46 protein-coding genes, 1 tRNA gene and 1 pseudogene are annotated in these 57,671 nt (G+C 71.2%); 28 read left to right on the top strand and 20 right to left on the bottom strand.

Features of this window, described 5'->3' with window-relative positions; translation table 11 throughout:
* The first annotated feature begins 230 nt into the window (after positions 1 to 230).
* The 5 genes from Ade02nite_RS19585 to Ade02nite_RS19565 all read left to right on the top strand — a co-directional run bounded on the left by Ade02nite_RS19585 (position 231) and on the right by Ade02nite_RS19565 (position 6,297).
* Complete coding sequence (locus Ade02nite_RS19585) at positions 231 to 1,238, top strand: ABC transporter permease (protein WP_203765380.1); 1,008 nt, start codon at positions 231 to 233, stop codon at positions 1,236 to 1,238.
* 63 nt (positions 1,239 to 1,301) lie between these two features.
* Positions 1,302 to 3,071: an ABC transporter substrate-binding protein gene (locus Ade02nite_RS19580; RefSeq protein WP_203765375.1), complete on the top strand. Its 1,770-nt coding sequence runs from the start codon at positions 1,302 to 1,304 to the stop codon at positions 3,069 to 3,071.
* A gap of 117 nt (positions 3,072 to 3,188) precedes the next feature.
* Complete coding sequence (locus Ade02nite_RS19575) at positions 3,189 to 4,190, top strand: ABC transporter permease (protein ID WP_203765373.1); 1,002 nt, start codon at positions 3,189 to 3,191, stop codon at positions 4,188 to 4,190.
* An 11-nt stretch (positions 4,191 to 4,201) separates the two neighbouring features.
* Positions 4,202 to 5,242, top strand: a complete 1,041-nt coding sequence (locus Ade02nite_RS19570) for an ABC transporter ATP-binding protein (protein ID WP_203765371.1) — start codon at positions 4,202 to 4,204, stop codon at positions 5,240 to 5,242.
* 17 nt (positions 5,243 to 5,259) lie between these two features.
* The gene (locus Ade02nite_RS19565) at positions 5,260 to 6,297 is read left to right on the top strand and encodes an ABC transporter ATP-binding protein (RefSeq protein WP_203765370.1); all 1,038 of its coding nucleotides are present in this window, start codon (positions 5,260 to 5,262) and stop codon (positions 6,295 to 6,297) included.
* Between the two features lie 56 nt (positions 6,298 to 6,353).
* Here Ade02nite_RS19565 and Ade02nite_RS50295 read toward each other — a convergent pair whose 3' ends face one another.
* The 8 genes and pseudogenes from Ade02nite_RS50295 to Ade02nite_RS19525 form a co-directional block, all read right to left on the bottom strand.
* Positions 6,354 to 7,376: a calcium-binding protein gene (locus tag Ade02nite_RS50295; RefSeq protein WP_203765369.1), complete on the bottom strand. Its 1,023-nt coding sequence runs from the start codon at positions 7,374 to 7,376 to the stop codon at positions 6,354 to 6,356.
* On the bottom strand, positions 7,361 to 8,380 hold the full coding sequence (locus Ade02nite_RS19555; RefSeq protein ID WP_203765368.1) for a calcium-binding protein: 1,020 nt from the start codon (positions 8,378 to 8,380) through the stop codon (positions 7,361 to 7,363). Before Ade02nite_RS19555 ends, Ade02nite_RS50295 begins: the two co-directional genes overlap by 16 nt.
* A 71-nt stretch (positions 8,381 to 8,451) precedes the next feature.
* Positions 8,452 to 9,567: a calcium-binding protein gene (locus Ade02nite_RS19550; RefSeq protein WP_203765367.1), complete on the bottom strand. Its 1,116-nt coding sequence runs from the start codon at positions 9,565 to 9,567 to the stop codon at positions 8,452 to 8,454.
* A complete protein-coding gene (locus Ade02nite_RS19545) occupies positions 9,567 to 10,661 on the bottom strand; it encodes a calcium-binding protein (RefSeq protein ID WP_203765365.1) in 1,095 nt (364 codons plus the stop codon). The genes Ade02nite_RS19550 and Ade02nite_RS19545 overlap by 1 nt, the downstream gene beginning before the upstream one ends.
* Positions 10,662 to 10,749: 88 nt before the next feature.
* Positions 10,750 to 10,992, bottom strand: a pseudogene (locus tag Ade02nite_RS19540) (hypothetical protein); the annotation flags it as partial.
* 8 nt (positions 10,993 to 11,000) lie between these two features.
* Entirely contained in the window at positions 11,001 to 11,648 is a 648-nt protein-coding gene (locus Ade02nite_RS19535) for an HNH endonuclease family protein (RefSeq protein WP_379036039.1), read from the bottom strand.
* Positions 11,649 to 11,723: 75 nt separating this feature from the next.
* Positions 11,724 to 13,466, bottom strand: coding sequence for a 2-isopropylmalate synthase (gene leuA, locus Ade02nite_RS19530; RefSeq protein WP_203765363.1), 1,743 nt, complete (start codon positions 13,464 to 13,466; stop codon positions 11,724 to 11,726).
* A 182-nt stretch (positions 13,467 to 13,648) separates the two neighbouring features.
* The gene (locus Ade02nite_RS19525; protein WP_203765362.1) at positions 13,649 to 14,425 is read right to left on the bottom strand and encodes a hypothetical protein; all 777 of its coding nucleotides are present in this window, start codon (positions 14,423 to 14,425) and stop codon (positions 13,649 to 13,651) included.
* A gap of 263 nt (positions 14,426 to 14,688) precedes the next feature.
* Between Ade02nite_RS19525 and Ade02nite_RS19520 the strand changes: the two genes are divergently transcribed.
* Entirely contained in the window at positions 14,689 to 15,954 is a 1,266-nt protein-coding gene (locus Ade02nite_RS19520; RefSeq protein WP_203765360.1) for an aspartate kinase, read from the top strand.
* An 11-nt stretch (positions 15,955 to 15,965) separates the two neighbouring features.
* On the top strand, positions 15,966 to 17,021 hold the full coding sequence (locus Ade02nite_RS19515) for an aspartate-semialdehyde dehydrogenase (protein WP_203765358.1): 1,056 nt from the start codon (positions 15,966 to 15,968) through the stop codon (positions 17,019 to 17,021).
* A 25-nt stretch (positions 17,022 to 17,046) separates the two neighbouring features.
* On the opposite strand, the gene pyrE is transcribed toward Ade02nite_RS19515, so the two are convergent.
* On the bottom strand, positions 17,047 to 17,571 hold the full coding sequence (gene pyrE, locus Ade02nite_RS19510; protein ID WP_203765352.1) for an orotate phosphoribosyltransferase: 525 nt from the start codon (positions 17,569 to 17,571) through the stop codon (positions 17,047 to 17,049).
* A 92-nt stretch (positions 17,572 to 17,663) separates the two neighbouring features.
* Between pyrE and Ade02nite_RS19505 the strand changes: the two genes are divergently transcribed.
* From Ade02nite_RS19505 to Ade02nite_RS19490, 4 genes are all read left to right on the top strand, one after another.
* Positions 17,664 to 18,824: an FIST signal transduction protein gene (locus Ade02nite_RS19505; RefSeq protein ID WP_203765351.1), complete on the top strand. Its 1,161-nt coding sequence runs from the start codon at positions 17,664 to 17,666 to the stop codon at positions 18,822 to 18,824.
* Between the two features lie 3 nt (positions 18,825 to 18,827).
* The gene (locus Ade02nite_RS19500; protein WP_203765348.1) at positions 18,828 to 21,008 is read left to right on the top strand and encodes a putative bifunctional diguanylate cyclase/phosphodiesterase; all 2,181 of its coding nucleotides are present in this window, start codon (positions 18,828 to 18,830) and stop codon (positions 21,006 to 21,008) included.
* A 102-nt stretch (positions 21,009 to 21,110) separates the two neighbouring features.
* Complete coding sequence (locus Ade02nite_RS19495) at positions 21,111 to 21,410, top strand: hypothetical protein (RefSeq protein WP_203765347.1); 300 nt, start codon at positions 21,111 to 21,113, stop codon at positions 21,408 to 21,410.
* 231 nt (positions 21,411 to 21,641) lie between these two features.
* The gene (locus tag Ade02nite_RS19490) at positions 21,642 to 22,490 is read left to right on the top strand and encodes a flagellin (protein WP_203765341.1); all 849 of its coding nucleotides are present in this window, start codon (positions 21,642 to 21,644) and stop codon (positions 22,488 to 22,490) included.
* A gap of 19 nt (positions 22,491 to 22,509) precedes the next feature.
* Here Ade02nite_RS19490 and Ade02nite_RS19485 read toward each other — a convergent pair whose 3' ends face one another.
* Complete coding sequence (locus tag Ade02nite_RS19485) at positions 22,510 to 22,962, bottom strand: GatB/YqeY domain-containing protein (protein WP_203765338.1); 453 nt, start codon at positions 22,960 to 22,962, stop codon at positions 22,510 to 22,512.
* Between the two features lie 25 nt (positions 22,963 to 22,987).
* Here Ade02nite_RS19485 and Ade02nite_RS19480 point away from each other — a divergent pair, with 25 nt between their 5' ends.
* The 4 genes from Ade02nite_RS19480 (at position 22,988) to Ade02nite_RS50935 (ending at position 25,125) form a co-directional block, all read left to right on the top strand.
* Positions 22,988 to 23,881: a metallophosphoesterase gene (locus tag Ade02nite_RS19480; protein ID WP_203765335.1), complete on the top strand. Its 894-nt coding sequence runs from the start codon at positions 22,988 to 22,990 to the stop codon at positions 23,879 to 23,881.
* Between the two features lie 72 nt (positions 23,882 to 23,953).
* Positions 23,954 to 24,030, top strand: a tRNA-Pro gene (locus Ade02nite_RS19475).
* Positions 24,031 to 24,286: 256 nt separating this feature from the next.
* The gene (locus tag Ade02nite_RS19470) at positions 24,287 to 24,487 is read left to right on the top strand and encodes a DNA-binding protein (RefSeq protein WP_203765333.1); all 201 of its coding nucleotides are present in this window, start codon (positions 24,287 to 24,289) and stop codon (positions 24,485 to 24,487) included.
* 128 nt (positions 24,488 to 24,615) lie between these two features.
* Positions 24,616 to 25,125, top strand: a complete 510-nt coding sequence (locus tag Ade02nite_RS50935; protein WP_438870991.1) for an immunity protein Imm33 domain-containing protein — start codon at positions 24,616 to 24,618, stop codon at positions 25,123 to 25,125.
* 115 nt (positions 25,126 to 25,240) lie between these two features.
* Here Ade02nite_RS50935 and Ade02nite_RS19460 read toward each other — a convergent pair whose 3' ends face one another.
* A complete protein-coding gene (locus Ade02nite_RS19460) occupies positions 25,241 to 27,664 on the bottom strand; it encodes a transglycosylase domain-containing protein (RefSeq protein WP_203765392.1) in 2,424 nt (807 codons plus the stop codon).
* A 296-nt stretch (positions 27,665 to 27,960) separates the two neighbouring features.
* Here Ade02nite_RS19460 and Ade02nite_RS19455 point away from each other — a divergent pair, with 296 nt between their 5' ends.
* Positions 27,961 to 28,263: a WhiB family transcriptional regulator gene (locus tag Ade02nite_RS19455; protein WP_127498770.1), complete on the top strand. Its 303-nt coding sequence runs from the start codon at positions 27,961 to 27,963 to the stop codon at positions 28,261 to 28,263.
* Between the two features lie 17 nt (positions 28,264 to 28,280).
* Here the strand turns inward: Ade02nite_RS19455 and bagB are convergent, their stop codons facing one another.
* The 3 genes from bagB to Ade02nite_RS19440 are packed head-to-tail and all read right to left on the bottom strand — an operon-like array spanning position 28,281 to position 31,296.
* Positions 28,281 to 29,420 carry an ArsA family ATPase gene (gene bagB, locus Ade02nite_RS19450; protein WP_203765328.1) on the bottom strand — a complete coding sequence of 380 codons (1,140 nt, stop codon included), beginning with the start codon at positions 29,418 to 29,420 and terminating at the stop codon, positions 28,281 to 28,283.
* Positions 29,421 to 29,476: 56 nt separating this feature from the next.
* The gene (gene bagA, locus Ade02nite_RS19445) at positions 29,477 to 30,430 is read right to left on the bottom strand and encodes an ATPase BagA (protein ID WP_203765326.1); all 954 of its coding nucleotides are present in this window, start codon (positions 30,428 to 30,430) and stop codon (positions 29,477 to 29,479) included.
* Positions 30,431 to 30,453: 23 nt separating this feature from the next.
* Positions 30,454 to 31,296, bottom strand: a complete 843-nt coding sequence (locus Ade02nite_RS19440) for an Rv0361 family membrane protein (RefSeq protein WP_203765323.1) — start codon at positions 31,294 to 31,296, stop codon at positions 30,454 to 30,456.
* A gap of 105 nt (positions 31,297 to 31,401) precedes the next feature.
* On the opposite strand from Ade02nite_RS19440, the gene sp36 reads away from it, so the two are divergent.
* The 5 genes from sp36 (at position 31,402) to Ade02nite_RS19415 (ending at position 37,598) form a co-directional block, all read left to right on the top strand.
* Positions 31,402 to 31,557 carry a Sp36 family protein gene (sp36, locus tag Ade02nite_RS19435; protein WP_203765321.1) on the top strand — a complete coding sequence of 52 codons (156 nt, stop codon included), beginning with the start codon at positions 31,402 to 31,404 and terminating at the stop codon, positions 31,555 to 31,557.
* Positions 31,554 to 32,042 (top strand): RidA family protein, encoded by a 489-nt coding sequence (locus tag Ade02nite_RS19430; protein WP_203765318.1) that lies wholly within the window; start codon positions 31,554 to 31,556, stop codon positions 32,040 to 32,042. Before sp36 ends, Ade02nite_RS19430 begins: the two co-directional genes overlap by 4 nt.
* 123 nt (positions 32,043 to 32,165) lie before the next feature.
* Positions 32,166 to 32,969, top strand: a complete 804-nt coding sequence (locus Ade02nite_RS19425; protein ID WP_203765316.1) for an MBL fold metallo-hydrolase — start codon at positions 32,166 to 32,168, stop codon at positions 32,967 to 32,969.
* Positions 32,966 to 36,616 (top strand): adenylate/guanylate cyclase domain-containing protein, encoded by a 3,651-nt coding sequence (locus Ade02nite_RS19420; protein WP_203765314.1) that lies wholly within the window; start codon positions 32,966 to 32,968, stop codon positions 36,614 to 36,616. The genes Ade02nite_RS19425 and Ade02nite_RS19420 overlap by 4 nt, the downstream gene beginning before the upstream one ends.
* A 31-nt stretch (positions 36,617 to 36,647) precedes the next feature.
* Entirely contained in the window at positions 36,648 to 37,598 is a 951-nt protein-coding gene (locus Ade02nite_RS19415; protein WP_203765312.1) for a serine/threonine-protein kinase, read from the top strand.
* On the opposite strand, the gene Ade02nite_RS19410 is transcribed toward Ade02nite_RS19415, so the two are convergent.
* The 3 genes from Ade02nite_RS19410 to Ade02nite_RS19400 form a co-directional block, all read right to left on the bottom strand.
* Positions 37,575 to 39,581 (bottom strand): acetyl/propionyl/methylcrotonyl-CoA carboxylase subunit alpha, encoded by a 2,007-nt coding sequence (locus tag Ade02nite_RS19410; RefSeq protein WP_203765308.1) that lies wholly within the window; start codon positions 39,579 to 39,581, stop codon positions 37,575 to 37,577. The genes Ade02nite_RS19415 and Ade02nite_RS19410 overlap by 24 nt on opposite strands.
* Positions 39,578 to 40,861 (bottom strand): carboxyl transferase domain-containing protein, encoded by a 1,284-nt coding sequence (locus Ade02nite_RS19405; RefSeq protein WP_203765306.1) that lies wholly within the window; start codon positions 40,859 to 40,861, stop codon positions 39,578 to 39,580. The genes Ade02nite_RS19410 and Ade02nite_RS19405 overlap by 4 nt, the downstream gene beginning before the upstream one ends.
* 165 nt (positions 40,862 to 41,026) lie before the next feature.
* Entirely contained in the window at positions 41,027 to 41,704 is a 678-nt protein-coding gene (locus tag Ade02nite_RS19400) for a Crp/Fnr family transcriptional regulator (RefSeq protein WP_020515203.1), read from the bottom strand.
* Positions 41,705 to 41,909: 205 nt separating this feature from the next.
* On the opposite strand from Ade02nite_RS19400, the gene Ade02nite_RS19395 reads away from it, so the two are divergent.
* From Ade02nite_RS19395 to Ade02nite_RS19370, 6 genes are all read left to right on the top strand, one after another.
* On the top strand, positions 41,910 to 43,106 hold the full coding sequence (locus Ade02nite_RS19395) for a CapA family protein (RefSeq protein ID WP_203765304.1): 1,197 nt from the start codon (positions 41,910 to 41,912) through the stop codon (positions 43,104 to 43,106).
* A 36-nt stretch (positions 43,107 to 43,142) separates the two neighbouring features.
* Positions 43,143 to 43,946: an endonuclease III gene (nth, locus tag Ade02nite_RS19390; protein WP_379036030.1), complete on the top strand. Its 804-nt coding sequence runs from the start codon at positions 43,143 to 43,145 to the stop codon at positions 43,944 to 43,946.
* On the top strand, positions 43,943 to 44,485 hold the full coding sequence (locus tag Ade02nite_RS19385; RefSeq protein WP_203765302.1) for a TlpA family protein disulfide reductase: 543 nt from the start codon (positions 43,943 to 43,945) through the stop codon (positions 44,483 to 44,485). Before nth ends, Ade02nite_RS19385 begins: the two co-directional genes overlap by 4 nt.
* Positions 44,482 to 45,180, top strand: coding sequence for an NUDIX hydrolase (locus Ade02nite_RS19380; protein WP_239168881.1), 699 nt, complete (start codon positions 44,482 to 44,484; stop codon positions 45,178 to 45,180). The genes Ade02nite_RS19385 and Ade02nite_RS19380 overlap by 4 nt, the downstream gene beginning before the upstream one ends.
* A 34-nt stretch (positions 45,181 to 45,214) precedes the next feature.
* Positions 45,215 to 46,393, top strand: coding sequence for a MarP family serine protease (locus Ade02nite_RS19375; RefSeq protein WP_203765299.1), 1,179 nt, complete (start codon positions 45,215 to 45,217; stop codon positions 46,391 to 46,393).
* A gap of 152 nt (positions 46,394 to 46,545) precedes the next feature.
* The gene (locus Ade02nite_RS19370; protein ID WP_203765295.1) at positions 46,546 to 48,684 is read left to right on the top strand and encodes a S8 family serine peptidase; all 2,139 of its coding nucleotides are present in this window, start codon (positions 46,546 to 46,548) and stop codon (positions 48,682 to 48,684) included.
* A gap of 68 nt (positions 48,685 to 48,752) precedes the next feature.
* On the opposite strand, the gene mycP is transcribed toward Ade02nite_RS19370, so the two are convergent.
* Positions 48,753 to 49,913, bottom strand: a complete 1,161-nt coding sequence (gene mycP, locus Ade02nite_RS19365; RefSeq protein ID WP_203765293.1) for a type VII secretion-associated serine protease mycosin — start codon at positions 49,911 to 49,913, stop codon at positions 48,753 to 48,755.
* Positions 49,914 to 50,278: 365 nt separating this feature from the next.
* Positions 50,279 to 54,232, bottom strand: coding sequence for a type VII secretion protein EccCa (gene eccCa, locus Ade02nite_RS19360; RefSeq protein ID WP_203765292.1), 3,954 nt, complete (start codon positions 54,230 to 54,232; stop codon positions 50,279 to 50,281).
* A 106-nt stretch (positions 54,233 to 54,338) separates the two neighbouring features.
* On the opposite strand from eccCa, the gene eccD reads away from it, so the two are divergent.
* The gene (gene eccD, locus Ade02nite_RS19355) at positions 54,339 to 55,772 is read left to right on the top strand and encodes a type VII secretion integral membrane protein EccD (protein WP_203765291.1); all 1,434 of its coding nucleotides are present in this window, start codon (positions 54,339 to 54,341) and stop codon (positions 55,770 to 55,772) included.
* Between the two features lie 69 nt (positions 55,773 to 55,841).
* Here the strand turns inward: eccD and Ade02nite_RS19350 are convergent, their stop codons facing one another.
* Positions 55,842 to 56,345, bottom strand: a complete 504-nt coding sequence (locus Ade02nite_RS19350) for an inorganic diphosphatase (protein WP_203765290.1) — start codon at positions 56,343 to 56,345, stop codon at positions 55,842 to 55,844.
* Positions 56,346 to 57,671 lie beyond the last annotated feature (1,326 nt).

The following is a 57,671-nucleotide window of genomic DNA, read 5'->3' as shown; positions in this document are numbered from 1 at the left end:
TCCTATCCGATGGCGGCACACCCGCCGTCGAGTGCCTTCGTGGCCGGAGTCTGATCTGACCCACGGCGACGAGGGTCGGCACTCGAGGCATGCGATAACCGATCGGTTGCCGTTCGCTGCGTGGGCCATCGTCCTCCGGTCTCGCGGGTTCGTTCTTCGACGAACCCTGTGCGCCCGGGTGGCCGTGGACTCAACGCACGCGCGGCCGCCGGGGAAGGACCGGCGCTTAGATGTCGCTTGGCCCAGAGGCGTCGGTCACCGACGAAATGACCCCGCCCACCGCCGACGCGGCCGACCGCCCTGGCGAAAAGGCGATCGCCGGACGATCGCTCAAGCAGATCGCCTGGCGTCGCCTGAAGAAGGACAAGGTGGCGATCGCCGGTGCGTGCGTCGTCATCTTCCTGATCGTCGTCGCGATCCTCGCCCCGCTCCTGATCCGGTGGCTCGGTCATCCGATCGACGAATACCACCAGGAAAAGCTCGATCTCGAGACCGGCACCGGTCTGCCCAAGGGTGCCCTCGGCGGCATCAGCTGGGACTTCCTGCTCGGTGTCGAGCCGCAGAGCGGCCGCGACATCTTCAGCCGGATCGTCTTCGGCGCGCAGACCACGCTCACGGTCGCGTTCCTCTCGGCTTTCGTCTCCACGATCCTCGGCACCGTCTTCGGCCTGGCGGCCGGCTTCCTCGGTGGCTGGGTCGACTCCGTGATCAGCCGCATCATGGACTTCCTGCTGGCCTTCCCGCAGCTGCTCTTCGCGATCGCCCTTCTCTCCGTTCTGCCGGACGAGTTCGCCGGGCTCGGCACCCGATGGTCGAGGGTCGTCGTCCTCGTCGGCGTCATCGGCTTCTTCGGCTGGCCGTACATCGGCCGGATCGTCCGGGGTCAGACCCTGTCGTTGCGCGAGCGTGAGTTCGTCGAGGCGTCCCGCAGCATGGGCGCCCGATCGGGCCGCATCCTCTTCCGCGAGCTGCTGCCCAACCTGGCGGCTCCGATCCTCGTCTACACGACGCTGATCATCCCGACCAACATCCTGACCGAGGCCGCGTTGAGCTTCCTCGGCGTCGGCATCCCGCCGCCGAACCCGTCGTGGGGCGGCATGCTGTCGGACGCGGTGCAGTTCTACCAGGTCGACCCGATGTACATGATCGTTCCGGGTGCAGTCATCTTCATCACCGTGCTCGCCTTCAACCTGTTCGGTGACGGCCTGCGCGACGCACTCGACCCGAAGGCTCGCTGAGCTGCCGGGACGGAGAACCACCGCGGACCGGCCGGGTTCGCTTTCGAGAAGGTAGGAGATCAGGTGGCACGCAAGACAAGGGCGCTGGCGGCGTCAGGCGTCGCCCTCGCGCTCGGGCTGACCACCGCCGCGTGCGGTGGCGGCTCGGACAGCAATAACAGCAGCAACTCGAACGGCGCGGCCGAGTTCAACGCGGCCGTCACCAGCGTCGTCAACGCCAACACCAAAAAGGGCGGCACGCTCAACCTGTGGTCGTCGCAGGACGCTGACAGCTGGGACCCGGCGCGTGGCTACTACGCGTTCGTCTGGAACCTCAACCGCCTCTACACCCGCAAGCTGGTGGACTACGCCGCCAGCCCGGGCAAGGACGGCCTGAAGCTCCAGCCCGACCTGGCCGAGGCCGAGCCGACGATCAGCGCCGACAAGCTGACCTACACCTTCAAGCTGCGCAGCGGCCTGAAGTGGGACGACGGCGCCCCGATCACCTCGAAGGACGTCAAGTACGGCATCGAGCGCGTCTGGGCGACCGACGTGATCTCCGGCGGCCCGTACTACCTGCCGAACATCCTTGACCAGGGCCAGAACTACCCCGGCCCGTACAAGGACACCGACCCTAACAAGCTGGGTCTGAAGTCGGTCACCACGCCGGACGACTCCACGATCGTCTTCAAGCTGGCGAAGCCGTACTCGGACTTCCTCTACCTGCTGGCCATGCCGGGCTCCGGCCCCGTGCCGCAGAAGCGGGACACCGGCGCGCAGTACGGCACCAAGCCGGCCGCCTCCGGCCCGTACATGTTCAAGGAGATCCAGCCGGGCAAGAGCGTCTCCTGGGTCCGCAACCCCAACTGGGACCAGGCGACCGACCCGATCCGTAAAGCGCTGCCGGACGCGATCAACCTGACCATCACCACGAACGCCGACGACCTCGACAACCGCCTGCTCTCGGGCACCGCGGACCTCGACGTCGGCCAGACCGGTGTGCAGGCGGCCGCCCGTACCAAGCTGCTGACCGACGCGAACCTGAAGAAGAACGCGGACGCCCCGAACACCGGCTTCCTCCGCTTCGCCGACTTCACGCCGGTCGCGCCGATGAACAACATCGACTGCCGCAAAGCCGTCATCTACGCCGCCGACCCGACGTCGATCCAGACCGCTCGCGGTGGCGAGTTCGCCGGTGGCGACATCGGCACCAGCATCCTGCCGCCGAACATCGCCGGCTCGGACGCGAACTACGACCCGTACAACCGCAAGCAGGGCAAGCCGCAGGTCGACAAGGCCAAGGAGGCCCTCGCCGCGTGTGGCAAGCCGAACGGCTTCGACGTGACGATCGCCGCCCGTAACAACCGGGCCGCCGAGGTCAAGACCGCCGAGGCGCTCCAGGCCTCGCTCAAGGCGGTCGGCATCAACGCCAAGATCGACCAGTACGACGGTGCGCAGGACTCCTCGATCGGTGGCTCGCCCGAGATCGTGAAGAAGCGCGGTTACGGCATCATCATCACTGGTTGGGGCGCCGACTACCCGACGGGTGCCGGCTACATGCAGCCGCTGGCCGACAGCCGGTTCATCACGAAGAACGGTAACTTCAACCGTTCCGAGATCAAGGACCCGGCGATCGACAAGCTGTTCGACGACGCCGCTGCCGAGACCGACCCGGACAAGGCCGCCGCGATCTACAGCCAGATCAACCAGAAGATCATGGAGGGCGCGTACGTTCTGCCCTTCGTGGTCGACAAGGCGCTCAACTACCGCAACCCGCGGCTGACGAACGTCTACGTCCACGAGGCCTTCGGCATGGTCGACTTCCAGGCCCTCGGCACCAGCGACGGCAAGTGACGTCGCTCCACCCACGTAACAACGGGTAATTCGAAGGGTTGGTGAAGGCCGCCCGCGGCGGGCGGGCATCGGATTCCGCGAGGACTCCGGTGCCCGCCCGTCCCTCGGCCGAATGTCGTGCTGGCATACATCGTTCGTCGCGTGATCAACGCGATCATCACGCTGCTCGTGGTGACCGCGGTCACCTTCGGCATCTTCTTCGCGATTCCGAAGGCCACCGGTAGTGACCCGGCGCTGCTCTATATCGGTAAGCAGTCGGACCCGGCGGCGATCGAGGGCATCCGGCAGAAGATGGGGTTCGACGACCCCATCTATGTGCAGTACGGCAAGTTCCTCAAGGGCATCGTGGCCGGCCGTGACTACGCCAACGGCCCGGACGTCACCCACTGCCCGGCGCCCTGCCTCGGCTACTCCTTCGCGACCGAGCAGGAAGTCACCCCGCTGCTGCTGGAGGACATCCCGGTCACGCTGTCGCTGGCCCTCGGCGCGGCGGTCCTCTGGCTCATCATGGGCATCTCCTTCGGCGTGATCTCCGCGCTTCGAAGAGGCTCGTTCGTCGACCGTGCGGCGATGACCACCGCATTAGCGGGCGTCTCGCTACCGGTCTACTTCACCGGCCTGCTCTCCTCGGCGATCTTCGTGTATTGGCTGGGCTGGCTGCCACAGGGCCAGTACGTGCCGTTCCTGGAGAACCCCGCCGACTGGTTCGTCAATCTGATCCTGCCGTGGATCACGCTCGCGTTCCTCTTCGCGGCGACCTACGCGCGACTCACCCGGGCCAACATGCTCGAGACCCTGGGCGAGGACTACGTACGGACGGCTCGCGCGAAGGGTCTCACCGAACGCGTCGTGATCGGCAAGCACGCGTTGCGCTCGGGCCTGACCCCGATCGTCACCGTCTTCGGCCTCGACCTCGGCGCGCTGCTCGGCGGCGCCGTCCTGACCGAGACGGTCTTCAACCTGCGCGGCCTCGGCTACCAGGCGCTCACCGCGATCCGGCAGAACGACCTGCCGATCATCCTCGGAGTAACGTTGATCGCCGCGTTCTTCATCGTGTTCGCGAACCTGATCGTCGACCTGGTCTACGGCTGGATCGACCCCCGCGTCCGGCTGGCCTGAGGGAGAGTCACGTGTCCATCGGCGCCACCAACGCCCGCCCGTTCCTCGAGATCAAGGACCTCAACGTCCGGTTCGAGACCGACGACGGCATCGTCCAGGCCGTCACCGGCTCGACGTTCAGCCTCGAGAAGGGCAAGACCCTCGGCATCGTGGGCGAGTCCGGCTCCGGCAAGAGCGTGACCTCGCTGGCGGTCCTCGGCCTGCACCGCACCCGCAGCAACGCGAAGGTCTCCGGCGAGATCTGGCTCGACGACGAGGAGCTCGTCTCCGCCACTGACGAGCAGGTCCGCAAGCTGCGCGGCGGCAAGATGGCGATGATCTTCCAGGATCCGCTGAGCGCGATGCACCCGTACTTCACGGTCGGGTCGCAGATCGTCGAGGCGTACCGGGTGCACAACCCCGGCGTGAACAAGAAGGTCGCCCGCGAACGGGCCATCGACATGCTCGCCCGGGTCGGCATCCCGCAGCCGGAGCGGCGCTTCAACGACTACGCCCACCAGTTCTCCGGTGGTATGCGGCAGCGCGCGATGATCGCGATGGCGCTGGTCAACGACCCGGCGCTGCTGATCGCCGACGAGCCGACCACGGCGCTCGACGTGACGGTGCAGGCGCAGATCCTCGACCTGATCCGCGACCTCCAGGAGGAGTTCGGCTCCGCGGTCATCATGATCACCCACGATCTCGGTGTGGTGGCCGAGCTCGCCGACGACGTCCTGGTGATGTACGGCGGCAAGGTGATCGAGAAGGGGCCGGCGGTCGACGTCTTCCAGCAGCCGCAGCACCCGTACACCTGGGGTCTGCTCGGCTCGATGCCCCGCCTCGACCGTGAGGTGCGCGACCGGCTCAACCCGGTCAAGGGCTCGCCGCCCAGCCTGATCAACCTGCCGAACGGCTGCGCCTTCCACCCGCGCTGCCCGTACGCGGGACGCAACGGCGACCGGTCCTTCACCGAGGTGCCGGAGCTGCGCGGCGACATCCACAAGGTCGCCTGTCACCTGCCGGCGGAAGAGCGCACGAAGATCTTCCAGCAGGAAGTGCTACCCAATCTCTGAGCATGGAGTGAGTTGAGATGAGCGAGAACCTGCTCGAGGTGAAGGGGCTGGAGAAGCACTTCCCGATCACGAAGGGCCTGTTCAAGCGCCAGGTCGGCGCGGTGCGAGCGGTCGACGGCATCGACATCGAGGTCAAGGCCGGCGAGACGCTGGGCCTGGTGGGCGAGTCCGGCTGCGGCAAGTCGACCACGGGCCGGCTGTTCACCCGCATCCTGGAGCCGACCGGTGGCACGATCACCTTCGAGGGTGAGGACATCAGCCACAAGTCGGTCACCCAGCTGCGCCCGCTGCGCCGCGACGTACAGATGATCTTCCAGGACCCGTACTCGTCGCTGAACCCGCGGCACACGGTCGGCTCGATCATCTCGGCGCCGCTGCAGATCCAGAACATCCCGACCCCGCAGGGCCTCAAGAAGGCCGTGCAGGAGCTGCTGGAGCTCGTCGGCCTCAATCCGGAGCACTACAACCGGTACCCGCACGAGTTCTCCGGCGGTCAGCGCCAGCGCATCGGCATCGCCCGCGCGCTCGCCCTGCGGCCCAAGCTGATCATCGCGGACGAGCCGGTCTCGGCCCTCGACGTGTCGATCCAGGCGCAGGTCGTCAACCTGCTGGACGACCTCCAGCGGGAGTTCGACCTCACGTACGTCTTCATCGCCCACGACCTGTCCGTGGTGCGCCACATCTCGGACCGCGTCGCGGTGATGTACCTGGGCAAGGTCGTCGAGGTGGCCGAGCGGGACGACCTGTACCGCAACCCGCGCCACCCGTACACGGTGGCCCTGATGTCCGCGGTGCCGGTGCCCGACCCGGTCCGGCGCGACCGCGCGCAGCGCGACCGGGTGCTGCTGACCGGCGACGTGCCCAGCCCGATCAACCCGCCCTCCGGCTGCCGCTTCCGCACTCGCTGCTGGAAGGCGCAGGACATCTGCGCCACGGAGGAGCCGCCGCTGGTCACCCGCCTCGACGACCCGGCGAGCCACCTCACCGCGTGCCATTTCCCGGTGGTCGAGGACGAGGCGGTCGCGGGCCGTCGCCCGGCGGCGACCCCCGCCTGATCCGTACGCGAGAAGGGCCGCTCCCCCTCGGGGAAGCGGCCCTTTCGGCTTGCCGGTCAGTATTCGCAGCTGAGGACCGTGTCGCTCTTCTCGACGCTGCAGCTGTCGGTGCCGGCGGCGCCGTTGACGTAGTCCCGGCCGGGGCCACCGGTCAACCAGTCGTTGCCGGAGCCGCCGGCGATCGCGTCGTTGCCCGGGCCGCCGTCGAGGAAGTCGGGACGGGGCGTGCCCAGCAAGCGGTCGTTGCCGGAGCCCCCGTAGATCTCTTCCACGGACGTGCCGATGGTGTCGCGCTCGCCGGTCCGGCCGTCGTCGCCCCGGACCGCGTCGGCGTCGGCGGTGACCGCCCGGCTGCGTAGATCGTAGTGAACCGCGTCGATGCCGGCGCCGCCGATCAGCGAGTCGGCGTCGGAGCCGATCGGCTCGCCGTTCTGGTTGAGGTAGTCGTTGCCGGGCCCGCCGTCCTCGATGTCGTTGCCGTTGTCGCCGAGCAACTCGTCGTGGCCGTTGCCGCCCAGCAGCCGGTCGTTGCCGTCCCATCCCAGGATGACGTCGTTGCCGTCGCCACCGGAGAGAGCGTCGGCGCCGTGGTCGCCCCAGATCTCGTCCCCGCCGCCGAGGCCCCAGATCGCGTCGTTGCCGTCGTCGCCGCGGAAGACGTCACGCCGAGGGCCACCGGTGAGCCTGTCGTTGCCCGCCGCGCCGTACGCGAACAGGGACAGATCGGTCCGGTTGACCACCGAGTCGTTGTAGCGGCCCAGGTAGACCCGGACCGCGGTGGGATTCGTCTTCGTGGTGCACCGGACCTTCGTGCTGTCGCCGCTGACCGGCTTGCATCCCGATCCCGCCTTCACCGCGGTGGTGTCGTCCACGGTGATCGTGCGGCCGGACCGCGTGAAGACGACATTGTGGACGCGCGTCCAGGCCGAGGAGTACGAGACCACCTTGCCGTTGACGACGGTGACGACGCCGGCGGTGGCGGCCTCCGCGGGCAGGGAGGCGCCCCCTAAGGCCATCGCTCCCGCGGCCAGGACGCCGACAGAGGCCCTGATCACAAGCCTTTTCACGACGCCTCGCATCCCGCGACGGTGTCGCCGGCGCCGCGCTCGCACTGGTCGCTGCCGGCGCCGCCGTTGACGTTGTCGCGGCCGGCTTCGCCGTAGAGGAAGTCGTTGCCGGCGGCTCCGGTGATCACGTCGTTGCCCGCGTCGCCGTAGAGGTAGTCGGTGCGCGGGGTGCCGATCAGGCGGTCGTTGCCGTTGCCGCCCTGGATCATCTCGATCGAGGTGCCGATGGTGTCCCGCTCGCCCGCCCCGCCGTCGTCGCCGCGCACGGCGTCGGCGTCGGCGGTCACCGGCTTGCTGCGGACGGCGTACGTGAGCAGGTCGAGCCCGGCGCCGCCGATGATCGAGTCCGCGTCGGAGCTGCCGTTCAGGTCGCCGTTCTGCTCGAAGCGGTCGGCTCCGGGTCCGCCGTCCTCGATGTCGTTGCCGAAGCCCCCGTTCAGCAAGTCCTTGCCGTTGCCGCCCAGGAGCCGGTCGTTGTCCCAGCCGCCGTCGAGCTTGTCGTCGCCGTCGCCGCCGGAGAGCGCGTCGGCGCCCGAGTAGGCCTCGAGGTCGTCGTTGCCGCCCAGACCCCAGAGGGCGTCGTTGCCGATGTTGCCGTCGAGGATGTCGCGCTTCGGACCGCCGGTGATCCGGTCGTTGCCGTTGCCGGCGTCCACGTTCATCGAGAGGTCGCTGCGGTTGACGAGGATGTCGTTGCCGCCGCCGAGGACCAGGCGCAGCCACGTCGGGTTGACCGAGAGGGTGCACCGGACCTTGGTCTTGTCGCCGCCGACGGCCGAACAACCCTTGCCGGCCTTGACCGCCACGGAGTCGTCGACGGTCACGGTCCGTCCCGACCGGGTGATGCTGATGGTGTGCTTTGTGACGCCGGGGCTGGTCACGTAGGCCACGATGGACTTCTGCTCGACGGCGACCGTGCCGATCGTGGCCGCCTGGGCGGGCGCGGCCAGGGCGCCGACGGTGACGGTGGCGGCCGCGGTCAGGGCGATCCGGGCCGGCCAGGGGGAGTGGAGCATGTGCACCTCGGGGAGCTGGGGGAGAGAAAGAGGGCGGCCCTCGGCGGGCCGCCCTCGTCATGACGTCGGTGTCAGCCGATCAGGCTTTCCTTGGCGCGGATCGCGTCGGCGTCGAACGAGCCCCGGGAGCCCGCGGACTCGGCGGAGTAGTCGCTCCAGCTCTGCTCGCAGCTGATCAGGGTCTCGTCGGCGGTGCAGACGTCGATGCCCGCGGCGCCGTTGAGGGTGTCGCGGCCGGACTCGCCCGCGAGGAAGTCGTTGCCGGCGCTCGCGCCGATCACGTCGTTGCCGGGGCCGCCGAGCAGGATGTCCGCCCGGGCCGTGCCGACCAGCACGTCGTTGCCGGCGCCGCCGAGAACGGCCTCGACCGTGGTGCTGATGCTGTCCTTCTCGCCGGCCGAGCCGTCGTCGCCCTTGGCGCCGTCGGCGTCGGCGCGGATCGCCTTGGTGCGGTAGTCGATGCTGTAGTCGACCGCGTCGAGGCCGGCGCCGCCGGCGATCGTGTCGGCGTCGGTGCCGGGCGCGTACTGGAGGAGCTGGAGGAACGTGTCGTCGCCGCTGCCGCCGTCCTCGTAGTCGTTGCCGGCCTGGCCGCCGAGGATGTCGTCGCCGTTGGAGCCGAAGAGCCGGTCGGCGCCGGCCGCGCCGTCGAGGATGTCGTTGCCGTTGCCGCCGGAGAGGGCGTCGTTGCCGTTGCCGCCGACGACCGTGTCGTTGCCGTCCAGGGCCCAGATCGCGTCGTTGCCGTCGTTGCCCTGGAGGCTGTCGGCCTTGGGCCCGCCGTAGATCTTGTCGTTCCCGGCGCCCCCCGCGACCGTCGAGTTGAGGTCCGTCTTGTTGAGGAAGCTGTCGTTCTTGTCCAGCAGGCTGGCGATGACCCAGGTCGGCTTGACCTTCAGGGTGCAGCGGATCTTGGTCTTGTCGCCCTTGACCGCGCCGCAACCGGTACCGGCCTTGATCGCGGTGGTCGTGTCGTCGACGGTGATGGTGTTGCCGGAGCGCGTCACGACGACCTGGTTGATCCGGCCGGCCGCGGCGACGTACTGAACCCGGCTGCCGTTGACGACCTTGACCACGCCGGCCGCGGTCGCGGCGTCGGCCGGCATGGCGAGCCAGCCCACGCCCACGACGCCGATGGCGCCGACCGTGGCCACCGCGGCGCGCGCGGACTTCTTACCGATCTTCATTACTGCTTCCTTTCGCAGGACGCGGAGATGTCGGCCCTGTCGAGCTGACAGGTGTCACCGGTGGCCGTGGCGTTGGCGCCGCCGTCCACGCGGTCCTTGGTTCCGTCGGAGGCGTAGAGCGAGTCGTCGCCCGCGCCTCCGGAGATCAGGTCGGCGCCGAGGTCGCCGAAGAGGGTGTCGGCGCCGCCGTAGCCGAGAAGGGTGTCGTTGCCGTAGCCGCCGGACAGGAAGTCGTCGCGGCTCGTGCCGAGCAGCCGGTCGTTGCCGTTGCCGCCCCAGATGGCCTCGATGTCGGCGCCGATGGAGTCGCGCTCGCCCGGGTAGCCGTCGTCGCCGGTCGCCCCGTCGGCGTCGGCCACGATGCCGCGGCTGCGCATGAGGTAGAGCATCTCGTCGCGGCCGGGGCCGCCGATGAACCGGTCGGCGTCGGTGACCTTGGGGCTTTCCTCGACGATCTGCTCGAAGGCGTCGTCGCCGGCGCCGCCGTTCTCGACGTCGTTGCCGGCTTCGCCGGAGAGCCGGTCCAGGCCGTTGCCGCCGAAGAGCCGGTCGTTCTGCTCGCCGCCGTTGACGTTGTCGTTGCCGTCGCCGCCGGAAAGCGCATCGCTGCCGTGGTGACCGAGGATGGTGTCGCCGCCACCCAGGCCCCAGATGGCGTCGTTGCCGTCGTCACCGGCCAGGTAGTCGGCGCGGGGGCCGCCGGTGATCCGGTCGTTGCCGGCGCCGCCGCTGACGGCGAGGGCCAGGCCGGCCTTGTTGACCAGGGAGTCGTTGCCGTCGCGCAGGTAGACACGGATCAGGGTGGGCGCCTTCTTGGGGGTGCACCGGACCTTGGTCTTGTCGCCGGCGACCGCGGCGCAGCCCGCGCCCGCCTTGATGACGGTGGTGTCGTCGACGGTGATCGTGTTGCCCGAGCGGGACAGCACGACGTTGTTGGTCCGGCCGGGCACGGCCGGATACGTGATCACGGTCGACGACACGACGGTGACGACGCCGTTGGCCGCGGCCTGGGCCGGTGTGGCTACGGCGCCGGCGGCGCCGATGGCGAGCAGGGTCAGAGCGGCCCGGGAAGGCCAGCGGGAGATGCGGGGCAAGGGGACTCCTTGGAGCGTCCGCGATGCGAGGCTCCAGGAGCATAGGACGGTACGGGACCGTTCTGCTGCCCCGTACCGTCTATGAAGATCATCCTTCCGGACGGTTCAAGATGCCCGATACGACGATGTGGATCGCCTCGGCGTCCGCCGGGTCCTGGAGGGCCGCCTTGGCACCGGTCACCGTGTACCACTCCTCGGCGTCCTTGTACTGCACCCGGACGACGGCCTGGTTGCCGGTGACCTCGGTGCGCAGCGTCAGATCGCCGGTCACCACGCCGACCTCGTCGGTCATCACGCCGCCCGGGCCGGCCACGATGTCGGTGGTGGGTGCGGAACCAGTCATGAGCACTTCTCCAACATGTCGGTGAGCGCGGACTTCTCCTTGTCGGTCACGGTGAGCTTCCACTTGCTCTTGACCGCGATCCAGTCTTGCGCATATTCGCACCAACTGCTGGTTTCGGACGGTTTCCAGGTCGACGGGTCCTGGTCGCCCTTCGAGCGGTTCGAGGTCGCCGAGACGGCCACCAGCTGGGGGTCGTCGAGGTCGTTGGCGAAGTCGCCACGCTTGTCGGTGGTCCACTTCGAGGCGCCGGAGCGCCACGCGTTCGCCAGCGGCACCACATGGTCGATGTCGACCTTGGTGGGGGAGTTGAGGACCTTGCCGTCGTAGAGGCTCGTCCAGGTGCCGGCCACGACGTTGCAGCCGGACAGCTTGACGTTCTTGCCGTCGCGCTTGAGCACCGAGTCGCGCACGTCGCAGTTCGACCCGGTGTCGCGCCAGTGGGGGAACTTCTCGCGGCTGTAGCCGGCCATCGAGCCGGCCTTCGCGACGGTCAGCTTGGCGAGCTGCGCGCCCGCCTCCTTTGTGGACGTGGAGGTCGCGGTCGGAGCGGGTGAGACCGAGATGCCCTCACAGCCCGAGAGGGCGAGCAGGCCGGAGAGTCCGAGCAGGGCGGTGGCGAGGGTCAGTGGAATGCGAGGGGACACATGGCCCAGCGTAAAAGCGCGGCGCTCCCTCCGCTCGGCAAGATCAACCGATGGGAGGAAGCGCCGCGGGAAGGCTCAGCGTGCGCGGTTGATCGCGCTGTTCACGGCCTTGATCGACGCGCTGACGATGTTTTCGTCGATGCCGACGCCCCACAGCGTGCGGTCGCCGACCTCGACCTCGACGTACGCCGCGGCCTGAGCGTCGCCGCCGGAGGTCAGGGCGTGCTCCTGGTAGTCCAGGAAGCGGGCGTTGATGCCCAGCGGCTCGATGGCCTTGAGGAAGGCGTCGATCGGGCCGTTGCCGACGCCGACCAGCGGACGCCGCTGACCACGGTGGAAGACCTCGACGTCGATCTCGACCTTGCCGTCCACGCTGGACGTCCGGTATTCGACGATCTTGAACGCGGAGCCCAGCTGGTGCTCGACCAGGTACTCGCCGGCGAAGATGTCCCACATCTCCTGCGGGCTGACCTCGCCGCCCTCGGAGTCGGTGTGGTGCTGCACCACGCCGGAGAACTCGATCTGCAGCCGCCGCGGCAGGTCGAGCTTGTGCTCCTCCTTCATGATGTACGCCACGCCGCCCTTGCCGGACTGCGAGTTGACCCGGATGACCGCCTCGTAGCTGCGGCCCAGGTCCTTGGGGTCGATCGGCAGGTAGGGCACGCCCCAGGTGAACGCGTCGATGTCGACGCCCGCCTCGTCGGCGTCGGCCTGGAGGGCCGCGAAGCCCTTCTTGATCGCGTCCTGGTGGGAGCCGGAGAACGCGGTGTAGACCAGGTCGCCGACGTACGGGTGGCGCTCGTGCACGGGCAGCTGGTTGCAGTACTCGACGGCGCGCTTGATCTCGTCGATGTCGGAGAAGTTGATCATCGGGTCGATGCCCTGGGAGAACAGGTTGAGGCCCAGGGTGACCAGGTCGACGTTGCCGGTGCGCTCGCCGTTGCCGAACAGGCAGCCCTCGATGCGGTCGGCGCCGGCCAGCAGGCCCAGCTCGGCGGCCGCCACCCCGGTGCCGCGGTCGTTGTGCGGGTGGAGCGACAGCACCACCGACTCGCGCCGGGGCAGGTGGCGGTGCATCCACTCGATCGAGTCGGCGTAGACGTTGGGGGTGGCCATCTCGACGGTGGCCGGCAGGTTGATGATCAGCGGCCGGTCCGGCGTGGGGTCGATCACGTCGATGACGGCGGAGCAGACCTCCAGCGCGTACTCCAGCTCGGTGCCCGTGTAGGACTCCGGCGAGTACTCATAGAAGATCTCGGTGTCCGGGGTGTGGATCTCGGCGTACTTCTGGCAGAGCCGCGCGCCGGTGGTGGCGATGTCGGTGATGCCGTCCTTGTCCAGGCCGAAGACGACCCGGCGCTGGAGGGCCGACGTCGAGTTGTAGAAGTGCACGATCGCGCGCTTGGCGCCGCGGATCGACTCGAACGTGCGGTCGATCAGGTGCTCACGGCACTGCACCAGGACCTGGATCGTGACGTCGTCGGGGATCAGGTCCTGCTCGATGAGCTGGCGGACGAAGTCGTAGTCGGTCTGGCTGGCGGCCGGGAAGCCGACCTCGATCTCCTTGTAGCCCATCTGCACCAGCAGCATGAACATGCGCCGCTTGCGCTCGGGGGACATCGGGTCGATCAGCGCCTGGTTGCCGTCGCGCAGGTCGACCGCGCACCAGCGCGGGGCGGCCTCGACGTGGCGGGCGGGCCACTGCCGGTCGGGCAGGTCGACGGCGAACTGCTTGTGGTAGGGCACGTAGCGCTCGAACGGCATGGTGCTGGGACGCTGGGCCGCGAAGGGCTGGGTCGTCTGCGAAGACTGGGACATGTGGAACTGCTCCTAAGAGGGAGAGACGAGGAAGGCGGCGCGCGTCAACTCCGCGACGAGGTGCCGGCCTGGGATGGGGCCTCGTCGCGGCAGCGAAGAAGAAGGAACGCCTGCCACATGTCGGTAGGGACGTTACGCGCTCGGCAACCGTGTGGCCAGCGAGACGCCCGGATCGTGGGAAGTCACGAGGAGGGTGCGAGGGACGGCTGCACCACCGGCGGCGGGGCGTCCAGGCTCATCGGCGGCCCGGCGACAACGGCGCCCGGCAGCTGCACGGTCGCCGGCCCGGTCGACTGGCTGACCTCCTTGAGCACGCCGAAGCTGACCCGGGCGGCGGTCAGCACGCCGTCGGCGGAGTAGCAGTAGATGCCGATGTCGACCGGTGCGGCCAGCGAGGCGGCGGTCGAGTCGACCGAGAAGCAGTCGCCCTTCGCGCCGGTCAGCGGCTGCACCGCGGTCACCGCGATCGCCGCCTGCCGGTCGGTGAAGACGCTCAGCCACTGGCGGAAGAGGCGCTGCACCTGCAGGTCGTACTCCTTGGGCACGCGCTTGCCGGCGTCGGCGAGCTTGACGCAGGTCGGCGTGATCGGGTTGGTCGCGGAGGAGATGCTGCACTGGTAGACGCCGGTCGCGACGGAGACGAGCGACACGTCGGCCGTGCCGCCCAGCGCCCCGCCGCCGACGTCGACCTTCCACGTGCCGTCGGCGCCGACCGTGGCGACCACGTTGCGCGTCTTGCCGCCGCCCTCGTCCAGCGTGTAGAGCGCCGCGTACGCCTTGTCCATGGCCAGCGCGGCCCGGGCGGCGAGGTCGGCGCGGGCGTCCGGCGTGCCGGTGGCCTCGACCGCCGCCGAGGCGGTCGGCGTGGGAGCGCTGGTGCCGCCCGCGGCATCGCCACACGCGCCGGCGGCTCCGGAGAGGAGGACGGCGGCGGACAAGAGGATCAAGCGAGGGCGCACCGAGACATTCTCGCCTCCCGAGGCGGTATCGCTCGTTCGCGCGTCGGCGTGTCGTGCGCGCCGCCTCGCCCGCCGCGCCGGAATCTGGGATCGCATGTCGGCCTGCGCGGGCCTCACGGCTACTGTGGTGGCGATTGAGGGTTGTTCAGGGCCTACCTTGAGTCGCACCTGCCGCACGTCGGCGGGACGGTCTCCACCGCCCTGAACAATTCTCATTGTCCTGACCGGCGCCGCCGGTACGTACAGCGAAGGAATCGATCGCCGTGGCACTGGTGGTGCAGAAGTACGGGGGCTCGTCCGTCGCGACCGCCGAGCGGATCAAGCGGGTCGCCGAGCGGATCGTCGCCGCCCGCAAGGCCGGTGACGACGTCGTGGTCGTGGTGTCCGCGATGGGCGACACCACCGACGAGCTGATGGACCTGGCCAACCAGGTGAGCCCGCTGCCGCCGGGCCGCGAGCTCGACATGCTGCTCACCTCGGGCGAGCGCATCTCGATGGCGCTGCTCGCGATGGCCATCCACAACCTGGGCTACGAGGCCCGGTCGTACACGGGCTCGCAGGCCGGCGTGCTGACCACCTCGACGCACGGCAAGGCGCGCATCATCGACGTGACGCCGGGCCGCCTGCGCACCGCGCTCGACGAGGGCGCGATCGCGATCGTGGCCGGCTTCCAGGGCGTCTCCCAGGACACCAAGGACATCACCACGCTCGGCCGCGGCGGCTCGGACACGACAGCTGTGGCGCTCGCCGCCGCCCTGCACGCCGACGTGTGTGAGATCTACACCGACGTGGACGGCGTCTTCACCGCCGACCCGCGCATCGTCCCCGACGCGCAGCACATCAAGCAGATCACGTACGAGGAGATGCTCGAGCTCGCCGCCGGTGGGGCGAAGGTGCTGATGTTGCGATGCGTGGAGTACGCACGGCGCTTCAAGGTGCCCATCCACGTACGCTCTTCCTATTCCAGCAAGCCCGGCACCATGGTCACCGGATCGATGGAGGACCCTTCCGTGGAACAAGCGCTCATCACCGGGGTCGCGCACGACCGGAGTGAAGCCAAGATCACGATCGTGGGGGTGCCGGACGAGCCCGGCGCGGCCGGCCGCATCTTCGAGACCGTGGCCCAGGCCGAGATCAACATCGACATGATCGTGCAGAACGTGTCGACCGAGGGCACCGGGCGCACCGACATCTCGTTCACGCTGCCCAAGGCCGACGGCCCCACCGCGATGACCGCGCTCGACAAGATCAAGGACCAGATCAAGTTCAAGAGCCTGCTCTTCGACGACCACGTCGGCAAGGTCTCGCTGATCGGCGCCGGCATGCGCTCGCACCCGGGCGTCGCGGCCTCCTTCTTCGCCTGCATCGGCGAGGCCGGCGTCAACATCGAGATGATCTCCACCTCGGAGATCCGGGTCTCCGTGGTCTGCCGTGACAGCGACCTCGACACCGCGGTCCGCGCCGTGCACGACCAGTTCGAGCTGGGCGGCGGCGAGCAGGCGGTGGTCTACGCGGGCACCGGCCGGTAAGAGCGCCTGCCATGGCGCAGCCCACGCTCGCCGTCGTCGGAGCCACCGGCTCCGTCGGTACGGTCATGCTCGAGCTGCTCTCGTCCCGGCGCAACGTCTGGGGCGAGATCCGGCTGATCGCCTCCTCGCGCTCGGCCGGCAAGCGGCTGAGCTGTCGCGGTGAGCAGCTCACCGTCGCCGAGCTCACGCCCGAGGCGTTCGACGGGGTCGACGTCGCGATGTTCGACGTGCCCGACGACGTGTCGCGCGAGTGGGCGCCGATCGTGGCGGCCCGCGGCGTGACAGTGGTCGACAACTCGGCGGCGTTCCGCATGGAGCCCGACGTCCCGCTCGTGGTGCCCGAGGTCAACGCCCACGCGCTGCGCCACCGCCCGCGCAACATCGTCGCGAACGCCAACTGCACGGTGATGGCGATGATCATGGCGGTCGCCCCGCTGCACCGCGAGTACGGCCTGCGCGAGCTCGTGCTCGCCTCCTACCAGGCGGCCTCCGGCGCCGGCCAGCTCGGCGTCGACACGCTGCACGACCAGCTGAGCAAGGTCGCGGGCGACCGGCTCCTCGGCTCCCGGCCGGGCAACGTGCGCCAGGCCGTCGGCGACGACCTCGGCCCGTTCTCGGCCCCGCTGGCGCTCAACGTGGTGCCGTGGTCCGGCGCGTTCGAGGAGCTCGGCTGGTCCTCCGAGGAGCTGAAGCTCCGCAACGAGTCCCGCAAGATCCTGGAGTTGCCGGCGCTCAAGGTCTCCGCCACCTGCGTACGGGTGCCGGTGGTCACCGGCCACTCGATCGCGGTGCACGCCGTCTTCGGCTCCGAGGTCAACGCCGAGGGCGCCCGTCAGGCGCTGCGCAACGCGCCCGGGGTGATCCTCGTCGACGACCCCGAGGCCGGCGAGTTCCCGATGCCGATCGACGCCGTCGGCACCGACCCCTCGTGGGTGGGGCGCATCCGCCGGGCCATGGACGACCCGCGGGCGCTCGACCTCTTCGTCACCGGCGACAACATGCGCAAGGGCGCGGCGCTCAACACGGTGCAGATCGCCGAGATGCTGGCCGCCGAGCTGTCGAAATAGGCCCGGCGGCCCCTCGTACGGACGATCAGGCAGCGGCCTCGAGGTCGGCGCGGGTCAGCAGCGCGCGCAGGGTGATGCCCTCGGCCGACAGCGCCTCGGCGCCGCCCTCCTGCCGGTCGATCACGCAGAGCGCGTGGTCGACGTGCGCGCCCAGCTTGCGCAGGTCGTTCGTCGAGATGACGACCTGGCCGCCCGAGGTCACCACGTCCTCGACCACCAGCACCCGGCGGCCCGCCACCTCGGCGCCCTCGGCCAGCCGCGCGGTGCCGTACTGCTTGGCCTGCTTGCGGACGAAGGCCGTGGGCAGGTTGGCGTGCCGGGCCACGGCGGTCACCACGGCGATGCCGCCCATCTCGAGCCCGGCCAGCACCTCGGTGCCCTCGGGGATCAGCACGGCCATCTGCTCGGCCAGCTTGTCGAGCAGCACCGGGTCCGCCTCGAACTGGTACTTGTCGAAGTACTCGTTCGCGATGCGGCCGGAGCGCAGGACGAACTCGCCGGTCAGCCGGCTCACGGCGCGGACCTGCCGCGCAAGGTCAGAGTCACTCACAAGCGCCTAGCCTGTCAGGCCGCCCGGGGACGGACGACAGCACCCCACAAGCAACCACTCAGCAACCGACAAATCGTGCCGATCAGAGGATCATGCAGATCAACCCGCACCGCTGGTTCGGCGTGGGCCAGAGTGTTGCCCCCGACTCCGCCAAGGCGGGCGCCGAGGCCTCGCGGGCGGCGATCGGCGGGCGTACGCCCAAGGCGGTCTTCGTCTTCGCCTCGGTGAGCCATGATCTGCCCGCGTTGCTGGGCGCGGTGCGGGCCGAGGCCGGGCCGGACGCCGAGATCGTCGGCTGCACCACCATGGGCGAGCTGGGCAGCGCCGGCGTCACCGACGGCGGCCTGGCGGTGGCGGCCCTCGGCGGTGACGGCTTCACCGTGCGTGTGCGGGTAGCGCCGATCAATAGGTCGGATCCGCGGGCGGCCGGCGCCGCGGCGGCCGAGGCCATGCACGGCCTGCACGACGAGCACCAGGTGCTGATCCTGCTCTGCGAGGGGTTGTCCGGGCGGCCGCACGAGATCGTCCGCGGCGCGTACTCGCATCTGGGCGCGACGGTTCCGCTGGTCGGCGGCTTCTCCGCGGATGACCGGCGGTTCAAGCAGACCTTCCAGTTCTACGGCGACGAGGTGCTCAGCGGCGTGGTGATCGGGCTCGCGCTCGGCTCCGACGGCCCGATCGGCGTCGGCGTCGCGCACGGCTGGCGGCGCACCGAGCCGCCGATGGTGGTCACCAAGAGTCACGGCCCTCATATCTACCAGCTCGACGGCGAGCCGGCGCTCGACGTGCTGCTGCGCCGCAACAACTTCGACGGCTCGGCCGAGGAGTTCTTCGACCGGGGACGGCAGCTCCAGCCGCTCGGGCTCTCCCGGCGCAGCGGCGAGGACATCCGGGTGATCCACGCGGGGGACGACGAGGAACGGTCCGTCTGGGGCACCGCCGACGTCCCGCAGGGCGCGCTCGTCTGGCTCATGGAGGGCGACCGTCAGGCGCTGCTCGACGGCACCGCCTGGTCGTGCGGCGAGGCGGTGGCGCGGCTCGACGGCCTGCCCCCGCTCGGCGTGCTCGCCTTCGACTGCGGCGGCCGGCGCGCGGGCCTGATCGAGGGCGGGCTCGACGAGGAGATGCGGGCCATGCACGCGGCCCTGGGCGACGCCCCGTTCGCGGGCCTCTACACGCTCGGGGAGATCGCGCGGGTGCGCGGGGCGCTCGGCATGCACCACCTGACCCTCGTCACCCTCGCCCTGGCGTAAGCCATGCTGGCCTGGTCGACCCATCAGCTCACCGAGTACTTCACGGCGGTCAACGCGGCCGAGGACGAGACGTGCGCGATGGCGAACGCCGTCGAGCGGGCGGCCGAGATGGTGGACGCCGAGGTGGGCGCGGTCGTGCGCGAAGGTGCCGTGCACGGGGCGTACGGCTTCGGGCCGGCCGTGCCGGAAGCGGAGGTCCTGGAGGTCGCCGCGGGCCGGCCGATGCTGGTCGTGCCGAACGTCGGCGAGCTGTACGCGGTGGCGAACCCGCTCGGCGACCAGGCCGGCGAGGCGCTGGTCGTGGCCCGGCTCGCCGAGCCGTTCGAGCCCGAGGAGCGGCAGATGCTCCAGGGCATGGGCCAGGTGCTCGGGCTCGCGCTGCGCAGCATCCGGATGCTGGCCGCCGAACGCCACCTGCGGGCCGAGAAGGAACGGCAGGCGACGTCCGCGCAGACCCGGCAACGGCTGGTCGAGACGCTCCTGACGATCCAGCGGGCGATCTCGGCGCGGCGCCCGCTGCCGGAGATCCTGGACGCGGTGACCGGCGGCGCCTCCGACCTGCTCGAAGGCGCCACGGTGACGCTGATGCTGGCCGAGGGTGGCCCGGAACGCCGTCTGACGATCGCGTCGACGTCGGGCGGGGGTGTGTCGCCGCCGGAGAGCCTGGCGCGGACCGCGATGTCGGGCGGGGCGGTCCTCGTACGCCGGGATCCGCGTGGGTTGATGATGGCCGCACCGGTGCGGGTCACCGGCGAGATGGCCGGCAGCCTGGTGGCGCTGCTCGCGGGGGTGACCGAGGAGGACACCGAACGCCGCGACCAGCTGGCCGCGTTCGCCCAGCAGGTGAGCCTGGCGCTGACCGACGCGCGCACGGTGGAGGCGGTCCGCGAGGCGCACCACGACCCGGTCACCGGCCTGCCCAACCGGGCGCTCTTCCTGGCCATCCTCAACCGGCTGCTGGCCTCGCGGCAGACGGCCGAGGACCCGACCAGCGTGCTCTTCGTCGACCTCGACCGGTTCAAGGCGGTCAACGACAGCCTCGGCCACGAGGCCGGCGATCAGCTGCTCGCGCTGGTGTCCCGGCGGCTGCGCGGATGCGTACGGGCGAGCGACACGATCGCCCGGCTCGGCGGCGACGAGTTCGCGGCGCTGCTGCACGACTCGACTGTGGAGTCGGCGACGCTGATCGGCGAGCGGATCGTGGCGGCCGTCAAGGAGCCGTTCCGGGTCGCCGGCCGCGAGGTCTTCATCGGCGCGAGCGTCGGGGTGGCCGTCTCGCGCGAGCCGTCGCTGAAGCCGGAGGAGCTGCTGCACAACGCGGACGTGGCCATGTACCGGGCCAAGAAGGACGGACCGGGCCGGGTGCTGGCCTATCAGCCGTACATGCACACCGAGGCGCTCGATCACCTCAGCCTGCGCGGCGACCTCCAGCGGGCGCTGCGCGACGGCGAGTTCCGGGTGCAGTACCAGCCGCTGATCCGGCTCGCGGACGGCAAGCCGATCGGTGCGGAGGCGTTGATCCGCTGGTACAGCCCGGCGCGCGGGTTCGTGTCGCCGGTCGACTTCATCCCGATCGCCGAGGAGTTCGGGCTGATCGTCGACATCGGGCAGTGGGTGCTCGAGACCAGCGCGGTGCAGGTGGCGCGGTGGCGGCGCGACTTCCCGGATCTGGGTCTCAACGTCAACGTGTCGGGTCATCAGCTGGTGCACCCGCGGTTCACGGACAATGTCCTGCGGGCGCTGGCGATCGCCGGGCTGCCGTCGAGCGCGGTGACGCTCGAGCTGACCGAGTCCGTGCTGATGAGCGAGCCGGACCTGGGCAAGGCGGCGCTGCACCAGCTGCGCGGGCTCGGCGTACAGCTCTCGATCGACGACTTCGGCACCGGCTACTCGTCGCTGGCGTACCTGCGGGAGCTGCCGGTGGACGAGCTGAAGATCGACCGGGCGTTCATCGCGCGCGCCGAGCTGACCGGGGAGGACCTGGCGCTGGTACGCACGATCGTGGAGCTGGCGCAGATCCTCGGGCTGCGGGTGGTGGCCGAGGGCATCGAGAACGCCGCGCAACTGACCGCGCTCAGGCGGCTGGGCTGCGGTTATGGCCAGGGCTACCACCTGTGCCGGCCGGCCGACGCCGCCGAGGTGCCGGCCAAGCTGTCACGCGCATCGATCGCCGTGCGGGGTTGATCTTCACCCGTTGGCGTACTTGATCACCGCTCTACCGCATGCGGGATCCTTGGGAGGTACTTTTCGGCTAATTCAGACATAAGCCCCGGAAGGAAAATAACGGTGACACCCTTCGCGTTGATCTTCCTGCTCGCCCTCGCCGGCTCCACGTGCTTCGCCCTCGGTCGGGCCCTCGGCCGCGGCGAGCGCTACGAGAAGGGGTACCGCGAGGGCTTCCGCGACGGCGAGACCGGCTCGCTGGCCCGCGCCGCGCGGCTCATCCAGCTCAACGACCGCCCGGCCATCGCCCCGGCGATCGAGTCCATGCTCGGCCCCTACGCCGTCCCCCAGCAGCAGCTGCCCGGCCGCAGCGCCAGCCCGGCGGTCACCGCCGTCCCGGTGCGGCCCCAGCTCGCTCTCTGAGATCACAACCTTTCGGGGGTACGGCCGACGCGGCCGTGCCCCCGTTCCGTTCGCGACCCGCTTTTCACCCGACTGCTCCCGCTTTTCAACCGATGCGAGCCGGCCGATCGGCCAGTTGTTCCGGAAATTGGTGGATGCGACGGATCAAAATCGTTGCGTTTCCGGAGCGCCGACCGACTGTTGAGCCCGTCCCCCTCCCCCGGGATCCCCCGAGCAACGCCAGGAGCACGCATGTTCGTCACCGGAGTGAACAGCGCCACCGCCATGCGCATCGCCCGATACCAGGCCCAGGCCCTCCAGGCCGTCGACAACTCCGCGGCCCGGATCTCCTCCGGCCGCAGGTTCACCTCGTTCGCCGAGGACCCGGTCGCGGCCACCAAGGAGATCTCGCTGCGCGCCCAGCAGGGTGCGAACGGCATCTACCTGCGGGCCACGCAGGACGCGGTGGCCGCCGCGGACCTTGCCTCCAGCGGCCTCCAGACGGCGTCCGACATCCTCACCGAGCTGCGCACCACCGTCCTCGGCATGAACTCCGCCGACCCGGCATCGGTCAGCGCGGCCCAGCAGACAGTGACCCAGCTGACCGACGAGCTGACCAGGCTGGCACAGACCACCACCACGGTCGCCGGCGAGAAGCTCCTCGACGGATCCATCGCCACGACCGGCCTCAACTTCAAGATCGCGGCCACCGGCAGCGCCTCGGACACGGTGGAGCTGAACGCGATCTCCATCGCCGCCGCCGACCTCGGCACCACCATGCAGCTCGCGGACATCGACTTCGCCGGCGGAACCACCCAGGCCGACGCGCTGACCGCGATCGAGGAGGCGCAGGCCGCGGTCACCGCGAGCCTCTCGTCGACCGGCGGCCTGTCGTCCGCGCTCGGCCACCACGTGTCGGTGCTCGGCGCCCAGGCCGGCGGCATCGAGTCGGCGCTGGACAACCTGGTCGGCGTGGACGTCGCCCAGGAGACCCTCGACATGACGGCCGCGAGCATCCGCGCCGAATCCGCCGCCGCGATGCTGGCCCAGGTCAACGCCCTGAACGCGTCCGTCGTCCGGCACCTGCTCATGGGCTACTGACAGGGCGGGCCGGACCTTCTCAGCCGAGCTGGCGGCGCACCTCCGCCGCCACTCGGCCGCCCTCGGCGCGGCCCGCGACGGCGGCCTGCGCGGCCTTCATCGCCGGGCCCATCTGGGCCTTGCCGCTGAAACCGCCCGCCGCCAGCGCCTCGCGGACCAGGGCGGCGATCTCGTCGTCGGTCAGCTGCTTCGGCAGGTAGCGCTCCAGCACCTCACCCTCGGAACGCTCCTTGGTCGCCTGCTCGGACCGGCCCGCGTCGGCGAACGCCGTGGCGGCCTCGCGACGCTTCTTGGTCTCGCGCGTCAGCACCGCGAGAACCTCGTCGTCGGTGAGATCACGCGCGGCGGAGCCGGCGACCTCGGCGTTGCGGACGGCGGCGAGTGCCATGCGCAGCGTGGAGGTGGTCAGCTCGTCGCGGCCCTTCATCGCGGCGTGCAGGTCATCGTTCAGGCGGTCTTTGAGCGTTCCCATGGACGGAGAAACTACTCTTTCGGTCATGCGTAAGCGCTCCATATTCGCCCTGGGTGCCGGGGTGGCCGCCGTGGGCGGCGCGACCTTCGCCTATGCCTCGCTGGTCGAACGCAACATGTTCACGCTGCGGCGCTTCGACGTGCCGGTGCTCGAACCGGACGCCGAGCCGTTGCGGATCCTGCACCTGTCGGACCTGCACATGATGCCCGACCAGCGACGCAAGCAGGCGTGGGTGGCCGCGCTCGGCGGCACCGACCCCGACCTGGTGATCGTCACCGGCGACAACATGGCAGACCCGGCGTCTGTTCCCGGCGTGCTGCGAGCGCTCGACCCGCTCCTGTCGGTGCCCGGCGCGTTCGTCTTCGGCTCCAACGACTACCGCGGCCCGCGGTGGAAGAACCCCCTCGAATACCTGATGCCCGAGCGGGAGTACCGCCAGGGCGGCGACCTGCCCACCGAGGACCTGCGCGCCGCCCTGGTCGACGCGGGCTGGGCCGACCTCAACAACGCCCGCACCACGCTCAAGGCGGGCGGCCGCTCGATCGAACTGGCCGGCGTCGACGACCCGCACGTCGACCGCGACGACTACCCCGCCGTGTCCGGCCCGATCTCCCCCGGCGCCGACATCCACCTGGGCGTCACCCACACGCCCGCCTCCCGGGTCCTCGACGCGATGGCCGCCGACGGCTTCGAGCTCCTGCTGGCCGGCCACACCCACGGCGGCCAGGTGTGCGTCCCGTTCCACGGCGCCCTCACCACCAACTGCGACCTCCCCACGTCGATGGCGAAGGGCCTGCACCGCTGGCCCGGCTCCGACGCGTGGCTGCACGTCTCGGCCGGACTGGGCACCCACCCCACCGCCCCGATCCGCTTCGCCTGCCGCCCCGAAGCCTCGATACTCACCCTCATACCGCGCTGACCTGCGGTTTTACGCTTCCGGGGATACCGATTTCGCGTCCGGCGAGGCGTCGGATAGTATTTCCTGGCAGCTCGGGGTGTGGCGCAGCTTGGTAGCGCGCTTCGTTCGGGACGAAGAGGCCGTCGGTTCAAATCCGGCCACCCCGACCAAGAGTTAGCAGGTTCGGCCCGGTCGCCACAGGCGCCCGGGCCGAACTGTTTCCCGGCTCGTCCGCGCGGCGTTCCCCTCCGGTGTGACTTCCGCCGCCGGCGGCACGCGGTCCTGGTGTCGCCGAGGGGCGGCCCCACGCGCGGCCTGTGTTCAAAGTCTGGAAACCGAGCCCGCAACCACCCGCGCCATCGAAGCCGGAGGATTGGCACATCCGGGGGAATGACAGGATGTGGTAGTCGTACGTAAACTAGCTCCATGTCTAGTACGCTCATGGGTGTCGCGGAGATACGGGTGCGATTCGGCGGGATCACCCGCCAGCGGGTCTATCAGTTGGCGCTCCGGGCCGACTGGCCGCCGCCGCTCGATGAGCTCGCCCAGGGGCGGGTGTGGAAGGCGGCCGACATCGAGGCCTGGATCGAGGTATATCGGCCCGCGCTGGCCCGGCCGGCCGACTGAGGTTGTCGAGGCGTCCCGCGAGCGACGCCTGACGCTGGGATGCCTGCGCCTGCTGTCGGTTGAACCTCGACCTCGGTGCACGGCGAGCATGGTCGCCTCCGCGCTGACCGTGCCCGGCCGACTATGCCGTGCCGGCCGTGCCGCGCCGCGCCGCCGTGCCGCGCCGCCGTGCCGTGCCGCGCTGGCCGTTCCGGTTGGCACGGGTAGTCGGCGTCGGGCATGGGTGGAAGAGTCGCGCGGCGAAGGGCTGTTCCCGGCTCTCCTGGCGTGTGGTGCGTTTGCGAGGATGCGCCGTGCGGATCAGGTGGGAGCAGCGTCGCGTGTGTCGGCGGTTCGGGGTTCGGCCGATGGTGCCGGCGCGGGGATCCATGGTGGGGATCGCCCTGTCGAGAGGGCCGAAACTGGTGCCGCTCAACACGGTGCGTCATCTACCCGTCGGCTCGACGAACGGCTGGTACGTGTGGCGTGGCGACCAGCGCCCGGACGACGCCGACTTCTTCAGCGCCAGCCACGTTGAGCATATGCCCGAGCAAGTACCTGAATTGCTTCCCTACCTGGCGCTGCCGCCGGGCTGGGGGGTGGTTCTTGCGCCTGGCTATGAGGACGTCTTCTTCGACGAGGCGTTCGTCGTGGAGTGACTGGGACAGCTGGTCCCGGATCGCGGTGGTCAAGGCGGTGAGGGCGAGCCTGTCCCTTGCCTGCAAACAGAACGGGCGGGGCACCCGTGAGGGTGTCCCGCCCGTTCGTGGACTGTCAGCGGCGGCCCGGGGGCTTCGGCTGCTGGGGGTTGTTGCCCGGCGGGGTGCCGGCCGGCGGGGCCGCGGGGGCCTTGCCCTTGCTCACCTGGATGACGACGACGCCGCCCTTGATGGTGCGGCCGCCGGGGTCGGTGCCGGCCGCGGTGCCCTTGGGGCAGTCGGAGTCGACTTCGCCGCCGACCGTGGCGTCGAAGCCGGCGGCCTCGATCTCGTCGCGGGCGTCGTCGATGGACTGGCAGGTGACGCGGGGGATGGAGCGCTGGTCGCCCTCGGCGATCTTCTTGCTGCCGGGGACCTTGAACTGCTCCTTCGGCTTGCCCTTCATGTAGTCGGCGAGGGTCTCGTAGACCGCCGGGTTGACCACGTCGTGGCTCATCCGGTCGGTGTGCTGGGGCCAGTCCGGGTTGACCAGGTAGCCCGCGACGACCAGCTTCGTCGTGCCGGCGATCAGGGCGGCGGTCTTGTCGTTGTCGGTGGTGCCGGTCTTGCCGAAGACCGGGTGCTTCACCGTCGCCTTCACCGCGCGGGCCGTCGCGCCGTTGCAGTTGCCCAGCTGGGCCGAGTCGCCGACCGGGCAGCGGGTGGCGTCGAGCGTGGCCCGGGCGACGTCGGCGCTGGTCGCTCTCAGGCAGCTCGGCTTGCCGATGTCGAGCTTCTCGCCGTCCTGCGTGGTGATCTGCTCGATCGGGGTGGGCTCGCAGCGCATGCCGTCGCCGGCCAGGGTCGCGTACGCGTTGGCCATGTCGAGCGGCGTCGACGCCGACACGCCCAGGGTGAAGGCGCCCCACTGGTTCGCGGCGACCGGGTCGTTCGCGAAGTCGGCGTCCTGCTTGACGCGGAACTGCACGCCGAACCGCTTCGCCACGGCGACCACGTTCTCGGCGCCGACCCGCTCCTCCAGCGGTACGAAGTACGTGTTGATCGACTTACCGAAGGCGGTCCACATGTTGTAGACGCCCTCGCCTCCGCCGCCGGAGTTGCTCGGGCACCAGAAGTGGGTGCCGGGGCAGGCGGAGTCGTTGCTCGAGTCGATGATGTAGCCCGACTTGTAGCGCTTCTCGGCCTTGATCGGGTAGGCGAGCGGGTAGCCCTTCTCGAGCGCCGCGACCATGGTGAACATCTTGAACACCGAGCCGGCCTGGTAGCCGCTGATGTCGCCGCCGCCGGAGAGCAGCGGGTTCGTCGTGTTCGGGTAGGTCGCGCGGACGCCGGCCTTGGCCTTGCGCTTGTCGGACGACAGCGGGTTCTGCGGGTTGGCCGGGTCGTCGAGCTTGTAGCGCCGGTTGGCGGAGAGCACGCGGACCTTGCCGTTGCCGGGCTCGATGCCGGCGATCAGGAGCGCGTTCTTGTTGTTCTGCGAGATGTGGTCGGCGATGCGCTTGCGGGCGGCCGCGGTGCCCTTGACGTCCATCGTCGTGACGATGCGGTAGCCGCCGCTCTTGAGCCGGCGCTCACGGTCGTACGTGGTGGCGCCGAACGACTCCTGGCTCATCCACCAGCGGTAGAAGTAGTCGCAGAAGAAGCCCCAGTTGTTGTTGGCCACCGACACGCAGCCGTTGCCGACCGGCTTGACCTTGCGCGGGATGGTTTCCTTCTTGGCCTTGTCGGCCTGGGCCTGGGTGATCGCGCCGGCCTCGACCATGCCGGGGATGATGTAGTTGTCGCGCCGCTGCTGGATCTGCGGGTAGCCCTCGGCGGTGGTGGGGTTGAAGCTGGTCGGCGCCTTGACCATGCCGGCGAGCATCGCGGCCTGGCCGATCGTGAGGTCCTTGGGCTTCTTGTTGAAGTAGACCTGGCTGGCCGCGTAGACGCCGTACGCCTGGTTGCCGAAGGGCGCGATGTTGAGGTAGCGCTCCAGGATCTGGTCCTTGGAGAGCTCCTTCTCCACCTGAAGCGCGTACTTCATCTCGGTGATCTTGCGCTTCGGCGTGTCCTTGGTCGCGTCGACGACCTCCTGCGGGTTCGTCGCCGAGTAGGCGAGCGAGAGCCGCACGTACTGCATCGTGATGGTCGACGCGCCCTGCTTGGACTCGGACTTGCCGCTGTTGTTGACGAACGCGCGGGCGACGCCCTTGAGGTCGACGCCGTTGTGGTTGTAGTAGTCGCGGTCCTCGGCGGCCACGATCGCGTCCCGCATGTACTTCGAGATGTCCTTGAACGGGACGTCGCTGCGGAACTCGTCGTAGAACTGCGAGATCTGCGTGCGCCCGTCGCTCGCGTAGATGCGGGTGATCTGCGGGGAGCTGAAGTCCTTGAGCTCACTGGGCAGTTGCGCGAACGTCTCGCCACCGGCCTTGGCGGCCAGTCCGGACATGGCGGCGGCCGGGAAAGCAGCTGCCGCGACGACGACGCCGGCGAGTAAACCGCAGATCAGCAACGAGGTCGCATTGGCGAAGATGTTGTGATCGCGTCTGCGCATCCAGGAGGTCACCCGAGCAGGGTACGCGAGGACCGCACGTGACCGCGCGTCGAGAGAGTCACGGTTCGCCCAGAATCAGTCTGCCCTAACGGTGGATTTTTTGTGGGCTTTTGGGGATACGGCTTCGTGGCCTTTGCCCGGAACCACCGGGCTGTACGTATTTGAGGGACAACGTTGCGTAATCGCCCAACTACAGAGCATGATGGTCCGGCGAGCTAATCGCACGACGTCCGCACGGCCTGGGGGACATGCGCCCGCGGACGTCAGGGGGGTAACGCTAGGGGGGACGTTTACAGATGGGGATGATCAGCGACTGGCCCAGCATGGCCGCGTGTCAGAGTGGCGACCCTGACGCGCTGTTTGTGCAGGGCGCCGAGCAGAACGTGGCGAAGAGGATCTGCCGCAGCTGCCCGGTTCGCTACGAATGCCTCGCCGATGCCCTGGACAACCGGATCGAGTTCGGCGTCTGGGGAGGAATGACCGAACGGGAGAGGCGGGCGCTGCTGCGCCGCCACCCGCACGTGGCGAGTTGGCGGAAGATGTTCGAGGCCGCGATGCGGGAGAAGGGCGCCGACAAGGTGCTCGTCCCCACCCGCTAGGGACGCGGCGGCGCGCCTTACGCGAGAAGCGCGCCGATCGTCCGCAGCCCGTCGACGTCGTGGACGTCGGCGGGCTGCGCCGTGACGGAGACCGCGGGCACCGCGGGAAAGGCGTCGGTGAAGGTCGCGGCCACCTTTTGCTCGCGCTCGGTCTGCCGTACGAGGTTTGCGTGGATCCGCAGCGCGTCGGCGGTCAGCTTGTGGTCACCGGTCGCGTCGAGCGCGCCGGCGGCCGCCTCGCTGCGGTCGGCCGGCAGGCCGGGCACCTCGGAGCGGTGCATCCGGTTGAGCACCAGCCCGGCCAGCGGCATGCGCTCGGCGACCAGCCGCTCGGCGAAGTAGGCGGCCTCCCGCACCGCGTCCCGCTCGGGGGCCGCGACCAGCAGGAACGCCGTCTGCGGGTCCTGCAGGATCCGGTACGTCTCGTCGGCGCGCTGCCGGAAGCCGCCGAACATCGAGTCGAGCGCGGCCACGAAGCCCGACAGGTCGGTGAGCAACTGGGCGCCGAGGACCTTTTGCACCGTACGGGAGAAAAGCCCGAACGACGCCGTGACCAGGCTGAACATGCTCCGCCCACCGGTGCGCGCCGGGGCGAGCAACATGCGCAGCATGCGCCCGTCGAGGAAGCGCGAGAGCCGGGCCGGCGCGTCGAGGAAGTCGAGCGCGGAGCGCGACGGCGGCGTGTCCACGACGATGAGGTCCCACTCGTCGGTGGCCCGCAGCTGGCCCAGCTTCTCCATCGCCATGTACTCCTGTGTGCCGGCGAAGGTGGAGCTCATGGCCTGGTAGAACGGGTTCGCGAAGATCTCCGCGGCACGCTGCGGCGTGGTGTGCTGCTGCACCACCTCGTCGAAGGTGCGCTTCATGTCGAGCATCATCGCGTGCAGCTCGCCGCCGTTCTCGGCGTCGATGCCCTTGACCTGGCGGGGCGTGTTGTCCAGCTCGCTGAGGCCCATCGACTGCGCCAGCCGCCGGGCCGGGTCGATGGTCAGCACCACGGTGCGCCGGCCGTGCACCTCGGCGGCCCGCACGCCGATCGCGGCCGCGGTGGTCGTCTTGCCCACCCCACCGGCGCCGCAGCAGACCACGATGCGGGTGGCCGGATCGGCGAGCAGACCGTCGATGTCCAGCCGGTCGGAGGCGGTCACGTCACCCACTACTCCAGGGTAGTCCGTATTTGATCCAGCGCCGGGGGACTGTGGTGGGGCCCCCATCACGCGCGCATCAACGCCGCGGCCAGCTCGTCGAGGCCGGCCTGGTCGACGCCGCGGGGCAGCAGGGGCAGCTCGACCAGGGGATATCCGGTCTCGGACAGCTCCGCGCGCAGCGTCTCCTCGAGCTCCTGGCGGGTCAGGTGCGCCTTCACCTCGGTGGCGAGGCCGGTCACCGTGGCCGGGTCGCTGGGCAGGCCCGCCTCGGCGAGCCCGCGCTTCAGCTCCGCCTTTGTCACCCGTCCGCTCGTCACCAGCGCGGGGCGGGTGGCGTTCAGGATGATCCGGCCGACCGGGATGCGCAGGGCGGTGAGCTCGGCGATCGCGTCGAGCGTCTCCTGCACCGGCATCTCCTCGAGCAGGGTGACCACGTGCACCGACGAGATCGGCGAGCGCAGCAGCGCGGCGACGCTGTCGCTCTGTGTCTTGATCGGGCCGACCTTGGCGAGCTTGGCGGTCTCGGCGGTCACGTTGAGGAACCGGCCGATCCGGCCGGTCGGCGGGGCGTCCAGCACCACCGCGTCGTACGCCCTCTTGCCGTCCTGGGACCGGGTGGTCGCCTCCTTGACCTTGCCGGTGAGCAGCACGTCGCGCAGGCCCGGGGCGATGGTGGTGGCGAAGTCGATGGCGCCCACCTTGCGCAGCGCCCGGCCGGCGGCGCCCAGGTGGTAGAACATGTCGAGGTATTCGAGCAGGGCCTCCTCGGGGTCGACGGCCAGCGCGCGCACCTCGCCGCCGCCCGCGACCTGGGCGATCCGCAGCTCCTTGTAGGGCAGGGGCTCGGTCTCGAAGAGCTGGGCGATGCCCTGCCGGCCCTCGACCTCGACGAGCAGCGTCCGCTTGCCGCCCGCGGCCAGGCCCAGCGCCAGGGCCGCGGCCACGCTGGTCTTGCCGGTGCCGCCCTTGCCGGTCACCACGTGCAGCCGCGCCGGCCACCTGTTCACTTGCTCGCCCATGGACTCAACGGTACGGGCAGATTTCAGCCGGTGACCTCGCACACCAGCCAGCCGGTCTTGCGGATCACCGTGAACCGCAGGTCCTGCGACGCCGTCTTCTCGTCGGCGGTCGACATGGTGACCTGCACCGACACGGTGGCGCGGTCCTCCTCGTCGCCGGCGACGGCGGGCTCGGCCCAGCGGAACACCGGGTCCTGATAGCCGTCGGCGTACGCCTTGATGTCGTCGACCCGGTCGGCGATCTTCTGCTTGTCGCGGGCCTCGCGGCAGACCAGGTCGTCGGCGGCCGCCGCGTCCTGCTCGGTGTAGACGGCGGTCAGGAACCGGTCGACAGCGGTCGCCGCGTCGGGCGAGCCCGGGTTGTCGGCGTTGCGCAACAGGAAGTAGGCCGAGACGGCGCCGCCCCCGCAGAGCAGCAGCGTGCCGGCGAGCGCGACCGACACCCAGAGCGCGCCCCGGCGGGACTTCGGCTGCTGCGGCGGGCCGGCCCAGATCGGCTCGGGCTGGGGCAGGGGCAGGGAGTGCTGGTAGGCCAGGTGCTCGGGCGGGGTGGTCTGCCACTGGCCGGGCGCCTCGTGCTGCGCGTGCCACGGTCCGGCCGGCACCGGCGGCTGCCACCCGGGCGCGGCCGGGATGACCTGGGTCTCCTCATGAGAGGTGGGCTGCTCGTCGGCGAAGGCGCCGGGCGGCGGCCACTGGTGCCCGGGCGGCTCGGGCGCGGCGTCGATGAAGTCGCCGGCGGCCCGGGGCGGCTCCGGCGTCGGGATGGGCTCCTCCGGCGGGATCGGCTGCGGCGGCTCGGGGTCGGGCGTGGGCACCGGCTCGGGCTCCGGATGGCCCGGGTGACCGCCCTGCGGGTGCGTCATGTCGCCCTCCGTGATGTGACGTGTCCGGCTTGCTCAGCCTAGTCAAATCGGGCCGATCGTGGGCCCTAAGCTGAGCGCGGTACCGACGATCGAGGAGTAGCAGCGATGCAGAAGTGGGAGTACGTGACCGTGCCCCTGCTGGTCCACGCGACCAAGCAGATTCTCGACAACTGGGGCGAGGACGGCTGGGAACTGGTTCAGGTCGTTCCGGGCCCGAACCCCGACCAGCTGGTCGCCTACATGAAGCGGCCGAAGCAGTGACGACGCCGATCGCCGGTGACGGCGGCGTCGACGCGTACGCGAAGCTCGCCGAGTTGGGCCTGACCCTGCCGACCGTGGTGCCGCCGCTGGCGTCCTACGTCCCGGCGGTGCAGTCGGGCAACTATGTCTACGTCTCCGGGCAGCTTCCGCTGGTCGAGGGCAAGCTGCCGTACGAGGGGAAGGTCGGCGCCGAGGTCACGCCCGAGCAGGGCACCGAGCTCGCCCGCTACTGTGCCCTCAACGCGCTCGCCGCGGTGGAGGCGCTGGTCGGCCTCGGCCGGGTCGGCAAGATCGTGAAGCTGACCGGCTTCGTCGCGTCGGCGCCCGGGTTCACCGGCCAGCCGGCGGTCGTCAACGGGGCGTCCAACCTCTTCGGCGAGGTCTTCGGCGAGCAGGGGCGGCACGCCCGCAGCGCGGTCGGCGTGGCCGAGCTGCCGCTGAACGCCCCGGTCGAGGTCGAGGTCATCGTCGAGTTGGCCGAGTAGCGGTTCCCGCTGACCTGAGGTGATCTCTCCACCGTTCTGGTTGCTTTCCGTAACCTGAGCGGGCACGGAGATCGCACATCCGGTCCTCTCCGTTCACCCCATGCGCGACGTAGGATTTCGCGCATGGGGGGTGCTGCGCCGAACGGCCTGCCGGGGTGGGTGACGCTGTTGCGCGCGCCCAACCCGGGTCCGATGACGCTGGACGGCACCAATACGTGGGTGCTGCGCGCGCCCGGCGAGCGGCTCGGCGTGGTGATCGACCCCGGCCCGCTCGACGAGGGCCACCTGGCCCACATCGCCGAGCACGGTCCGTACGAGGCGATCCTGATTACTCACGGTCATCACGACCATGTCGAGGGTGCTGCCCGCCTCGCCGAGATCCTCGGCGGCACCCCGGTGCTCGCCGCCGACCCCGCCCACGCGATCCCCGCGCGGCCGATGGCGGGCGACGCGCGGCTCACCGCGGCCGGCCTGACCATCGACGTGCTGGCCACCCCGGGCCACACCGCCGACTCGGTCTGCTTCGTGGTCGACGGCGCGGCGGTCTTCACCGGCGACACGATCCTCGGCCGCGGCACGACGGTGGTCGCGCATCCCGACGGCCATCTGGGCAACTATCTGTCGAGTCTCCGACGCCTGACGGCGTACGAAAATGTCCTGATGTTGCCCGGGCACGGTCCCGCGCGCGACGACGTGTCGGCGGTCGCGCGGGCCTACCTGGCCCACCGTGAGGAACGGTTGGCGCAGGTCACGGCCGCGATGGAGGCCGGCGCCGAGACGGCCGAGCAGGTCGTCGACATCGTCTACCCGGACATCGATCCGGCGGTGCGGTTCGCGGCCGTCTGGTCGGCCGCCGCCCAACTTGATTACCTCAATCACAAAAACCGGGAATCAGGAACACTCGCAGGCGGGTTGGATCGGCTGTGACCTGTCCTGTGTGTGGAACCGTCGCCGTGCCGGGCGCCCGCTTCTGCCACAACTGCGGTGCCGCCCTGCCGGCCGCGGCGACCCTGCCCGCGGCCGAGCGGCGGATCGTCACTGTGCTCTTCGGCGACCTGTCCGACTTCACCTCCTGGTCGGAGGACCTCGATCCGGAGCGGGTCGGCGCGGTCACCGACCGGGTGCTGGCCGCCCTGGCCGGCGCGGTGAAGACGTTCGGCGGCCACGTCGACAAGCTCACCGGCGACGGCATCATGGCGGTCTTCGGCGCCCCGGTGGCGCACGAGGACGACGCCGAGCGTGCCGTGCGCGCCGCGCTGAGCATGCAGCGTGCCGTGCGCCGGGTGCTCGACGACGAGCGCGGTGGTGGCGCGCCCCTCGGCCTGCGCGTCGGCCTGAACACCGGCGAGGTGGTCGCCGGCATGCAGGCCGGCATCGAATACACGGTCATCGGCGACACGGTGAACACGGCCGCGCGGCTCGCCGACGCGGCCGCCGTCGGCGCCGTCTACGCCGGCTCCCGCACCAGCGGCGGCACCCGGCACATCGCCTCCTGGCGGCAGCTGCGCCCGCTGCGGCTCAAGGGCAAGCGCGAGCCCGTGCCGGCGTTCGAGCTGCTCGGCCTGCACGACGCCCCGGGCACCCGGTCGGGCCTGGGCGACGAGGCGCCGTTCGTCGGCCGCGAGACCGAGCTGGGCCGGGTGGCCGGCCGGCTCGCCGAGGCGATCGACGCCGGCACCCCGCGGGTCATGGTGATGACCGCCGAGGCCGGCATCGGCAAGTCCCGCTTCGCGGGCGAGGTCAAGCGGCTCGCCGCCGGCTACGACGTCGGCAACGGGCGGTACGCGGCCCACGCCGGCGCCCGGGTGCTGCGCGTCCGGTGCCGCGCGTTCGGCGAGCGCCGCCGCTTCGCGCCCCTGGCCGACCTCGTGCGCAAGTCGGTCGGCCTGCCCAAGGACGTGGTCTCCACGGTCGGCCGCACGGTGGTCGAGGAGCGGCTGCGCAAGCTCGCCAACCGGCTCGGCCGCGACGGCGACCCGGTGCGTCTCGACATCGACCGGCTGCTGGCCCTGCTCGGCTACGGCGAGGCCCCGGCCAACCCGGTCGGGCCCGCGGCGGGCGCCGACTGGCAGCCGACCAAGCGGCTCGACCCCGACGCGATCTCCACAGCGGTGGCCGAGCTGCTCAGCGCGCTGGCCGTCGACGCCCCGCTGGTGGTGATCGTCGACGACCTGCACGACGCGACGGCGTCGACCGTCGACGCGCTCGGGCGGACCCTCTCGCTGCTCGACGGCCCGGTGGTGGTGCTGCTGCTCGGCCGTCCCGAGCTGGTGCGCACGGCCGGCGCGCTGACCCGGCTCGCCGACGCCGAGGTGCACACGCTGCCCCCGCTGCGCGGCGCCGACGCCTCCCGCCTGCTCACCTCCTATCTGAACGGCGGCAAGCTGCCCCAGCCCGACACCGACCGGCTGCTCGCCACCGCGCAGGGCAACCCGTTCTACCTGGCCGAGATGGTCACGCTGCTGATGGAGCGGGGCGCGCTGACGCCGGCGGTCGGCGCCAACGCGGCCGGCAAGTGGATGCTCGCCGACGGCTCGCTCGGCCGCCAGCTGCTCTCCCGCGACCTGGCCGCGGTGCTCGCGGCCCGCATCGACGCGCTGCCGCCGGAGCCGCGGTCGGTGCTGCGGGACGCGGCCGTCGTCGGCGACACCGTGCCGTCCGGGGTGATCGAGGCGCTGCGCGAGCGGCGGGCCGCGAGCGACGCCCGGCCGGGCGCGGTCGCCGCGGTCGAGCTGGAGCGCTCGGTCGACGAGCTCCTCCAGCGACGCATGCTGCATCGGGTGCGCGGCGGCTACGCCTTCACCACCCCGCTGATGCGCGAGGCGGCCTACTCCGGCATCGGCAAGGCCGACCTGGCCGACCGGCACGCCTACCTGGCCCACTGGGCCGCGCCGGAGGCGATCGACCGGCTCGGCTACGACAGCGCGAGCCGGCTGAGCCTGACCGACAACGACCGGGACGCCTTCGTGGCCACCCACGCCGAGTGCGCGGTCGAGCTGGCCGACGCCGTACGCCTGCGGCCGGACGCCGCCGTGCGCGAGGTGGCGCCGCTCGGCGTGGCCGCGCTGGGGCGGATGGCCCGGCGCGCGCTGGCCAACATCGAGCCGGGCGCGTCGATCGAATACGCCGAGCGGGCCGCGCTGCTCGCCCCCGACGGCGTGCTGCCCCTGCCCGACCAGCTCGTCTACGCCCGCGCGCTGCTGCGGCTGGGCCGGGCCGAGGAGGCGCTCGAGCACGGCGAAAAGATCGCCGCCGGCTCGGACGACGAGCCGGTCAGCAAGGCCGAGGCGCTGCTGGTGGTCGGCCGGGCCCACGAGGCGCTGGGCGACACGAACAAGGCGGTCACGGTCTGGCAGGAGGCGCTCGAGGTCGCCACCGAGGCCGAGCTGCTGCCGGAGCGGGCCAACGCGATGCGCCGGCTCGGCATGGCCGACTTCCTGGCCGGCCGGCTCAGCCAGGCGAGCAGCAGGTTCGCCGCTGCCTATCAGGTCACGCTCGCCGCCGGTGACCGGCACGGGCAGGCGTGGGCCCTGCAAAACCTCGCCTGGGTCACCACCACCCGGGGCGACTTCGCCGGTACGGACGCCGTGCTCGGCCGGGCCGCGCGGCTGTTCGCCGAGCTCGGCGACCCGGTGGGCCGGTCCTGGCTGCGCGGCACCACGGCGTTCGCCCGGCTGCTCGCCGGCCGGTTGCAGGAGTCGCGCCGGCTGGCCCGGGTCTTCCTGCCGTTCGGCGACCGGGTCGGCGAGGGCTGGGCGGTGGGCACGCTGCGCGCCGTGGAGGCCTACGCGGCGGCCGAGCTGGGCGAGCTGGCCGAGGCGGACGGCGAGGCGCGCCGGGCCTACCGGGACTTCAACGCCGTGGCCGACGACTGGGGCCGGGGCCTGGCCCTGGTCGTCCGGGGCGCGATCGCCCGCGGGCTCGGCGAGTTCGACCACGCGTTCGACCTGCTCACCGACGCCCTCGGCTACGCGGACAAGACCGGCCACCCGCTGCTGCTGGGCATGGCTGGCACGCTGCGCGGCTTCGTGGCGATCCAGCGCGGCGACCTGGCGCAGGCCGAGGCCGACGCCCGCCGGGTGATGACCGCGGTGGAGCCGCACAATCCGCTCGCCCCGGCCCAGGTCGGGCCGCGGGTGCTGCTGGCCGAGGCGCGGCTGCGGGCCGGCGACGCGGCCACGGCCATCGGCCTGCTGGCCCCGATCGCCACCGACACGGGCACGCCGTCGCTGCTCTTCTCGCGGCGGCACGCGCTGGCCTCCTACGCTGCCGCGCTGCTCGCCGACGGCCGGGTCGACACCGCGCTGACCTGGATCGACCGGGCCCTCGAGGTGCCCGCCGAGGACGTGCGCAGCGGCGTGCTGGCCGCGATGGTGCACGCCCGGGTGCTGGCCGCCGCCCAGCGGTACGACGAGGCCCGCCGGGCGGCCGCCGAGGCGGTGCGCCTGGCGTCGGCCACCGAGCAGACGAGCGAGCGTTGCGCGGCCGAGGAGCTGCGTGACACCCTCGTGTCCGCGGGTGCCGAGCCGCCCGCACCGGAGACTGTCGCCTACGCGTCCGACGTGCCCGGATGATCACCGGGACGCCTGGGATATTTTCAGAGCCATGACCGAGAAGCCGCACGGAGCCCTGCCGGTCCCGTACGTGCCCGGCATGTCCGGACTGTCGGTCATGGCCAGGGGTGGGTACGCGACCGTCTACCGGGCCATGCAGGACTCGGTCGGGCGCGAGGTCGCCATCAAGGTGGAGAACCGCCGCCTCGAGAGCGACCGTGACCAGGCGCGCTTCCTCCGTGAGGCGCGCGCCGCCGGCCGCATGTCGTCCCACCCGCACGTGGTCGACCTCTTCGACGTCGGCGTCACGGTCGACCAGCACCCATACCTGATCATGGAGCTCTGCGACGGGTCGTACCTCGATCGCATGCGCCGCGCCCCGCTCGGTGCCGAGGAGGCGCGCGACCTCGGCGTCAAGATCTCCGACGCGCTGGTGCACTCGCACGCCAACGGGGTGCTGCACCGCGATGTGAAGCCGGCGAACATCCTCTACTCCGAGTTCAACCCGGCGGTCCTCGCCGACTTCGGCCTCGCCGTGCTCGGCGAGATGCGCGACTCGTCGGTCACCCTCGAGGTGCTCACCCCGGCCTACGCGCCGCCCGAGATGTTCCGGCACGACGACCCGTCCGACGCGGTCGACGTCTACGCGCTCTGCGCCACCCTCTACGCGGTGATGCGCGGGCGCCCGCCACGCTGGGACGGCGACCGCAGCCCCAGCCTGATCACGCTGATGGACCTGTTCAACCAGCCCATCCCCGACCTGCCCGGCGTCCCGCCGCAGCTGACCCAGGTGCTGCGCTACGGCATGGCGAACGACCCCAACTCCCGGCCCACCGCCCGCGAGCTGCGCGACCTGCTCGCCGGGCTCCAGCTCGGCCCCGGACCGGCCCAGCAGGTCCCGCCGCAGCGCCACACACACGGCGACGAGACGCCGACCGTGCGCACGGTGAAGCAGACCAAGCGCAAGTGGCTCTTCGGCCTACTCGGGATCGAGGACCGCTAGCAGCTCGCCGGTGTCCACCTCGGTGCCCGGGTGCACCGGCAGCGAGGCCACCACGCCGGCGCTGGGGGCGTGCACGGGGTGCTCCAGCTTCATCGCCTCCAGCGTGAGCAGCAGCTCGCCGGCGCGCACCCGCTGGCCGGGCACGACCAGCACCCGGCGGACCGCGCCCGGCAGCGGGGCGATCAGCGACCCCTCGACGGCCTCGGGCGCCGGCATCGGGAAGCGGGACAGCTCGCGCAGCGCCACCGAGCCCTCGGGGCTGTCCACGTACGAGACCTCGCCCACCCGGTGCACGTTGAAGGTCAGCCGGATGCCGTTGACGTCGAGCACCACCTGCTCGTCGCCGGCGCGCACGACCACCGTCTCCGGATAGTCGTCCACCACCGGCGCCTGTCCCAGCCCGGCCAGGTCCAGCTCCTCCGGGTCCACGGTGCGCACCCACCAGCCGGCCAGCTCGCCGTGCCGGTTCATCCGGTAGCCGACCTCGACCGGGCCCGCCGGGCCGTCGTAGACCGCCGTCTGCGAGCCGGAGGGCACGTTGCGCCAGCCGGAGGGCACGGCCGCGAGCACAGCGGCCTCCGCGCGGCGTGCGGCGGCGCCGGCCAGGGCCGAGGCGAGACAGGACAGCCGTACGGCGTCCACGGCCGACAGGAGCGGGGCGAACACCTCGGGGCGCCGGTCGAGGAAGCCGGTGTCCACGTCGCCGGTGCGGAAGGCGTGATGCCGCAACGCCCGTACCAGAAGATCGCGGTTGGTCGCCACGCCGTGGATCTGCGAGCGGGTCAGCGCGGAGGCCAGCATGCGCGCCGCCTCCTGCCGCGTCGGCGCCCAGGCGACGAGCTTGGCGAGCGTGGAGTCCTGGTGCGCGGCGATCACCGAGCCGTTCTCGACCCCCGCGTCGAGCCGCAGGCCCGGCGCCGGCAGCGGGCGGAACCGGCCGGCCACGTCCGGCACGGCGAAGCGGTGCAGCGTGCCGGTGGCGGGCAGCCAGGCGTACGCGGGGTCCTCGGCGCAGATCCGCACCTCGATGGCGTGACCGCGGATCGGCGGCGGGCCCGGCATCGGCAGGCTGCCGCCCTCGGCCACCAGCAGTTGCAGGCGCACCAGGTCGTAGCCGGACACGCACTCGGTGACCGCGTGATCGGCCTGAAGCGTCGGGGTGAGTTCCATGAACCAGAAGTCGCCGCGCGCGTCGAGCAGGAACTCGACCGCGCCGGCGCCCACGTAGCCGAGCGCCCGCACGGCGACGATCGCCGCCCGGCATAGCTCCTCGCGCAGGCCCGGGTCGACGGCCGGCGACGGGGTCTCCTCGACGATCTTCTGGTAGCGGCGCTGGATCGAGCACTCACGCTCGCCGAACGGCACCACGGCGCCGTGCTCGTCGGCGAGGATCGGCACCTCGATGTGGCGGACGTCCTCGACGTACGGCTCGCAGTAGACCTCGCTGCCCACCTCGCGGCGGGTGGAGGCGATCGCCTCGATCAGCGTCGTCGCGTCGCGCACCACGCGCAGGCCGGTGCCGCCCGCCCCGTTGTCCGGCTTGATCAGCACGGGGAAGCCGGGCACCTCGTCCGGGTCGGTGAAGCTCGGCAGCACCGGCACCCGGGCCTCGGCGACCAGCGCCTTGGTCTCGGTCTTGCTGCGCAGGATGCCGAGCGTCTTGGGCGGCGCGCCGACCCAGATCATGCCGGCGTCGGCGACCGCCGCGGCGAAGTCCGGGTCCTCGGCGAGCTCGCCGTTGCCCGGGTGGATCGCGTTCGCCCCGGACCGCTGGGCGGCCGTGATGATCAGGTCGCCGCGCAGGTACGACGAGCGCGGGGTGCCGCCGTCCAGGCGTACCGCGTAGTCGGCCTCTGCCACGTGGGGCGCGTCGGAATCGGCGTCGCAGTAGACGGCGACCGTCTCGATGCCGACCAGGCGGCAGGTGGCGAACACCCGGCGGGCGATCTCGCCACGGTCGGCCACCAGAAGACGTCGGATCACTGGTCTACCTTTCCGGGTCGGAACACACCGATGTGCCCGGCGCCCTCGACGGTCGCGCTGTGCGCGGCGGAGAGGCAGAGACCGAGGACGGTACGCGTGTCGCGAGGGTCGATGGTGCCGTCGTCGTCGCCGTTGGCCACCGGGCCGTCGGCGGGCCAGCTGAACGAGAAGCGGGGATCACCGGTGCGGCCGCTGTTGAGCGCGAGCAGCGGCACGGTCGAGTGCGCGAGCGCGTCGATCTCGCCCGGCCCGAACGACTCGGTGGTCTCGTCGCGCTGGATCAGCAGCAGCGACGTGTCGGTGGCGTTGGCGAGCTGGATGAAGTGCACCGCCTTCTGGGTCTCGGCCGGGGTGTGCGGGGCGCCCGAGGCCGCCAGGACGCCGACCGGGTAGCCGTGCAGCTCGCCCCAGCCGGCCAGCAGGGCCGTGCCGACGGCGGGCTTGAACTCGTCGAACTCGCTGCCGTCGAGGACGCGGGCGAGCAGCTCGCGCGGGTCGTAGAGGGTGGTGAGCGCGAGCAGGTCCTCGGCGTCGTACTTCGGCTCGGCGGGCGCGGCGGTGCGCGGCTGCGGCCCCCGCTTGCGCCAGTTGAGCCGGCGTACGCACTGGCGGGCCAGGCGCAGCCCGTCCCGCTCGTCCTCGGCGAGCTGGTCCGCGACGTCCTTGGTGGCGCGGGCCGGCTGTGGCTTGACGGTGATCGTGTAGTCGGAGAGCGCCGGCAGGTAGGCGGCGATGCCCTCCGCGGGGCCGAAGACCACGCAGATCGCGGGCACCCGCTCGGCGGCGAGGCGGCTCAGGTCGCGGGCGATCCCGCCGCGCGGCTGCGGCCCGCCGGGCGGGGTCTCGGCGGCCGACTCGACCAGATTCACCAGCGGCAGCCGGTTGCACGAGGAGATCCGCGCGGCCCGCCGGATCTTCTCGACCGCGTACGGGTTGACGGGACCGCCGTCGACCGTCGGATCGGTGGCGATGATCATGCATTCGACGCCCTCGACGGCACCGATGCCGGTGACCACGCCGGCCCCGACCGGGAACTCGGTGCCCCAGCCCGCCACCGGCGACAGCTCGAGGAACGGGCCGTCCTGGTCGAGCAGCATCTCGATGCGCTCGCGGGGCAGCAGCTTGCCGCGGGCGTGGTGGCGGGTGACGGCCCGCTCGCCGCCGCCGGCGCGGGCCTCCTCGAGCGCGGCCTCGAGCCGGGCGAGCCGGTCCGTGGCGGTGCCGCAGCCCTCGAGATAGCCGGGGGTGCGCGGATCGAGAGCCGTGTCGAGCACAGTCACGAGGGAACCCCGATGCGCTGCTTAACGCCCCCTGCCATGTTCAAAGCCGCGCCCTCTCGTATCCGCCGGTGCCTCTCGACCACCTCCACAACGAGTGGTCGAGCGGGTGCGACACGGATGCGAAAGGCGCGGCTTTGTCGCCTTTTCAGGTGTTACAGGGTGGGATCAGACACGCGCGCGCCGAGCCAGGCGCTCGGGGTCCAGGATGATCACGCTCTTGCCGTCGAGCCGCAGCCACGCGCGGGAGGCGAAGTCGGCCAGGGCCTTGTTCACCGTCTCGCGCGAAGCGCCGACCAGCTGGGCCAGCTCCTCCTGGGTGAGGTCGTGCGTGACGCGCAGCACACCGCCGTCGCGGGTGCCGAAGCGGCCCGCCATCTGGAGCAGGTTCTTCGCCACCCGGCCCGGCACGTCCGTGAAGATCAGGTCGGCCAGCGCGTCGTTGGTGCGGCGCAGGCGCCGGGCCAGCACGCGCAGCAGCTGCTCGGCGATCTCGGGGCGGTTGTTGAGCCACGGGCGCAGCGACGTCTTCTTGAGCCGGGCCAGCCGGGCGTCGGTCACCGCGGTCGCGGTCGCCGTGCGGGGACCGGGGTCGAACAGGGAGAGCTCGCCCACCATGTCGGACGGCCCCATGATCGAGACCAGGTTCTGCCGGCCGTCCGCGGCGCGGCGGCCCAGCTTGATCTTGCCGGACAGCACGATGTACAGGCTGTCACCGGCCTCGCCCTCGTTGAACAGGACGTCGCCCTTACGGACTTCGACCGTGTCCATCTCCTTGGCGAGCGCCTCGGCCGCCTCCGGGTCCACGCCCTGGAAGATTCCGCTGCGCGCCAGTACCTCATCCATCGTCGCACCTCCGAACACGCGCAACGCCTGCGCTCGATCAGTCTAGGCGCACGCGGGCGGGAATCGGGCGGGCACCCCTTGATCCGAATATCGCAGGGTAACCGTTCCGACCGTGACGGGCTGTGCAATTCGTCGCTTCAGGTGGGCGACGACGAGCCATTCGACGGGTCGTCCGCGTAGCAACCCGAAGGTATCGTCGCGGTCGATGAATTCCCACCCCCCGCATCGAAGGCAGGGTCTTTTCGGCCGCCCTGTCCTGACAATCACGATTGTCCTGGCGGCGCTGGCCGGTATAGCTGCCGGAAGTGTCGCATTCGCGAATCGCGACCGGGGCTCCTCGGACTCGGAATGGCAACAGCCCGGCGCGGCCGCGGCCCCCGATTCCTCGACTTCCGCGGCCGCACGGCCGACCGAGGCCGCTCCCGTCTCCGCGGACGGCACGATCACGCTCTCCGCGACCGGCGACATCATGATGAGCAACGCACCGGGCAAGCTGCCGCCGAACGACGGCGAGGGCTTCTTCGACTCGGTCAAGGCGGGCCTCGCCTCCGACCTCGTGATGGGCAACCTCGAGCAGCCGCTGACCGAGGACACCGGCACCTCCAAGTGCGGCGCCGGGTCGGGCAACTGCTTCGCGTTCCGGTCACCGCCGTCGTACGCCCAGCACCTCAAGGACGGCGGCTTCGACCTCGTCAACACGGCCAACAACCACTCGAAGGACTTCGGCGTCAAGGGCGCGCGCAACACGCGCCTGGCCCTGGCCGAGGTGGGCGTCAAGGCGACCGGCAACACCGACGAGATCACCGTCGTGGACGTCAAGGGCGTCAAGGTCGCGGTCGCCGGCTTCTCGTCGTACGTGGGGGCGAACAGCCTGATCGACCTCGACCAGGCGCGCTCCGTGGTCGAGAAGGCCAAGGCCCAGGCCGACCTGGTCGTCGTGCAGGTGCACATGGGCGCCGAGGGCGCCGACGAGCAGCACGTGAAGCCGGGCACCGAGACGTTCTTCGGCGAGAACCGGGGCGACCCGATCAAGTTCAGCCACGCGATGATCGACGCGGGCGCCGACCTGATCGTCGGGCACGGGCCGCACGTGCTGCGGGGCATGGAGTTCTACAAGGGCAAGCTCATCGCGTACAGCCTGGGCAACTTCGCCGGCGGCGGCAAGACGCTGAGCCGCACCGGCGTGCTGAAGTACGGCGGGATCCTGCACGTCACGCTCGGCAAGGACGGGTCGTACGCGGGTGGCAAGTTCGTCTCCACGTACATGAACGGCAGCGGCCTGCCGACGCGCGACTCCGCCAACGAGCAGTCACGCAAGCTCGTCGCCCAGCTGAGCACGGCCGACTTCCCGTCGACCGGGGCACGGATCGGCACGGACGGAGCGATCAAGCCCGCCGCGTGAGACGGGGATGTCGTACCCGCGACGTACTCTTTAGCGGTGACTTCGGTGGTGCGGTCGGTCAAGCGGTTCGCGGGAGAGACGCCCATCGGGCGCAAGAGGCGGGCCCGCAAGATGGCCAAGGTCCTCGCCGAGACCCATCCCGACGCCCACTGCGAGCTCGACTTCACCACTCCGCTCGAGCTCGCGGTGGCGACCATCCTGTCGGCCCAGACCACCGACGTGCGGGTCAACCAGGTGACGCCGGGCCTGTTCAAGCGCTATCGCACCGCCGCCGACTACGCGGCCGCCGACCGGGCGGAGCTCGAGGAGACGCTCCGCCCGACGGGCTTCTTCCGGGCCAAGACCGACTCGCTGATCAAGCTGGGCAACGCGCTCGTCGAGAAGCACGACGGCGTTTTGCCCGACAAGCTCGACCAGTTGGTCGCCCTGCCCGGCATCGGCCGCAAGACGGCGAACGTGATCCTGGGCAACGCGTTCGGCGTGCCGGGCATCACTGTCGACACCCACTTCCGGCGGCTCACCAACCGCTTCGGCTGGGTCGACGAGGACGACCCCGTCAAGATCGAGTTCCTGGTCGCCGACCTCATCGAGAAGCGCGACTGGACGATGCTGTCGCACCGGGTGATCTTCCACGGCCGTCGCGTCTGTCACTCCCGCAAGCCGGCCTGCGGCGCCTGCACGCTGGCCACCATGTGCCCCTCCTACGGCACCGGCCCCACCGAGGCCGCCGCCGCGGCCAAGCTGCTCAAGGGCCCGCGCGCCCGCGAGCTGGCGGCCGCCGCGGGCGTCGACCCCGACCTGGTCCCGGCCGCCGCGGTGACCGCGCCGGAGGCCCCGTGAGAGTCTCGCGCCTGTTCGCGGCCCTCCTCGTCGTTCCGCTGCTGGCCGCCACCGCCGCCTGCGGCGACGACTCCGCCTCCGCGTCGCCCTTCGGCGGCTGCTCCTCACTCGGCGGGGCCGCGGCGCCCAACGATCTGCCCGACCTGAGCCTGCCCTGCTTCACCGGTGACGCCTCCGTCTCGCTGCGGTCGCTGAAGGGCCCCGCCGTGATCAACATGTGGGCGTCCTGGTGCGGTCCGTGCCGGGCCGAGCTGCCGGTCATGCAGAAGCTGTCCGACTCGGGCAAGGTCACCGTGATCGGCGTCGACACCGGCGACACCCGCGAGAACGGCGCCGATTTCGCCTCCGGGAAGGGCGTCACGATGCCGACCCTCTTCGACGCCGACCAGGCGTTGCTGCACAAGCTCGATCGCATCAACCTGCCGACCACCGTCTTCCTCGACGCGAACGGCAAGTCGTCCGTGCACAATCTGCCCCTGGACGCGGACACCCTGGCCGAGCAGGTCGACAAGCTCCTCGGCGTAAAGGTGACCCTGTGACCCTCTTCGAGCGCCCCGCCGGCCTGCCGTCCTGGTTCGAGCCGCTGCTGACCCGCGCCGCCGGCGCCCGCATCGAAGACTTCACGCCGCTGCGCGCCCCGAAAGGGGTCGGCCGGCCCAGCGCGGTCCTGATCCTCTTCGGCGAGGGGCCCGACGGTCCCGACCTCCTGGTGCTCCAGCGGGCCGCCACCATGCGCAACCACGCCGGCCAGGCCGCCTTCCCCGGCGGCGGCACCGACCCCGACGACGCCGACGCCGCCGCGACAGCGCTGCGCGAGGCCCACGAGGAGGTCGGCCTCGACCCTGCCAGCGCCGAGGTGCTGGGCGTGCTGCCCGAGCTCTACATCCCGGTCAGCGGCTTCGTGGTGACCCCGGTGCTGGCCTGGTGGCGGCACCCCCACCCGGTGTGCCCGCGCGAGCCCGCCGAGGTGGCACATGTCGCGAGACTGCCGATCAGTGAACTGGTCGACCCCGCGAACCGTATCCGGGTGCGGCATCCCAGCGGCTGGGTCGGCCCGGCCTTCCAGGTCAGGGGGATGCTGGTCTGGGGCTTCACGGCAGGGGTGATCTCGACGGTGCTCGACATGGGTGGCTGGACAAGACCGTGGGAGCCCGGAGCTCTCGTCGAGCTGCCCGACGCGGCGGCGCCCGTGCCGGCCACCCGGGCCGGCGGACCGGACGAGGTTCTGCCGTGAACCGGCGGTGGCCCGGCGTCTCTACCCTGAGTGAGTGCCCGTGGTCGATGTACTCCTGATCGTGCTGATGCTGATCTTCGCGATCAGCGGCTACCGCCAGGGTTTCGTCATCGGCGCGCTCTCGCTCGGCGGCTTCTTCAGCGGCATGCTGATCGGCCTCCAGCTGGGCCCGCTGCTCGCCGAACGCTTCACCGACGACTGGGCCCGCCTCGTCGTCTCGCTGATCGTCATCTTCGCGCTCGCGGTGCTCGGTCTCACCCTGGCCGGCTGGGTCGGCATCCGGGTCCGCCAGGCCATCACCAACAAGTCGCTCCAGGCCGTCGACGACGCCGGCGGCGCGGTGATCTCCCTGCTCTCGGTGCTGCTGGTGGCGTGGCTGCTCGCCGTGCCGCTGAGCACCACCCCGTTCGAAGGGCTCAACCGCGAGGTCCGCAACAGCGCGATCCTGCGCGGCGTCAACGACCTGATGCCCGAACAGGCGCAGAACCTGTCGTCGGCGCTGAGCGAGACCCTGAACACCAACGGCTTCCCCGACGTCTTCGGCGGCCTCGCCCGCACCCAGGCGAGGCAGGTGGCGGCGCCCGACCCGGCGCTGAAGAACTCGACCGTCGTGCAAAAGAGCAAGCGCTCGGTCATCAAGGTGCTGGGCACCGCGCCGAGCTGCTCCCGGCGCATCGAAGGCTCCGGCTTCGTCTACTCCAACGAGCGCGTGATGACGAACGCCCACGTGGTGGCCGGCACCCGGGACGTGTCGGTGGAGGTCAACGGCCGCCGCGAAGACGCGACGGTGGTGGTCTACGACCCGAAGCGCGACCTGGCGGTGCTCTACGTGCCCGGCCTGACCGCGCCGGTGATGCCCTTCGTCAAGAAGCAGGCGGCGACGGGCGCGAGCGCGATCGTGCTCGGCTACCCCCAGGACGGCCCGTACGACGCCCAGTCGGCCCGCGTCCGCGACGTCGGCGACATCACGGGCCCCGACATCTACGAGGCGCAGGACGTCACCCGCGAGATCTACACCATCCGCTCCCTGGTGCGCAGCGGCAACTCCGGCGGCCCCCTGATCAGCCCCACCGGCCAGGTCATCGGCGTCATCTTCGCGGCCGCCGCCGACGACAAGAACACGGGCTTCGCCCTGACCGCGGCCGAGGCGGCCCCGGTGGCCCAGGCCGGCGTCACCCGCACCCGAGGCGTCAAGACCGGCGACTGCGCGTAGCCTTCCTAAAAGGATCTTGACGGGATTTCCTCGCGTCGATACGGTGCCGTTTCATGCGAACGGTGTCGATCTTCGGTGGGGCGGGTATGCGTGTCGCCGTCTCTGCCCTTCTGTGTGCCGGTCTCCTGACGGCCGGTCCGGCCCGTCCCGCCGTGGCCGCGAGCGACACCGTGCGGCTTGACGTCGGGCTCGCCGAAGGCGCCGACCCCTTCACTGTCCTCGACCCCCTCGGCGACCTGGTGGTGAGCCACCACCAGGTCACCGGCTTGCCCGCGGTCGCCATCGACGTGGTCGCCGACCAGGCCGACACGGCCCTCGCCGCGCTCGCGTCCGCCGCCGGTGTGCGATACGCCGAGCGCGGCGCTGTCGTGGGCGCGGACGGCGAGGTGAAGCCGAGCTCCTGGCGGGTGCTTCAGGTCCCCGAGGCGTGGACGTGGACCACCGGCGCGCCAAGCGTCAAGGTCGCCGTCGTGGACACCGGGGTGAGCCCGACCGACGATCTGGGCGCCGGTCGCCTGGTGCCCGGCTACGACGTCGTCGACGGGGACACGGACGTCACGGATGCCGACGGACACGGCACCCTCGTGGCCGGTCTCATCGGCGCCGCTCCGGACAACGGCGTCGGCACGGCCGGCGTCTGCCCGCAGTGCGCGATCATGCCGGTACGCGTGATGGCCGGCCGGCAAGGGACCACGGCCGACGTCGCCGCCGGCATCGCCTGGGCCGCCGACCACGACGCGCAGGTCATCAACGTGTCGCTGAGCACCGCCACGCCGAGCCGGCTGCTGAAGGACGCCGTCGACCACGCAGCCGCCGCGGGCTCCCTGGTCGTCGCCTCGGCCGGCAACGTCAACTCGACAGCGCGGCGGTATCCGGCTGCGTACGACTCCGTCCTCGCGGTCAACCAGTCGGGAACGCTGAAGAACACCTTGCGCGACCAGTGGGCCGACGCGAGCGCCTACACGGGCGCCGCCCTGGGACCGGACGGCAAGCTCGCCTATCTCGTCGGTGCTTCCGGAGCCACCGCGACCGCGTCGGGTGTCGCCGCGCTCGCCTTCTCGATGAAGCCCACTGCCACCCCCGAAGAGGTGTGGACCGCCATCCGCGGGGCGGCGCCGTTTCCCTCGACCGGCACCTACGCGTTCCAGCCGCGTGTCCTCAACGCGGCGCAGGTGGTCTACGGCTTCGGTGGCACCGACACGACGAAACCCAAGCTGGTCAAGCCGGGGTTGACCGAGAACGAGCTGGTGCCCGCCAACGGCGTGCCGGCCATCGCCGAGGCCACCGACGACCACGGCGTGCAGCGCATCGACTACGTCATCGGCGGGACCGTCGTCACCTCGGCCCGCCTCTCCGGCAGCCAGGTCCAGATCCGCCCGCCCGCGGGGTTCAACGGCCCGCTGCCCGTCACGGTCATCGCGTACGACTATGCCGGCAACCCCGATCCGGTCACCGTCACCGTGCGGGCCGACACCGTCAAGCCCACGATGACCCTGGTGTCCCCGAAGCCGACCGAAGCGGTGCACGGTCACACGGTCACCGCGACAGTCGCGATGCCGGACACCGACATCGACTACGTCTACTCGGTCTACCAGGCCAACAACACGGTCAGCTACCTGTCCAGGGTGGCGGGAACGAACCTCTGGCGGGGCACCGTCCCGCTGGACCCCTCCATGACGCTCTTCCTTCTCGCCGTTGACAAGGCGGGAAACCCGACCTACCTGACGCATACCGTGCTCGCCGACAACGCTCCGCCGGCCGGTGGGGTGGTCGGGCCGGCCGCCGGTACGAAGGTGCGGGGCACGTTCACCAGCACGCTGGCCGGTGTCACCGACGTCAGCGGGGTCGCCAAGGCGGAGCTGTGGGCCAACGGCAAGCGCGTGGGCGCCGACACGGCCGCGCCCTACGCGCTGGCGGTGAAGACCGGCACGTTCAGCGGAAACGTCGCTCTCGTGTGGCGGGTGACAGACCGCTGGGGCCTGTACCGGACGCTTCCGGCGCGCACGGTCGTCGCCGACAACAGGCCCCCGTCCGTGGCAGTCACCAAGGCCCCGGCGAACAGGGCGAAGGTGAAGGGCATCGTCAAGGTCTACGTCAAGGCCGCCGACACCAGTGGCATCGCCCGGGTAGAGCTCATCGTCAACGGCAAGGTTGTCGCCAGGGACACCACCAGCGCATACGTTCTGAGCCTCAACACCAGGAACCAGAGCAAGACCCTCAAGATCCAGGTACGCGCGTACGACCGGCTCGGCAACGTCGCCACCACGGCGACCCGTGTGTGGTATCGCTGACGCGCCACGCCCGGTGCCGCGCTTCCCCGTTCTCCCGGCTGAACGGGCGCCTCCGAATCGGATGGCCGCTAGGTTGTGCCGGCGAAGCGGCGGATCGTCAGCAGGGCGGCGACCGCGGACACCAGGAACAGGGCCGCGGCGGCCCACCAGTTGCGGCGGGACGAGACCGGGGTGGCCATCACCGGCGCGGCGCCGCCGCCCGACTCGGCGTCTTCGGTCCGGGGGGTCAGCGGGGTGAGCCCGTCCGGGGCCGACTGGGCCTGGCCGGGGACCGGGGCGCTGCCGAAGCGGGCGATGCCGGGGGACGGGTTGGTGTCGAGTGGGTTGTCCAGGGTGGCCGGGATCGAGGCGGTCAGGGCGCCGACCGGGTTGACCATGCCGTAGCCGAACGTGGCGTCGCGGCCGGGAGTGCCCAGGTCCTTCGCCGTACGGATGATGCGGCTGATCACCTCGCCGGCCGGCATGGTGGGCCAGCGTGAGCGGATCAGCGCGGCGGTCGCCGAGACCATGGGGGCGGCGAAGCTTGTGCCCTGCACCTTCCAATAGGTGCCGCCGGAGCGGGCGCCCACCAGCTGGGTCGCGGGGGCGGTGATCACCGTTTCCTTGCCGGTGATCGAGCCGGACCACAGGGCCGTGCCGTCGCGTTCCATGCCGGCGACCGCGAGCACGCCTGGTTCGCGGGCCGGATACCAGACGTCTGTGCCGGAGGAGGCGCTGGTGTTGCCCGTGCAGGCGATCACCACGACGTCCTTGGCGAACGCGTAGTCGAGGGCCGCCGCGAGGGCCGCGCTGCTGCCGTTGCCGCCGAGCGAGAGGTTGATGACCCGGGCGCCGTGGTCGACGGCCCAGCGGACGCCGCGCGCGACGATCAGGGCGTCGTCGTAGCGATTTTCCTCGTCGAGCACTCGTACGGGAAGGATCTTGGCTTTGGGCGCTATGCCGACGACGCCGTTCTGGTCGTCGCCGCGGCCCGCGATGATGGCCGAGACCGTGGTGCCGTGGCCGACCAGGTCGGTGTCGCCGTCGCCGGACGCGTTGACGAGGTCGAGGCCGGGAAGCACCTGGCCCTGCAGGTCGGGGTGGGTGGCGTCGACGCCGGAGTCGATCACGGCGACCGTGACGCCCGAGCCGTCCGCGTAGTCCCAGGCGTCGGCGATGTCGAGCGTGTCGAGATGCCACTCGTCGTCGCGCACCGAGTCGCTGAGCAACGGCGCAGGCTCGGCCCTCATCGGCGCCGCAAAAGCCGCGGGCGCTGCAAAAGCCGCGGGCGCCGCAAGACCCGCCGGTCTCGCAAAAGCCGCAGTTGTCTCGAAAGCGGCGGTGGTCTCGGAAGCCGCAGGTGCCCCGAAGGAAGCGGAGGCAGGCGCGACCCCGACCGCGAACACCCCAGCGGCCGCGGCGGCGATCAACCGGCGGGCACGCGCGGGTGCGCACCATCGCGCCCACGCGGGGCGGGACTCCACGCTCGCATCGCTCACGCTCGCATCGCCATTCTTGGTCCGGACGGTCGATGCAGATTACTCCGAAACCGCGCCCGTTTGTCGCTATCGGTCGATGCCAGTCGCACCGGCAGTCTGTTAAATCCTTGGTCGACTCAGTACGGCGGCAGGTGCGCCAACTGAATCAGGCGTACGCCCTCACGCCGCGTGAGCAGCCGGCCGCGGCCCGGTGGCATCAGTGCCGGGCGGATGGGGCCGATCAGCGGGCCCTCGTCGGACGGGCCGGACATCACCAGGCCGGGCGCGGACAGTTCGCGCAGGCGCTGGATGACCGGCTCGTAGAGCGACCGGCTCGCCCCACCGGCCCGCCGGGTGAGGATCAGGTGCAGGCCGACGTCGCGGGCCTGCGGCAGGTATTCCAGCAGCGGCGTGAGCGGGTTCGTCGGCCCGGCCACCACCAGGTCGTAGTCGTCGACCAGCACGAACAGCTCCGGTCCGGTCCACCAGGATCGTTCGCGCAGCTGCTGGGCGGTCACGTCGGGGCCGGGCAGGCGGCGCTCCATGTAGCCAGCCACCGACTGCATGAGCTCCAGCGTCTTCGGCGCCTGGATGCCGTACCCGATGCGGTGCTCCGACTCCGGCAGGTCCATGAGGCTGCGCCGGTAGTCGACCAGGATGATCCGGGCCTCCTCGGGCGCGAACCGCTTGGTGATCGTGGTGGCGAGCGTGCGCAGGAACGTCGACTTGCCGCACTCGGCGTCGCCGAAGAGCAGGAAGTGCGGGTCCGAGGCGAAGTCGATCTCGACGGGCTGCAGGTCGGCTTCCGCGAGGCCGATGGGCAGGCGCAGGCCCGTGCCTGCCTCGACATGCATTTCCTCGTACGGGACGAGCGCCGGCAGCAGGCGCACGCGCGGCGCGACCGGGCCGTGCCAGGTGGCCGCGATCTCTTTGACCAGATCGCTCGTGTCGGCCATGGTCGACAGCTCGGGGCGCACGGTGAGCAGGTGCAGCGCCTTGTTCTTGTCGGTCGGGTGCTCGATGATGCCGCGGCCGGCCTTCTCCGGCACGCTCATCGCGGCCCGCCGGTTGATCGACGAGTCGCTGGGGTCGCCGAGGCGCAGTTCGAGCCGCGAGCCGAACAGGTCGCGGATGCCCGGCCGGAAGTCCATCCACCGCGACGAGGCGGCCACGACGTGGATGCCGTACGAGAGCCCTCGCGTCGCGATGTCCGTGATGACCGGGTCGAGATCTTCGTACTCCTTGCGCAGGGTGGACCAGCCGTCGATGACCAGGAACACGTCGCCGAACGGGTCCTCGTCGGCCGCCGGGTTGGCGGGGTTGGCCCGGCGCCGCCGGTAGGAGGCCATCGAGTCGATGCCCATCGCGGCGAAGCGCGCCTCCCGCTCGGCGAGCAAAGTGGACATCTCGCCCACCGTACGGCGGACTCCCACCGTGTCGAGACGGCCCGACACCCCGCCGACGTGCGGGAGGTCGCGCAGCGTGCCGAGCGAGCCGCCACCGAAGTCGAGGCAGTAGACCTGCACCTCGGCAGGGGTGTGCGTCAGCGCCAGGCCGCAGATCATCGAGCGCAGCGCCGTCGACTTGCCGCTCTGCGTCGAGCCGACCACCGCCACGTGCCCCGCCGGGCCGGACAGCTGCAACCACATGACGTCGCGGACCTGCTCACGCGGCTTGTCGATCAACGCGATCGGCACCTGCAACGCGCCGTGCAGCTCCGGATTGGCGAAGGCCAGGCCACGCGCCGGATCCGCGACGACCGGCCCGAGCAGCTCGTCGAGCGCGGCGGACTGGTTGAGCGGCGGCAGCCACACCTGATGCGCCGGCGGGCCCTGGCCGCCGAGGCGGTCGACCATCACGTCGAGCACGCTCTCGCCGGCGGGGATCTGCTCGGGCTGCGGCTCGACCGGCTTCACCGGCTCGGGCGCGGGCACATAGCGGGTCGAGTACGAGAGCACCTGCGGCTCGGCGCCCGCACCGCCGGCCGCCGCCCGGGCGCCCGCCTTGCGCAGCGGGCCGGAGACGTACGCGGCCTTGAAGCGCAGCAGCGGCTCGGTGCCGAACTTGAGGTAGCCGTGACCGGGCGAGCGCGGCAGCTCGTAGGCGTCCGGGACACCGAGCACCGCCCGCGACTCCAGCGCCGAGAAGGTCCGCAGGCCGACCCGGTAGGACAGGTGGGTGTCGAGGCCGCGCAGCCGCCCCTCCTCGAGGCGCTGGCTGGCCAGCAGCAGGTGCACGCCGAGCGAGCGGCCCAGCCGTCCGATCTGGACGAACAGGTCGATGAAGTCGGGCTTGGCGGAGAGCAGCTCGGAGAACTCGTCGCAGATGACCAGCAGCGACGGCAGCGGCGGCAGGGCGGCGCCGCCCGCGCGGGCCTTCTCGTAGTCGCGCAGGCTCGCGTAGTTGCCCGCCTTGCGCAGCACCTCCTGGCGCCGGATCATCTCGCCGTCGATCGCGTCCACCATGCGGTCGACCAGGGGCAGCTCGTCGGCGAGGTTGGTGATCACGGCGGCGGTGTGCGGCAGCCGGTCGAGCGAGGCGAAGGTCGCGCCGCCCTTGAAGTCGATGAGGACGAAGTTGAGCGTCTCGGACGAGTGGGTGGTGGCCAAGGCGAGCACGAGCGTGCGCAGCAGCTCGGACTTGCCGGAGCCGGTCGCGCCGATGAGCAGGCCGTGCGGGCCCATGCCGTCCTGCGCCGACTCCTTGAGGTCGAGCTCGATCGGGCTGCCGTCCGCGCCCACGCCGATCGGCACGCGCAGCTTGTCCCTGTTCGGGCGGGGCATCCACGCCTGCGCCACGCTGAACGTCTCGGGATCGCCGATGCCGAGCAGGTCGGCGAGCCCCATCTCGGCGGCGAGCGGGGTGTCCGCCGACTTGGACATCGCCGCGAGCCGCAGCGGCGACAGGCGCCGGGCGACCGCCTCGGCCTGCTCGACGCTGAGCCGGTCGGGCGTGCCCACCTCGGCCTCGTGCTCCATCGAGTACGTGTTCAGCACCCGCCGGCCGCCCGCGTGCGCGACCTCGAGCACCAGCAGCGACCGGTCGAGCAGGCGCGGCGGCTGCTCGTCGAGGTCGAGCACGGTCACGCCGTCGATGCCGTCGTCGAGCTGGGTGGCCCCGCGCAGGTCGGCGCCGTCCAGCACGATCACGACGTGTGGCGTCGTGGTGCTCGCGCCCATGGGATTGAAGCGCGGCCGGTTGCCGATCACGTCCTCGAGCAGCTTCTCGAGGTCCTGCCCGGCGCTGGCGACCAGCCGCACGTGGCCGAGCGCGTCGGTGCGCGACGGGTGCAGGTTGTGCGGCAGCCACTTGACCCACTCCCAGTCGGCCCGCCGCTCGGGGCCGGCGCAGACCGCGACGATCAGGTCGTCGGGCGCGTGGAAGGTGGCGAGCTGGCAGACGATCGCGCGGGTGAGGTCGTGCACGCCCCGGTCGCCGCGCAGGAAGACCCGGGCGAAGCCGCGCAACGAGGCCGCTACCGGCAGGTCCGGGACCACGGAGTAGGCGTCGAGGAAGCGCCGCAGCGCACCGGCGGTCATCGGCTCGAGCTCGTCGAGCGGCCGGGTGACCGGCGGGACCAGCGGCGTGGCCAGCGTCTGCGGCCCGACGGCGAGCCGCACCACGCCGAAGTCGGGGTCGCTGGTGCGCCGCTCCCACACCCGGTGGCTGGACGCGGTCGACCAGAGCGTGGCGGGGTCGGGGTGCCGGTAGAGCAGGCCGACCCGCTGCTTGCCGGCCGTCTCGCGGACGCGCTTGCGCAGGCCCGAGAGGTGCCGCAGGTATTCGCGGCGGGCGGCCATCATCTCGGCCTTCTTGGGCGAGCCGCTCGCGCCGAAGCTGGTGGTGAGCATGGCGATCGAGGAGATGCCGAAGAGGCCGCCGACCACATAGGAGTAGGCGCCGCCGCGGCCCTGGCCCATCATCATCGCCATGGCGACCGAGCCGCCCAGCATCGGCAGCGCCATCATCGCCTGCTGCCAGCGGCCGCCGGTCTGCTGCGGGATCTCCGGCGGCGGCTCGACAGCGATCTCCCCGGTCGGGATCTCCGGCGCCGGGCGCCGTGCCGACCGTTTGATCACCACCGTGCTCATGCCGCTTTTTGTCCCTTTCGTCCACAAGGGCCTGTGTCCCCGTGTGGCCCATCGTAGGTAAAGTCAGCTAGCCAACGCATTCACCTATAGAAAAGGGTCATATGCCGTGAGCATCGGACTGGCTCGCGTGACCATCAGCGCCCCGCAGCGCCGCATCGACGTGGCGCTTCCCGAGCACGTGGCGCTCGCCGAGCTGCTGCCCGAGGTGCTGCGGCACGCCGGCGAGGGCCTCGCCGACGACGGCGAGAAACACGGTGGCTGGGTGCTGCGGCGCACCGACGGGGTCGCGCTCGCGACCACGCAGGGTCTTTTCCCCCAGGGCGTACGCGACGGCGAAGTGCTCCATCTCGTCCCGGCCCACGACGAGTGGCCCGAGCTCGAGTACGACGACGTGGTCGAGGCCATCGCCGAGGGCGCCCGGCGCCGCGGCAGCGCCTGGACGCCGGCCTCCACCCGCACGGCCACGCTCGTCGCCGCGGGCGCGCTGCTCGCTGTCGGCCTGGTCGCGGTGCTCGCGGCCGGTCCCGTGTGGCAGGGCGCGGCCTTCGCGGGCCTCGGTCTCGCGGTGCTGCTCGCGCTCGCGGGCGTGACCGCCTCCCGGGCGTACGGTGACGCGCGCGCCGGCGCCGCTCTGGGGGCCTATGCGATGCCGTACGCCTTCGCGGGCGGCGCGGTGCTCGTCGCGACCGACGACCGCGTCGGCGTCGTCGGGCTGGTCTCCTGGCTCGGCGGCCCCGAGCTGCTCGCCGGCTCGGTCGCGCTGCTGCTGATCGCGGCGCTCGGCGCGGTCGGGGTGGCGGCGTCGCTGCGCCTGTTCACGGCCGGCGGCGTGGTGGGCCTGTTCGGCGCGCTGACCGCGCTGGTGGCGATGTTCACCGACGCGGCGGGCGCGGCCGCGGTGCTGATCTCGGCGCTGGTCTGCGGCATCGGTTTGCTGCCACTGCTGGCGATCCGGTTCGGCAAGATGCCGACCCCGCCGGTGACTCTGCCGACCGGCACGGACGCCTCCGAGGGCTTCACCGGGGCGACGGTGGCGAGCTCGCTCGACGCGGCCCGCGAGAGGCCCGACCGGGCCACCGTCTTCGCGGCCGTGTCCCGCACCGAGGAACTGCTCGCCGGCATGCTGCTCGGTCACGCGGTGCTCGCGGTGGCGGCGTTCGGCGTGCTGGCGCTGGCCGGCACGCTCTCGGCGCGCATCCTCATCGCCGTCTCCGCGGCGGCGCTGCTGCTGCGCTCGCGGCTCTTCGTCACGCTGCGCCAGCGGGTGCCGCTGGTCGTGGGCGGGCTGGCCGGTGTGGCCGCGCTCGGCGTCGACCTGATGCGCGGGGCGAGCTCCACCATGCTGCTCGGGCTGACCGCGGCCGCGCTGGTCCTCGCCCTGATCACGGTGGTGGCCGGCGCGACGTACTCCCGCAAGCCGCCGTCGCCCTATCTGGGCCGGGCCGCCGACCTGCTGGACACGCTCGTGGTGGTGTCGGTGATCCCGGTGGCGTGCGCGGTCGTGGGCCTCTACGACGCGGTCGGCAACATCAGCCTGTAGCCGTCCCGCCGGCCGAAAAAGGCGGCCGCATCAGCGATGCGGCCGCCTTTCACCGGGCGATCGGGTGACTCAGTGCTCGTGGCCCTCGGCCTCGGCGGCCTCGGCACGCTTGAAGGAGGCCACGATCTCCTCCTCGGCCTCGACGCGGCCGGTCCAGGTCGCGCCCTCGACCGACTTGCCGGGCTCGAGGTCCTTGTAGACCGTGAAGAAGTGCTGGATCTCCAGGCGGTCGAACTCGCCCAGGTGGTGGATGTCGCGCAGGTGCTCCTGACGCGGGTCCTCGAACGGCACGCAGATGACCTTGTCGTCGCGGCCCTTCTCGTCGGTCATCCGGTACATGCCGATCGCCCGGGCCCGGATCAGGCAGCCCGGGAAGGTCGGCTCCTGCACCAGCACGAGCGCGTCCAGCGGGTCGCCGTCCTGGCCCAGAGTGCCCTCGATGTAGCCGTAGTCGGCCGGGTACTGCGTCGCGGTGAAGAGCGTCCGGTCCAGCCGGATGCGACCCGTCTTGTGGTCGACCTCGTACTTGTTGCGCTGGCCCTTGGGGATCTCAACCAATACGTCGAAATCCATTTATCTGCTCCCTTGTTCGCCCGCTGAAGAGAAGACCGGTCCGGCGGGCGGTGAACTGCGGCCGGAACGGTGGCCGACAGGATCCGCGCGCATCGGTGTGCCGGATGTCGCTAGTCTCCCCTAAGTCCGGCGCCGCGTACTAGGAGGGGCACGTGGGGAGGCAAGATTCACACGACGGTCCCCAGCGCGACGGCGTGTCCGAGTCGCATGACGGCTCCAAAAACGGTAACCCGTCGGCCGAGGGCGGCAACGTCACTTCGCTCACTCCGTCGGCCATCGCCGACAACGACGGCACCAATACGTCACTGAATCCCCATAAATCCCCCGCGGCGCACGCTTCGGTGCCCGACCAACGCCCCGCGGGGTCCGATTCACCGGTACGGGCGGAGCCCGCGCCGGATATACGACAAGAAGAGCGAGCCACCCCCGCCGCACCGGAAGATCGACAGGTGCAGCCGCATGACCAGGCCCACCCCGGATCTCCCGCCGGCCCACCGGCCGATCCCGCGCGGCCCGAGGACGTCAGGGGGGACCTGGCGCGCCAGCCCACGCCGACCAGCTCCGCTCAGCCGTCGGGTGCCGCTGGTCCGGTCACTCCGGCCGCTGCTTCGGCCGCTGCTCCCGGTTCCGGCGAGGCGTCCCAGGTTGCCGGCGGCCGGCCGTCAAGCACGGGTCCGGCTCCGAGCGCCGCGCCTGCTGATCGGGTGTCGAGTGCCGCGCCTGCTGATCGGGTGTCGAGTGCCGCGCCCGCTGATCGGGCGTCGAGTGCCGCATCTTCTGATCGGGCGTCGGGTGCTGCACCGGGCGGTTCGCCCCGATCGACAGCGGACTCGGCAGGGCGCGGCTGGTTCGAGCAGGCGGCCCAGCCCTCAACTCAGGGGCCGGCCGAGGGCCCGCGCGGTCCAGCAGAGGGCGGAAGAACCGAACAACCGGGCAAAGCGGCCGAACAAGCGGGCAGAGTCGCGGAACAGCCGGCGAAGGGTCCGTGGTCGAGCGCGCCCGGCAATCCGCCGCCGGCGGCGGCCTCTCAGCCCGGCACGGGTGTCTACGGCTCACCGCGGCCCGCCACAGGCCAGCCGCAGAGCGCCACCGATCATCCTTTGCGCGTCCCAGGTGCCGCTACTGGTCAGCCTTCGGACCCCACTGCCGGCCACACCTCGCCGGCCGCCACCGGTGAGGCCGCGGGTGCCGGACCGGGTCACACCGCAGGTACCGCCGCAGGCCAGGCCGTGGGTGCTGGCACGGGTCGGACCGCAGGTACCGCCGCCGGCCAGGCCGCGGGTGCTGGCACGGGTCAGGCTTCGGGTGCCGCCACGGGCCAGGCTT

The organism is Paractinoplanes deccanensis (assembly GCF_016862115.1).
Taxonomy (GTDB): Bacteria; Actinomycetota; Actinomycetes; order Mycobacteriales; family Micromonosporaceae; genus Actinoplanes; species Actinoplanes deccanensis.
Note: the sequence above shows the minus strand (reverse complement) of the source record. Positions and strands in the feature narration are given on the sequence as shown.

Coding starts and splice junctions, on each gene's coding strand:
- Ade02nite_RS19505 (WP_203765351.1), top strand. CDS start 17,664: ATGCAGATCAACCCGCACCGCTGGTTCGGCGTGGGCCAGAGTGTTGCC.
- bagA (WP_203765326.1), bottom strand. CDS start 30,430: ATGGGCGAGCAAGTGAACAGGTGGCCGGCGCGGCTGCACGTGGTGACC.
- Ade02nite_RS19350 (WP_203765290.1), bottom strand. CDS start 56,345: ATGGATTTCGACGTATTGGTTGAGATCCCCAAGGGCCAGCGCAACAAG.
- mycP (WP_203765293.1), bottom strand. CDS start 49,913: ATGAGGGCCGAGCCTGCGCCGTTGCTCAGCGACTCGGTGCGCGACGAC.
- Ade02nite_RS19485 (WP_203765338.1), bottom strand. CDS start 22,962: ATGGGAACGCTCAAAGACCGCCTGAACGATGACCTGCACGCCGCGATG.
- Ade02nite_RS19515 (WP_203765358.1), top strand. CDS start 15,966: ATGGCGCAGCCCACGCTCGCCGTCGTCGGAGCCACCGGCTCCGTCGGT.
- Ade02nite_RS19565 (WP_203765370.1), top strand. CDS start 5,260: ATGAGCGAGAACCTGCTCGAGGTGAAGGGGCTGGAGAAGCACTTCCCG.
- eccCa (WP_203765292.1), bottom strand. CDS start 54,232: ATGAGCACGGTGGTGATCAAACGGTCGGCACGGCGCCCGGCGCCGGAG.
- Ade02nite_RS19500 (WP_203765348.1), top strand. CDS start 18,828: ATGCTGGCCTGGTCGACCCATCAGCTCACCGAGTACTTCACGGCGGTC.
- Ade02nite_RS19555 (WP_203765368.1), bottom strand. CDS start 8,380: ATGCTCCACTCCCCCTGGCCGGCCCGGATCGCCCTGACCGCGGCCGCC.
- leuA (WP_203765363.1), bottom strand. CDS start 13,466: ATGTCCCAGTCTTCGCAGACGACCCAGCCCTTCGCGGCCCAGCGTCCC.
- Ade02nite_RS19550 (WP_203765367.1), bottom strand. CDS start 9,567: ATGAAGATCGGTAAGAAGTCCGCGCGCGCCGCGGTGGCCACGGTCGGC.
- sp36 (WP_203765321.1), top strand. CDS start 31,402: ATGCAGAAGTGGGAGTACGTGACCGTGCCCCTGCTGGTCCACGCGACC.
- Ade02nite_RS50295 (WP_203765369.1), bottom strand. CDS start 7,376: ATGCGAGGCGTCGTGAAAAGGCTTGTGATCAGGGCCTCTGTCGGCGTC.
- Ade02nite_RS19395 (WP_203765304.1), top strand. CDS start 41,910: ATGAATTCCCACCCCCCGCATCGAAGGCAGGGTCTTTTCGGCCGCCCT.
- Ade02nite_RS19440 (WP_203765323.1), bottom strand. CDS start 31,296: ATGACGCACCCGCAGGGCGGTCACCCGGGCCATCCGGAGCCCGAGCCG.
- Ade02nite_RS19480 (WP_203765335.1), top strand. CDS start 22,988: ATGCGTAAGCGCTCCATATTCGCCCTGGGTGCCGGGGTGGCCGCCGTG.
- Ade02nite_RS19585 (WP_203765380.1), top strand. CDS start 231: ATGTCGCTTGGCCCAGAGGCGTCGGTCACCGACGAAATGACCCCGCCC.
- Ade02nite_RS19470 (WP_203765333.1), top strand. CDS start 24,287: ATGTCTAGTACGCTCATGGGTGTCGCGGAGATACGGGTGCGATTCGGC.
- Ade02nite_RS19455 (WP_127498770.1), top strand. CDS start 27,961: ATGGGGATGATCAGCGACTGGCCCAGCATGGCCGCGTGTCAGAGTGGC.
- Ade02nite_RS19415 (WP_203765312.1), top strand. CDS start 36,648: ATGACCGAGAAGCCGCACGGAGCCCTGCCGGTCCCGTACGTGCCCGGC.
- Ade02nite_RS19460 (WP_203765392.1), bottom strand. CDS start 27,664: ATGCGCAGACGCGATCACAACATCTTCGCCAATGCGACCTCGTTGCTG.
- Ade02nite_RS19425 (WP_203765316.1), top strand. CDS start 32,166: ATGGGGGGTGCTGCGCCGAACGGCCTGCCGGGGTGGGTGACGCTGTTG.
- Ade02nite_RS19490 (WP_203765341.1), top strand. CDS start 21,642: ATGTTCGTCACCGGAGTGAACAGCGCCACCGCCATGCGCATCGCCCGA.
- Ade02nite_RS19400 (WP_020515203.1), bottom strand. CDS start 41,704: ATGGATGAGGTACTGGCGCGCAGCGGAATCTTCCAGGGCGTGGACCCG.